The sequence below is a fragment of the Pseudomonas sp. LBUM1668 genome, from assembly GCF_059695715.1.
The window spans coordinates 5299387-5350000 of sequence record NZ_CP166787.1; the positions used below are offsets into that span (position 1 = coordinate 5299387).

Here is a 50614-nt window from a genome sequence, read left to right on the forward strand (position 1 = left end):
AAAGCATGGAAATCCTCGAAGAATCAACGATTTGCTAAAACCGTGATGGCACTGCGATCGTTTCAATCTGCACGACGGCCCGCAAATTCCCGGCAAATTGCACGACCCCAAAGCTTCGCAGATAACCCTGTGGGAGCTGGCTTGCCAGCGATAGCGGTGGCTCAGCCAGCGACTTGTCCAACTGTAAGACCGAATCGCGGGCAAGCCCGCTCCCACAGGGATTGAGACAGTCTCTGATTAACGGGCTAAACCAAACCGCCCCCGATACTCACTCGGCGCCAGCCCGGTAATCTTCTTGAAAATCGCGCGGAATGCCCCCGGGTCCTGATACCCCACCGTCCACGCAATATGGTCGATCGTGCCATTGGTGAACTCGAGCATTTCCCGCGCCTTGCCCACCCGCAAATGCTGGCAATATTCGGTTGGTTTCAACCCGGTCGCCGCTCGAAACCGACGCAGAAACGTGCGTTCCTCCAGCCCTGCCCGCTCGGCCATCGTGGTCAGCGAAACATCTGTCGCGCCGGTGCCTTGCAACCAGTGCTGTACCTTGAGAATCGCTGCATCGCCATGACTGAGAATCGGCGCGAAATTACTCCCGCACTCGCTGGCGCTGTCGCTGTGTTCCATCACCAGAAACCGCGCCGTGGCGGTGGCGATACTCGGCCCGAGCAGACGATCGACAAGACGCAACCCCAGCTCCGACCACGCCATCAAACCGGCCGTGGTGATCAAGTCGCCATCATCAACAATCGGTGTGTCAGCCTTGAGCTTGATCTTCGGATAACGCTCGGCGAATGCCTTGGCCGAGGTCCAGTGGGTCGTGGCGCTGCGGCCGTCGAGCAGACCGCTTTCGGCGAGCATCAACGAGCCCACACAAACCCCGCCAAGCGTTGCGCCACGGGCGTGTTGCTCGCGCAGCCATGGTGCCAGACCGGCCGGCATGTGCGCCGCAGAGAATCCAGCGATCGAGGGCGGTATCAACACCGCCAGCAAATGGCTTTCTGTGCCGGGAAGACTGTCGTAAACCCGTGCCGGCGGCCGATCGCTTTCGGCCTGCCAATGACTGACGCGCAACAGCGGCAATTGCGCAGCCTGATGCTCGCCAGCGATCCGGTTGGCCACCGCGAACAGATCAGTCAAACCATGCACCGCCGCCATCTGCGCGCCGGGATAAATCAGCACGCCCAATTCAGCCACGGCGGCCCTTTCTGCGCCCATTGTCAGTTTTCCCCTGTCTATTGTCGGTGCGGCCAATCCTCGAATCATCGGCCAGCGCCAATACTGAAGCCACTTCCAGCCAATACCTCAAGGACACATCCATGGCCAAGCAAGCGCTCATCGTAGTCGATATCCAGAATGACTACTTCCCCCAAGGCAAGTGGCCGCTGGTCGGTGCCGACGCCGCTGCCGACAACGCCGTCCAACTGATCGCAGCGTTCCGCGATGCCGGGGATTCAGTGATCCATATCCGCCACGAATTCACCTCACCCGAGGCACCGTTTTTCACGCCAGGTTCCGACGGCGCGAAGCTGCATCCGAAAGTACTCAACCGCGCCGACGAGCCCGTGGTGCTCAAGCATTTCGTCAACTCGTTCCGCGAAACCGAACTGCAATCGATTCTGGATGAACAAGGCATCAAGGAGTTGGTGGTGGTCGGTAGCATGAGCCACATGTGCGTCGACGGCATCACCCGTGCGGCGGCGGATATGGGTTACAGCGTCACGGTGATCCACGACGCCTGCGCCAGCCGTGATCTGGAGTTCAACGGTCTCACCGTGCCGGCAGCGCACGTCCACGCCGCGTTTATGTCGGCGCTGGGTTTTGCGTACGCCAACGTGGTGTCCACTGACGAATTCCTCACCGCCAACCGCTAAAACCCTGCAGAACGACACTTTTTAAACACTAAGGCCCGCCTCGCAGCGGGCCTTTTTTCGTCTGTCATGAAAATCTCACGCGTGAGTCATTGATGGCACTTTGAATTGGTTGTAGTGTGGCTCACGCGTGAGACATTCATAACCGAGTCAATGCCATGAAAAGCCGCTCCCCCGCCGTTGCATCAGAAAGCCCCAAGGGTGAGCGCTCGAAACCGTCCGCGAAAAAACCGTCGAGTTTCTATATGAAACAGATGCGCGCGGGCCTGGCTGCCGCCGGTTATGTGAAACACGAAACTTGGGTGCTTCCCGAAAACCGAAGCTTGCTCAAGCAGATGGAGCAACAGCTACGCCAACCGATTCTGGCTGGCTCAATCATGTCGGAGAATTACATGAGCGCAGGCAACAACTGGAACATCGATAGCCTCTTCAACGCCCTCAAGGCACTGGACGAGGTGGCTTCGCAAGAGATCACGCTGTCTCTGATCCAGAGCTCCGAGCCCAGCATCAAGCTGGAAATGAACGATTTCGGCGGCCTGCCGATTCACATCGCCCTGGCCGGTCAGCAGATCATCGTCGACACCGTGCTGGTGGACATCGATTCGATCACTGACGTCCAAGCCTTCAACGACGCCGTGCTGCGCAGCCGGGAAATGTTCCCGCTATCGTCGATCGGTATCGAGTCGATGCCGAACGGCCAGACCGTTTACAACATGTTTGGCGCCCTGAGCGCCGACTCGAGCCTGACCAACGTGGTTACCGAGGTGAAAACCCTGGTCGACAACGTGCAGCGCGCGAGCGAAGCCTTCGAACACTTCTTCAAGTAATCAACAGGGAATATCCAATGACTCAGTCCATCTGGAGCAAGTTGTTCACCGCACTGCGCGGCGGCGCCAGTGAAGTCGGCGAAAGCATCGTCGACCAACAGGCCCTGCGTATCCTCGATCAGGAAATCCGCGACGCCGATACCGCGCTGTCGAACGCCCGTCGTGAACTGGTCACCATCATGGCCAAGCACAAACTGGCCGCCGACCGCGTGAGCGAGTACGACGCCAAGATCAAGGATCTGGAAGCCAAAGCTGTTTCGGCCCTGAACGCCGGCCGTGAAGACCTGGCACTGGAAGTGGCCGAAGCGATTTCGACCCTGACCAACGACCTTGATGTCGAGAAGAAACAAAGCGACGAGTTCGGCACCTACGCCGCCAACATGCGCAAAGACATCAACAAGGCCGAATCGCGGATCAAGAGCCTGCGCCAGCAAGTGGACATGGCCAAGGCTCGTGACAGCGTGCAGAAAGCCCAGGTCAGCGCGTCCATCGCCAGTGGCGGCGCCAACGGCAAACTGGAAACCGCAGTCGGCACCTTGAACCGCCTGCAAGCCAAACAGCAGCAACGTGCTGCCGAACTGAGCGCTGCGGACGAACTGGCTGATGCCGCGACCGGCAACGATCTGGACCGCAAACTGCGCGACGCCGGCATCACGCCGAACGAAGGCAGCGCCAATGCGATCCTCGAACGCCTGAAGCAGAAATCCGCTCAGTAACACGCACCGTGTAGGAGCTGCCGAAGGCTGCGATCTTTTGATCTGTTGTCAAAATCAAAAGATCGCAGCCTGCGGCAGCTCCTACACGTTTTTATGCATCCGCAACATTTGCATTTTGCCTGCTCGTTCACCACGCAGCCCGGTACACTAGCGACGTTTTTTTGCCAACGAACACCTCCACCCGCTTCAAGGAACGTACCCATGGGATGGTTTAAAGATTTGCTGGGCACCAGCAACTGGCAGACCGCTGCGCCAACGCCAACCGTTGCCGGCGGCCCACTCGGCATGGCGCAAGGCAAGGGTGTCAGGTTCGATTCGACCCTTTCGTTGCTGCTCGACGGTTCGACTTCGGTGCGTGTGCCCTTCGATCAGGCGGTCTGGAGCGCAGGCTGGGTCGATCTCGGCCAGTCCAACAAACTGCACCGCTATTACATGAACGACGAGGATTTCTGGGTGCAGATCCACGTCACCGGCGATGACCAGATCGAATCGGTCACGCTCTTCAACTATCTCAGTTACGTGACCGTCAACAGCGATGCCGAACTGCAGCGCCTGGCCGGCCCCAACAGCCTGATCGGCCTGCCGGCCTACACCCACGACGGTGTCGAATACACCCGTGAGTGGGGCACCGAACAAGGCCAGACCGAACTGGTGCCGATGACTGAGCACGTGGTCAATGCGGACGAAAGCTACACCATCAACCACCACTCAATGCTCTACGCACGCGAGACCGGCCTGACCGATCGCCGCGAACTGTTGCTGTTCTCCGTCGAACAGGATGAAGAAGGCACCGTCAGCCTGAGCACCTCGCTGGGCATCTCGTTGTACACGACTGACCTGAGCACCATTTAAATAAGGAAGTTTTCCATGCTGGAAGTGCTGGCCGTTTCGCTTAACAAGACCGCGTTGACCGGTTTCATCGTCTACCTGATTGGCGCCGTGCTGCTGTTCATGCTGTTTCAGTTCGTCTACACCCGCGTCACCCCGCACAAAGAGTTCGAGCTGATTCGTTCCGGCAACACGGCCGCTGCCGTCGCGCTGGCCGGTGCAATCATCGGTTTCGCCATTCCTGCCAGTAACGTGATTGCCTTTTCGGTCAACGTTGTCGACTTCGTGGTTTGGGCGGTGATCGCCGCAGTGGTGCAACTGCTGGCGTTCCTTGGCACGACCCTGGTGCTCAAAGGTACTTCCCAGCGCATCGCCAACGGTGAAGTGGCCGCTGGCATCTATGTCGCCGCCGTCGCGATCAGCGTCGGCATGCTCAACGCTGCGTGCATGACACCGTCCAACTGATCGGCAGGAAGCCCTAGATGAAACGAAGTAAATACGTTCAGCTGTCCCTCGCGGCGTCGGTGGCCATCGCCATCTCCGGCGAAGCGGCGGCGGTCGATCAGCCACGCAACTTCCAGAGCGTGGAACAGTGCGTCGATGCAGAAGTCGCTGCTGATGTTTGCTCCAATGCCTACGTTGCGGCTCTGACCGAGCACCGACGCATCGCTCCGGCGTACGACGACAAAGCGAAGTGCGACGCGGATTTTGCCGCCGACTGGTGTCAGAAAAATTCCGACGGCCGCTTCGTGCCGAAACTCGGCGGCTTCAAAGTGCCGCAGCCCGGTGAAGCCGCGCAAAATCTCGATGCCATCGCCGACGCGCAGATGCCGGCGGGTGACACAACATCCAGCAACGCGACCCAGAGCACTTCGCACTACTCCGGTGGTGGGGGCGGCAATGGCATGTTGACCGGATGGCTGATCGGCAATGCGATGAGCAACAACTCCAACCGCACGGTTTACCGCGACCGCGATACACGCCAGACCTACAACACTTCGACGCAGTACCGCAAAATCGAATCGGCACCGCGCAGCCAACCGGACTACGAGAGCACCAGAAGCAAACCGGTGAACGTCGCCTCCTCGACTTCCCGTGGCGGCTTCGGCAGCCAGTCCAGCGCGCGCAGCGGTTGGGGTGGCTGGGGTAGCAGCTCCGGTCGTTCGAGCAGCTGACCATGAAAAAGATCCACTGCGCCGAGCGCCCCGACTGGAAACAGACAGCCGAGAGCCTCGGCTTCATGTTCCACACCATCGACGACGAACCCTACTGGGATGAAAGCGCGTACTACCAGTTCACGCTCGCGCAGATCGAAAATGATCTGGAAGACCCGACCACCGAACTGCACGAGATGTGCATGGATCTGGTCGACCGCGTGGTGCGCAGCGAAGCGTTGCTTGATCGGTTGAGCATCCCGCCTGCGTACTACGACATGACCCGCACGTCCTGGCTGGAAGGTCATCCGCATCTGTACGGACGCATGGACTTTTCCTACAGCGGCAACGGCCCGGCAAAACTGCTGGAGCTCAACTACGACACGCCGACCAGCCTCTACGAAGCGGCGGCGTTCCAGTGGGGCTGGCTGGAGCAATGCATCGAGCGCGGCACGCTGCCGAGCCATGCCGACCAGTTCAACAGCATCGACACCAAACTGCATCAAGCCTTCGCCGAGTTGCAGCTCAAGCGGCCGTTCTACTTCGCCTCGATGAAAGACTCGGTTGAAGACAAGGGCACCACGGACTACCTGCGCCTGATCGCGGAAAAAGTCGGCATCGAATCACGGCACATCGACATCGAGGACATTGGCCTCAGTGCCGATGGCCGATTCGTCGACCTGCAGGATCGCTGGATCCCGCACCTATTCAAGTTGCACGCCTGGGAGTTCATCTTCCACGAGCCGTTCGGCGCGGCGATTGCCGCGTGCGATACGCAATTTTTCGAGCCGGCGTGGAAAGCGATCCTCTCGAACAAAGGCGCGTTGCCGTTGCTGTGGGAGTTGCACGAGGGCCATCCGAATCTGCTCGCGGCACATCTTGATCCGAATCCGGCCAGCGCCGTGCCCAAGGGCTGGGTGCGCAAGCCGTACTTTTCCCGGGAAGGCGCCAACATCGAGCTGCAAACCGCGGACGGTCTGATCGTCAAAGAAGACGGGCCTTACACCGATGCGCCGTTCATCCTGCAGGAGTTCGCGCCATTGCCGAAGTTCGACGACAGCTACACGCTGATCGGTTCCTGGGTAATTGGTGATCAAGCGGCCGGGATTGGTGTGCGTGAGGACAACAGTCTGATTACCAAGGATTCGAGCCGGTTCTTGCCGCACCTGATTCTGGACTGAGCCGTTAAAGCGCAAATTGTCAGCAACAAAAAACCCGTAGCGTGGAAGCGCTACGGGTTTTTTGTTAATGGCCTGGCTTATGAAAATTCGGTCGAGCGTACCGGATTCGGTACTGCAGGCGTTTCCTTGGTCACTTCGGTGGTGCTGGCGCGGGCCATTCTGCGCTGCGCAATTTCCGCACCGCGGCGGCGTAGGGGCGTTTCGACAAAGCGGTAGTTCAGCTCGCTGCAGACCACCATGATCGCAAACGAGGTGAGCAACATTTCTACGGTGAACTCAGGCCCCAGTTCAACGCCCCTTTCGCTGGCCACTCGACTCCAGATTTCGGTGCTCAAGTGATAGGCAAACATATGCACGACATACAAGGCGTACGAGCGCGACCCCAGCCATTGTCCTAGCCCGCTCAAGAACGCCGGGCAATAGATATAGCCCTTCTGGTAACTGGAGAGCCAGACCAGAATCAACGCATTTAATGCGATCAGGCCGACCGCAATTGGCATGGCGATCAGTTGACCGGCAATAGCACCGAGCATGTAAAGCAGGAACAGCGTCAGCGCCAGCCGTTTGGCCAGGCTGCCGCCCAGCGCCACAGGCTCGATGTCCTTGTATAACGAGGTGCGCGTAAACAGGCACAACAGAATGCCCCACATCATCGCGTCCACGCGGAACGAGAAAAGCATGCCGGCCAACGGCCCGCCAAACGCATAGCGATTGAACGGGAACTGCACGGCAATCAGCGCGAGCAGTGCGATCACCCGCCAACGGGTTGAGGTGATAAGCAGCAGGAACAGCGGGAAGATGAAATAAAACTGCTCCTCCAGCGCCAAGCTCCAGTACACCGAGTTCGGCCCCAATAGCACGCCGTACTGATTCGCCAGATTCCCCGTGAACGTGGCGATTGCAGTGAAGCTGCGCAGATTTTCGAACCACGACTGAAACGCATTGGACTGGTTGAAGAAGATCGAGAACGCCAACGGAATCAGCACCCACAGCCACGCGGTGGGCAGCAGACGATAAGCGCGACGGATCCAGAACGACGTGGCGGCAACGCCGAACCGGTTCTGCTCACGGTTTTTATCGAAATAGTCCAGGTACGCCTTGCTGACCACGTAACCGGAAATACAGAAAAACAAATCCACCCCCGACCAAGGGGAATAAATGTTGAACAGTTTCTGCATGAACTCAGCATGAAACGGCAGCAACATGGAGCTATGGGCAAACACCGTCATCAGGATCGCCACGCCGCGCAGGTACTCGATTTCCTTGTTCTTGCTACTGCTCATGGGTTTCTCTTGTTGTTATGGAACAGCCCCTACACCGGGGGACCTGTTCTTGCAGAAAATCGACTGGATCGCCAGTCGCCGGGACGGATCATGGATCGGCTTGGCCCTGCCTTCAAGACTCAGTACAAAACTTTACCGCCGCGATCGCCGGGACCGCTCGGTCACCTCATGGAGCGTCCGCCACTTTCAGCCCTGCCAAAACGACAAAACCCCCGCAATGCGGGGGTTCTGATACTAAATCCGGAGCGATTCAGGAGACGAATCAGAACGGAATATCGTCATCAAAGCTGTCGAAATCCGGAGCCGGTTGCGGCGCGGCTTGCTGTGGAGCCGGGGCCGAACGCTGTTGCGGCGCCGACTGCTGCGGGCGCGGAGCCTGCTGACGTGGCGCTGGAGCGGACTGCTGATAGTTGTTGCCGCCGCCTTGTTGCTCGCCCTGTTGTGGACGGCCGCCAAGCAGTTGCATGGTGCCTTGCATGTCGACCACGATTTCGGTGGTGTAACGCTTGATACCGTCTTTTTCCCACTCACGGGTCTGCAGCTTGCCTTCGATGTAAACCTGCGAGCCTTTACGCAGGTATTCGCCAGCGATTTCTGCAACCTTGCCGAACATCGAAACACGGTGCCATTCGGTCTTCTCGACCTTCTGACCGGTTTGCTTGTCGGTCCACTGTTCGCTGGTTGCCAGACTCAGGTTGGTCACGGCGTTACCGTTAGGCAGGTAGCGAACTTCGGGATCCTGGCCGCAAGTGCCGACCAATATGACTTTGTTAACCCCACGGGCCATAACGTTCTCCTAGGCTTCGCAAGCAGCCCCGGCCGGGTTGTTCACCAGGCGTTCGAGGGTGTCGCGATCCACTAATTCTTTGTCCAGTTTGATGTAAACAGCCGCTTCATCAGCAACTATCACTGCATCGGTTACCCCTACGAGGGCCTTGAGGCGCTCGACCAGACCCGCTTCGCGGATCGCCTCGGGCGACAACGGCAAGCGCAGGCTCGTCACGTAGGGAGGTTCGCGCATGGTAACAGCAAAGGCCAGCCATATGGCAGCCAGCCCGGCACATCCAAGGAACACAACCGACAGACCGCCATGCTGAAACAACCAGCCGCCGAGTATCCCGCCGAGTGCCGAACCGAGGAACTGGCTGGTGGAATACACGCCCATGGCCGTGCCCTTCCCGCCCGCCGGTGAAACCTTGCTGATCAGCGACGGCAATGAAGCCTCCAGCAGATTGAACGCGGTGAAAAACACCACCGTGCCAATCACCAGAGCCCGCAAGCTGTCACCGAACTGCCAGAAGAATAGCTCAGTCAGCATCAGCGTCATGACGGCACCGAGCAAAACTCGTTTCATTTTGCGTTTCTTCTCGCCATAGATGATGAACGGGATCATGGCGAAGAACGAAATCAGCAGTGCTGTCAGGTAGACCCACCAGTGCTGCTCCTTGGGCAAACCGGCTTTTTCTACCAGCGCCAAGGGCAGCGCGACGAAGCTCGACATCAACATGGCATGTAACACAAAGATGCCCAGATCCAGGCGCAACAGATCCGGATGCTTGAGCGTCGGCAGCAACGCCTGCCGCGCCACACCCGATTCACGGTGCTGCAACGGCCCGGTGGATTTCGGCACCATGAACATGACGATCACGATTCCGACCAGCGCCATCGCGCCAGTGGCGAGAAACAATCCGGACAAGCCGAAAGCACTGGTCAGCAGCGGCCCGACCACCATGGCCACGGCGAACGACAGGCCGATGGTCATGCCGATCATCGCCATCGCTTTGGTGCGGTGTTGTTCACGGGTCAGGTCAGACAGTAACGCCATGACCGCAGCGGAAATCGCCCCGGCGCCTTGCAGGATCCGCCCGGCGATCACGCCCCAGATCGAGTCAGCCTGAGAGGCCAGCACACTGCCGAGGGCGAAGACGATCAGCCCCAGGTAAATCACTGGCCGACGGCCGATGCGGTCGGAAATGAATCCGAACGGAATCTGGAAAATCGCCTGTGTCAGGCCGTAAGCGCCGATAGCCAACCCAATCAGCGCCGGGGTCGCTCCTGCCAGATCCATGCCGTAGGTCGCCAGTACCGGCAACACCATGAACATGCCAAGCATACGGAAGGCGAACACCAGGGCCAGACCGCTCGCTGCGCGGGTCTCGCTGCCACTCATGCGTTCGCTGTGGGGATCGTGCATGGAAAAACCTCGTGTGAACCGGCGGCGATTCTACCAGTCCCATCGAAAGACGGGGTATATCGCGACGCTTTGCCACGCATAGATGAAACTCTCTTCATGCAAGGCAAAAAACGCTTGGCTTGATAGTGTGCATCCATCCAGTATTTGCCCGTATACTCCTACGTTTTCGACGCCCGCCGAGCGAGGCCACTTTGGACAAGATCCTGATACGTGGGGCCCGTACCCACAACCTGAAGAACATCGACCTGACCCTGCCACGGGACAAACTGATCGTCATCACCGGCCTGTCCGGATCCGGCAAGTCGTCCCTGGCCTTCGACACCCTGTACGCCGAAGGTCAGCGCCGCTATGTCGAATCCCTGTCGGCCTACGCCCGGCAGTTCCTGTCGATGATGGAAAAACCTGACGTCGACACCATTGAAGGCCTGTCGCCGGCAATCTCCATCGAACAAAAGTCGACCTCGCACAACCCGCGCTCCACGGTCGGCACCATCACCGAAATCTACGACTACCTGCGCCTGCTCTATGCGCGCGTCGGTACGCCGCGTTGCCCGGATCACGATATCCCGCTTGAAGCGCAGACCGTCAGCCAGATGGTCGATCTGGTGCTGGCGCAGCCGGAGGGCAGCAAACTGATGCTGCTGGCACCGGTGATTCGCGAGCGTAAAGGCGAGCATCTGTCGGTTTTTGAAGAACTGCGTGCGCAAGGTTTCGTCCGCGCCCGGGTCAATGGCCGAATCTGCGAACTCGACGAACTGCCGAAACTGGATAAACAGAAGAAGCACTCGATCGATGTGATCGTCGACCGCTTCAAGGTTCGCGCCGATCTGCAGCAGCGTCTGGCCGAGTCTTTCGAGACCGCGCTAAAGCTCGCGGACGGTATCGCCCTCGTGGCGCCGATGGACGACGAGCCAGGCGAAGAGATGATCTTCTCCGCACGCTTTGCCTGCCCGATCTGCGGCCATGCAATCAGCGAACTCGAACCCAAGCTGTTTTCCTTCAACAACCCGGCCGGCGCCTGCCCGACCTGCGACGGCCTGGGCGTTAAGCAATTCTTTGACATCAAGCGACTGGTCAACGGCGAACTGACGCTGGCCGAAGGCGCGATCCGCGGCTGGGACCGGCGTAACGTCTATTACTTCCAGATGCTCGGCTCGCTGGCCTCGCACTATGGTTTCAGTCTGGAGAAGCCATTCAACGAACTGCCGGCCGATCAGCAGAAGTTCATCCTGCACGGCAGCGGCTCGCAGAACGTCGACTTCAAATACCTCAATGACCGTGGCGATATCGTCAAACGTTCGCACCCGTTCGAAGGCATCGTGCCGAACCTGGAGCGACGTTACCGCGAAACCGAATCGGCGAGCGTGCGTGAAGAGCTGGCCAAGTTCCTCAGTACCCAGTCCTGCCCGGATTGCCGAGGCACCCGTCTGCGTCGCGAGGCGCGGCACGTCTGGGTCGGCGAGAAGACTCTGCCGGCGGTGACCAACCTGCCAATCGGCGATGCCTGCGAGTATTTCGGCACGCTGAAGCTGACCGGTCGTCGTGGCGAAATTGCCGACAAGATCCTCAAGGAAATCCGCGAGCGTCTGCAGTTTCTGGTTAACGTCGGGCTGGACTACCTGTCGCTGGACCGCAGCGCGGACACCCTTTCCGGCGGTGAAGCCCAGCGGATTCGTCTGGCCAGTCAGATCGGTGCTGGTCTGGTGGGCGTGTTGTACATCCTCGACGAACCGTCGATTGGCTTGCACCAGCGGGATAACGACCGACTGCTCGGCACACTCAAACATCTGCGCGATATCGGCAACACGGTAATAGTGGTCGAGCACGACGAGGACGCCATCCGTTTGGCCGACTACGTTGTGGATATCGGCCCGGGCGCCGGTGTGCATGGCGGCCATATCGTCGCCGAAGGTACGCCCGCCGAAGTCATGGCGCACCCGGACTCACTGACTGGCAAATACTTGTCTGGCAGGGTGAAGATCGCAGTGCCAGCCAAGCGCACGCCACGCAACAAGAAGCTGACCCTGTCACTCAAGGGCGCGCGCGGTAACAACTTGCGCAATGTCGATCTGGAAATCCCGATCGGCCTGCTGACCTGCGTGACCGGCGTGTCCGGTTCGGGCAAATCGACGCTGATCAACAACACGCTGTTCCCACTGAGCGCTACGGCACTCAACGGCGCGACCACGCTGGAAGCCGCAGCACACGACAGCATCAAAGGCCTGGAACATCTCGACAAAGTCGTCGATATCGACCAGAGCCCGATCGGTCGTACGCCGCGCTCCAACCCGGCGACCTACACCGGGTTGTTCACGCCGATCCGCGAACTGTTCGCCGGCGTGCCGGAATCACGCTCGCGTGGTTACGGGCCTGGGCGTTTCTCGTTCAACGTCAAGGGCGGTCGCTGCGAAGCGTGCCAAGGCGATGGTCTGATCAAGGTGGAAATGCACTTCCTGCCGGACATCTATGTGCCGTGCGACGTGTGCAAGAGCAAGCGCTACAACCGCGAAACCCTTGAGATCAAGTACAAGGGCAAGAATATCCACGAAACCCTCGAGATGACGATCGAGGAAGCCCGGGTGTTCTTCGATGCGGTGCCGGCGCTGGCGCGCAAGCTGCAAACGCTGATGGATGTGGGGCTGTCGTACATCAAGCTGGGGCAGTCGGCGACTACGCTGTCCGGCGGTGAAGCGCAGCGGGTCAAGCTCTCTCGCGAGCTATCCAAACGCGACACCGGCAAGACCCTGTACATCCTCGATGAGCCGACCACGGGCCTGCACTTCGCGGATATCCAGCAATTGCTAGACGTGCTGCATCGCCTGCGCGATCACGGCAACACCGTGGTGGTGATCGAACACAACCTGGACGTGATCAAGACGGCTGACTGGCTGGTTGATCTCGGGCCTGAAGGCGGTTCCAAGGGTGGACAGATCATCGCCACCGGCACGCCAGAGGAAGTGGCCGAGATGAAGCAATCTCACACCGGTTACTACCTCAAGCCGTTGCTGATCCGAGATCGTGCCTAAACACCGGGCATGAAAAAGCCCCTGTCACTTCATCAGTGACAGGGGCTTTTTTGTATCTTTGCAATCAGGAAGTATGAGACTGCAGATAGTTCTCGAGACCGATCAGCTTGATCAGGCCCAACTGCTTTTCCAGCCAGTAGGTGTGATCTTCTTCGGTGTCGTTCAGCTGGATCCGCAGGATCTCACGACTGACGTAGTCCTTGTGTTGCTCGCAGAGCTCAATGCCTTTGCACAGCGCAGCACGGACTTTGTACTCAAGACGCAGATCCGCTTCGAGCATCTCCGGTACCGTGGTGCCGACATCCAGATCATCCGGACGCATACGCGGTGTGCCTTCAAGCATCAGAATCCGGCGCATCAACGCATCGGCGTGACCTGCCTCTTCTTCCATCTCGTGGTTGATTCGCTCGTAGAGCTTGGTGAACCCCCAGTCCTCATACATCCGCGAATGCACAAAATATTGGTCACGCGCGGCCAGTTCGCCGGTCAGCAACGTGTTGAGGTAATCGATAACATCTGGGTGGCCTTGCATCGCCCTACATCTCCCTGCTTGAAAGGCTGTAGTTTGAACCAACCTGACTGGAAGGTCACCCTTTCTACGCAATAAAAGCGAAGATATTCTGAGAAAAGCGGCCTAAATAACGCAAAAACCGCCCAAATGAGGGCGGTTCTGCTTCTCGTTTAGACTTCGTTAAGCTGTACGTTGAGCAGCTTTGCGATTGCGTCTCCATACGCCGGATCGGCTTTATAGAAGTGCTGCAACTGACGGTCGACGACGTCAGGCGAAACCCCGCTCATTGCCCCGGCGATGTTGCTGACTAACAACGCTTTTTGCTCGTCACCCATCAAGCGGAACAGTGCACCGGCGTGGCTGTAGTAGTCGGTGTCTTCGCGGTGATCGTAACGATCAGCCGCACCGCTCAAGGCCAGCGCAGGCTCAGCATAATGCGGCGCTTGCTTTGGCGACTCGATGTAGCTGTTCGGCTCGTAATTAGGTGCCGCACCACCGTTGCTGCCAAAAGCCATCGAGCCATCGCGCTGATAAGTATTCACCGGACTGCGCGGAGCATTCACCGGCAATTGCTGGTGGTTGGTGCCGACACGGTAGCGATGGGCATCAGCGTAAGCGAACACACGACCTTGCAGCATACGGTCAGGCGAGAGACCGACGCCTGGAACCATGTTGCTGGGGCCGAATGCGGCTTGCTCGACTTCAGCAAAGTAATTCAGTGGGTTGCGGTTCAATTCCAGCTCACCCACTTCGATCAGCGGGAATTCTTTCTGCGACCAGGTTTTGGTGACATCGAACGGGTTCTCGAAATGCGCCGCAGCCTGAGCTTCGGTCATGATCTGGATGCACACGCGCCATTTCGGGAAGTCACCACGCTCGATCGCTTCGAACAGGTCACGCTGGGCGTAATCCGGATCGGTGCCCGCCAGACGTGCAGCGTCTGCCGGCGCCAGGTTCTTGATCCCTTGCTTGGTCTTGTAGTGCCACTTCACCCAGTGACGCTCGCCCTGCGCGCTGATCAGGCTATAAGTGTGGCTGCCGAAACCATGCATGTGACGGTAGCCGTCAGGAATGCCGCGATCAGAGAACAGGATCGTGACCTGGTGCAGGGCTTCGGGTGAGTGCGACCAGAAGTCCCACATCATTTGCGCACTTTTCAGGTTGCTTTGTGGCAGACGCTTTTGAGTGTGGATGAAGTCTGGAAACTTCAGGGGATCGCGAATGAAGAACACTGGCGTGTTGTTGCCAACGATGTCCCAGTTGCCTTCTTCGGTGTAAAACCTCAAAGCGAAACCACGAGGATCGCGCTCGGTATCAGCCGATCCACGCTCGCCACCGACGGTGGAGAATCGCAGAAAAGTCGGGGTTTGCTTGCCCACAGACTCGAACAGCTTGGCGCTGGTGTACTGGGTGATATCGCGGGTAACAGTGAACGTACCGTAAGCACCCGAGCCCTTGGCATGTACGCGGCGCTCAGGAATGTTTTCACGGTTGAAATGGGCGAGCTTCTCGAGCAAGTGAAAATCGTCGAGCAGCAGCGGGCCGCGAGGGCCGGCAGAGCGAGAATTCTGGTTATCAGCGACAGGAGCGCCACTGGCAGTCGTAAGCGTTTTAATCTGGCTCATACGGTCTTCTTCCTCTTTCAGTCTTCAAACTGCCGGCTAATCGGCTTGGTGGGAAGTATTGATCATCAACGTGACACCTACAAATTCATTACCTTGCGGGCATCGATAGAAAATTACTAATGATCATTTCCCGCACATGATGACAAGAGAACAGTGTCGGAAGCTTGTACGAATCACTCATTTTCTTTCAGGCACAAAAAACCGGGCACTAGGCCCGGTTCTTCGTTTCAGACTGACGTCTTACTCAGCGGATACAGCTTCACCGCCGGTAGCACGATCAACCAACTCGACGTACGCCATAGGCGCGTTGTCGCCAGTGCGGAAGCCGCACTTGAGGATGCGCAGGTAGCCACCCTCACGGGTAGCGTAACGCTTGCCCAGGTCGTTGAAGAGCTTACCAACGATAGCTTTCGAACGAGTACGGTCGAAAACCAAACGGCGGTTAGCCAGGCTGTCTGTCTTGGCCAAAGTGATCAGCGGCTCAGCAACGCGACGCAGTTCTTTAGCTTTCGGCAGTGTAGTTTTGATCAGCTCGTGCTCGAACAGCGACACCGCCATGTTTTGGAACATGGCCTTGCGGTGCGAGCTGGTGCGGCTCAGGTGACGACCACTTTTACGATGACGCATGGTTCATTCCTTACCAAACACTACGTTCGGTGATTACGACGATCAGGCAGTCGCCTTGTCGTCCTTCTTAAGACTTGCAGGCGGCCAGTTGTCGAGGCGCATGCCGAGGGACAGACCGCGGGAGGCCAGAACGTCCTTGATTTCAGTCAAGGATTTCTTGCCCAGGTTCGGAGTCTTCAACAGCTCTACTTCGGTACGCTGAATCAGGTCACCGATGTAGTAGATGTTTTCCGCCTTAAGGCAGTTAGCCGAACGTACAGTCAGTTCCAGATCGTCAACCGGGCGAAGCAGGATCGGATCGATCTCGTCTTCCTGCTCGACAACCACTGGCTCACTGTCACCTTTGAGGTCGACGAACGCAGCCAACTGCTGTTGCAGAATGGTTGCAGCGCGGCGAATAGCCTCTTCAGGATCCAGAGTACCGTTGGTTTCCAGATCAATAACCAGCTTGTCCAGGTTAGTACGCTGCTCGACACGGGCGTTTTCCACCACGTATGCGATACGGCGAACCGGGCTGAACGAAGAGTCAAGCTGCAAGCGACCGATGCTGCGGCTTTCGTCTTCATCGCTCTGACGCGAGTCGGCTGGTTCATAACCACGACCACGAGCTACAGTGAGCTTCATGTTCAGGGCGCCGTTAGACGCCAGGTTAGCGATTACGTGATCGGGATTAACGATCTCGACATCATGATCCAGCTGAATATCGGCAGCGGTAACCACCCCCGAACCCTTCTTCGACAAGGTCAGCGTAACTTCGTCACGACCGTGCAGCTTGATGGCCAGACCTTTAAGGTTCAACAGGATTTCAATTACGTCTTCCTGTACACCTTCGATGGCGCTGTACTCGTGGAGCACACCGTCAATCTCGGCCTCGACTACTGCGCAGCCGGGCATTGAGGACAACAGGATGCGTCGCAGCGCGTTGCCCAGGGTGTGGCCAAAACCACGCTCGAGAGGCTCGAGAGTGATCTTGGCGCGGGTTGGACTGACAACCTGCACATCAATATGGCGGGGTGTCAGGAACTCATTTACCGAAATCTGCATGGATGCACCTATTTTCTAGCCCTTACTTGGAGTAGAGCTCGACAATCAGGCTTTCGTTGATGTCGGCGGACAGATCACTGCGAGCAGGAACGTTCTTGAAAACGCCCGACTTCTTCTCAGTGTCTACTTCTACCCATTCTACGCGGCCACGTTGGGCACACAGATCGAGAGCTTGGACAATGCGAAGCTGGTTTTTTGCTTTCTCGCGAACTGCAACCACGTCACCAGCACGAACCTGATACGACGGAACGTTTACGGTCTGACCGTTAACGCTGATCGACTTGTGCGATACCAGCTGGCGGGATTCGGCACGAGTCGAACCAAAGCCCATACGGTATACAACGTTGTCCAGACGGCATTCGAGCAGTTGCAGCAGGTTTTCACCGGTTGCACCTTTCTTGCCAGCAGCTTCTTTGTAGTAGCCGCTGAACTGACGCTCGAGAACGCCGTAGATACGACGGACCTTCTGCTTTTCACGCAGTTGGGTGCCGTAGTCGGACTGGCGACCGCGGCGTTGGCCGTGGATACCAGGTGCTGCTTCAATGTTGCACTTCGATTCGATCGCGCGCACGCCGCTCTTCAGGAAGAGATCGGTGCCTTCGCGACGAGCGAGTTTGCATTTTGGACCAATGTAACGAGCCATTCTTTACAATCTCCTGGATTACACGCGGCGCTTCTTCGGCGGACGGCACCCGTTGTGCGGGATTGGCGTCACGTCGGTGATGCTGGCGATCTTATAGCCACAGCCGTTCAATGCACGGACAGCAGACTCACGACCTGGACCTGGACCTTTGACGTTAACGTCGAGGTTTTTCAGGCCATATTCCAGCGCAGCTTGACCAGCACGTTCAGCAGCTACTTGAGCAGCAAACGGGGTGGACTTGCGGGAACCGCGGAAACCCGAACCACCGGAGGTAGCCCAAGAAAGCGCGTTACCTTGACGGTCGGTGATGGTCACGATTGTGTTGTTAAAAGAAGCATGGATGTGGGCGATGCCATCAACCACTGTCTTTTTAACTTTTTTACGAGGACGAGCAGCAGGTTTTGCCATGATTAATTTCCTGTCGATTCGCGTGGGCGATTACTTGCGGATCGGCTTACGCGGACCTTTACGGGTACGCGCGTTAGTCTTGGTACGCTGACCGCGCACTGGAAGACCACGACGATGACGCAGACCGCGGTAGCAACCGAGATCCATCAAACGCTTGATTTTCATGTTGACTTCGCGACGCAGGTCACCTTCAGTGGTGAACTTCGCCACTTCGCCACGCAACTGTTCAATCTGCTCGTCGCTCAGATCTTTGATCTTTGCGGCTGGGTTTACCCCAGTCTCTGCGCAAATTTTCTGCGCAGTAGTGCGACCAACACCATAGATGTAGGTCAGCGAGATAACAGTGTGCTTGTTATCTGGAATGTTAACGCCTGCAATACGGGCCATTCAGTGGGACTCCAATTGACAGCTACCTACGCCCCGGAAGCCAAGAAATAGGGCGCGAGATAATATCGCTGTAATAACAAATAATCAACCCGGCAGCGCACTAGCTGCCGGGCTTCAAGCGGATCACACTCAGCCTTGGCGCTGTTTGTGACGCGGTTCCGCGCTGCAAATTACTCGAACAACACCTTCGCGGCGAATAATTTTGCAGTTACGGCACAGCTTTTTCACCGATGCACGAACTTTCATCACCAACTCCTCGAACCTTATGGGTACTCAGCGCAACATGCCGCTGCCGTAACCCTTCAGGTTGGCTTTCTTCATCAGGGATTCGTACTGGTGCGAAACGAGGTGCGATTGTACTTGGGACATGAAGTCCATCACAACCACGACCACGATCAGCAACGAGGTCCCGCCAAGGTAGAACGGAACGTTTGCCGCAACCACCAGGAACTGGGGCAACAGACATACGGCCGTCATATATAGAGCACCGAACAGGGTCAAACGGGTCAGAACGCCATCAATGTAGCGCGCCGACTGCTCGCCCGGACGGATACCCGGAATAAAGGCACCGGACTTCTTCAGGTTTTCCGCTACGTCTTTCGGATTGAACATCAACGCCGTATAGAAGAAGCAGAAGAAAATAATCCCTGCACTAAACAGCAGAATATTCAACGGCTGACCAGGAGCGATCGACTGCGAGATGTCCTGCAACCAGCCCATACCTTCAGACTGACCGAACCAGGTACCCAACGAAGCCGGGAACAGCAAAATGCTGCTCGCGAAAATAGCCGGAATAACACCGGCCATGTTCACCTTCAGCGGCAAGTGGCTAGTCTGCGCAGCGAAGACCTTACGGCCCTGCTGACGCTTGGCGTAGTGAACAGCAATACGACGCTGACCACGCTCAATGAACACCACAAAACCGATAATCGCTACTGCCAGCAAACCGATCGCAACCAGGGCAAAAATGTTGATATCACCCTGACGCGCAGACTCGAAAGACTGCCCGATCGCTCTCGGAAGACCGGCGACGATACCTGCGAAAATCAACATCGAGATACCGTTGCCAACACCACGCTCAGTAATCTGCTCACCCAGCCACATCATGAACATCGCACCAGCCACAAAAGTGGATACCGCGACGAAATGGAAGCCAAAGTCACCAGTGAACGATACGCCCTGCCCTGCCAGACCAATGGACATGCCAATAGCCTGAACGAGAGCGAGAACGACAGTGCCGTAGCGGGTGTACTGAGCAATCTTGCGACGCCCAGCTTCACCTTCCTTCTTCAACTGTTCCAGCTGCGGGCTGACGGCTGTCATCAGTTGCATGATGATCGATGCCGAAATGTACGGCATGATCCCCAGTGCAAAGATGCTCATCCGTTCCAGCGCGCCGCCGGAGAACATGTTGAACAAGCTAAGAATGGTCCCCTCATTCTGTCGAAACAGTTCTGCGAGTCGGTCCGGGTTAATACCTGGAACCGGGATGTGTGCGCCTATTCGGTAGACGATAATCGCCAGGAACAGAAAACGCAGACGAGCCCAGAGTTCAGACATACCGCCTTTGCCGAGCGCAGAGAGAGCACCTTGCTTAGCCATTTATTCCTCGAACTTGCCGCCAGCTGCTTCGATAGCCGAACGCGCACCTTTGGTGGCGCCGATTCCCTTGCCGATAGTGACAGCGCGAGTCACTTCACCGGACAGCATGATTTTCACACGCTGTACGTTGACGTTAATCACGTTGGCATCTTTCAGGGACTGCACGGTGACGATGTCGCCTTCCACTTTAGCCAGCTCGGACAGACGCACTTCTGCGCGATCCATAGCCTTGAGGGAAACGAAACCGAACTTCGGCAGGCGACGATGCAGCGGCTGTTGACCGCCTTCAAAGCCTGGAGCAATGGTGCCACCGGAGCGGGAGGTCTGACCTTTGTGGCCGCGGCCACCAGTCTTACCCAAACCGCTACCGATACCACGGCCCGGACGATGCTTTTCACGACGGGAACCCGGCGCTGGACTCAGATCATTGAGTTTCATCGATTAACCCTCGACACGCAGCATGTAGTAAGCCTTGTTGATCATCCCGCGATTCTCGGGAGTATCCTGGACTTCTACAGTGTGACCGATGCGACGCAGACCCAAACCCTTAACGCACAATTTGTGGTTAGGGATGCGGCCGGTCATGCTTTTGATCAGCGTTACTTTAACGGTAGCCATGATCAGAAGATCTCCTTGACGGTCAAGCCACGCTTGGCAGCAATAGACTCAGGAGATTGCATGGCTTTCAGACCCTTGAAAGTGGCGTGAACCACGTTTACCGGGTTAGTCGAGCCGTAGCACTTGGCCAGAACGTTCTGAACGCCAGCAACTTCGAGGACAGCACGCATAGCGCCGCCAGCGATGATACCGGTACCTTCAGAAGCAGGCTGCATGTACACCTTCGAAGCGCCGTGAGCGGACTTCATTGCGTACTGCAGAGTGGTGCCGTTCAGGTCAACTTGGATCATGTTGCGGCGAGCAGCTTCCATTGCCTTCTGGATCGCAGCAGGCACTTCACGTGACTTGCCACGGCCGAAGCCAACACGCCCTTTACCATCACCAACCACGGTCAACGCGGTGAAAGTGAAGATACGGCCGCCTTTAACGGTTTTGGCTACGCGGTTAACTTGAACCAGCTTCTCAATGTAGCCTTCGTCGCGCTTTTGGTCGTTATTTGACATAACTTAGAACTCCAGCCCAGCTTCACGAGCAGCATCAGCCAGCGCTTTAACGCGGCCGTGGTACTTGAAGCCAGAGCGGTCGAAAGCCACTTGCGAGACGCCAGCGGCCTTAGCACGCGTAGCGACCAGCTGGCCAACCTTTGTGGCCGCGTCGATGTTGCCAGTGGCACCATCACGCAGTTCTTTATCCAAAGTCGAGGCGCTTGCCAAGACTTTGTTGCCGTCGGCCGAGATGACCTGGGCGTAGATGTGCTGCGACGAGCGGAACACGCAGAGACGCACGACTTCGAGTTCGTGCATTTTCAGGCGTGCTTTGCGAGCGCGACGCAGTCGAGTAACTTTTTTGTCGGTCATTTGCTATGCCCTACTTCTTCTTGGCTTCTTTACGACGGACGACTTCGTCCGCGTAGCGCACACCTTTGCCTTTGTACGGCTCTGGTGGACGGAAGTCGCGGATCTCAGCGGCCACTTGACCTACCAGCTGCTTATCGATGCCCTTGATCAGGATATCGGTCTGGCTAGGAGTCTCAGCGGTGATGCCTTCCGGCAGTTCGTAATCCACTGGGTGCGAGAAGCCAAGGGCAAGGTTCAAAACCGTGCCTTTTGCTTGCGCTTTGTAACCAACACCGACCAGCTGGAGCTTACGCTCGAAGCCTTGGCTTACGCCTTGGACCATGTTGTTTACCAACGCACGCGTGGTACCGGCCATTGCGCGAGTTTGTTGATCGCCATTGCGAGCAGCGAAACGCAGCTCACCAGCTTCTTCAACAATCTCAACGGACGAATGGATGTTCAGTTCAAGAGTGCCCTTGGCACCCTTCACCGAAAGCTGTTGGCCTGCGAATTTTACTTCGACACCGGCTGGCAGCTTAACGGGGTTCTTAGCGACGCGAGACATGCTTATCCCCCCTTAGAACACAGTGCAAAGAACTTCGCCGCCGACACCGGCAGCGCGCGCAGCACGATCCGTCATCACACCTTTGTTGGTGGAGACGATAGACACGCCAAGACCGCCACGAACTTTCGGCAGATCTTCAACGGACTTGTACTGACGCAGGCCTGGACGACTAACGCGCTTCACTTCTTCGATAACCGGACGGCCTTCGAAGTACTTCAGCGAGATGGACAACGACGGCTTAGCGTCGGTGGTGATCTGAAAATCCGCGATGTAACCTTCGTCCTTCAGGACTTTTGCTACAGCCACCTTCAGCGTGGAAGACGGCATGCTTACGACAGACTTTTCAGCCATCTGGGCATTACGGATTCGAGTTAGCATGTCCGCTAACGGGTCCTGCATACTCATGGGCTAGACGCTCCTAATACAGAAAAATTAGCCTTGCGGCTACTACTTGTCGCCGAGAACTTCCGGGCATGAAAAACACGGGCTCAGGCGAGCCGGTCATTCTAGACACACCCCAGAAATGAATCAAGCCCCAAAAGGGGCTTGATTCAAATTCAAGGCCACCGATGGTCAGGTTCTTACAAACCCGACCATCAAGGCTTTGACAGCGATTACCAGCTGGCTTTAACCAGACCTGGAACGTCACCACGCATTGCAGCTTCACGCAACTTGTTACGGCCAAGGCCGAACTTGCGGTAAACGCCGTGCGGACGACCAGTCAGGCGGCAACGGTTACGCATGCGCGAAGCGCTTGCGTCACGTGGTTGCTTCTGCAGAGCTACGGTAGCTTCCCAACGCGCTTCTGGACTTGCGTTCAGATCAACGATGATAGCTTTCAGCGCTGCACGCTTGGTGGCGTACTTGGCAACAGTGAGCTGACGCTTCAGCTCACGGTTTTTCATGCTCTTCTTGGCCATTTTCCTACTCCAATCAGTTGCGGAACGGGAATTTGAAAGCGCGCAGCAGAGCGCGGCCTTCATCATCGTTCTTGGCAGTGGTGGTCAGGGTAATGTCCAGACCGCGGAGAGCATCGATCTTGTCGTAGTCGATTTCCGGGAAAATGATCTGCTCTTTTACGCCCATGCTGTAGTTACCACGACCATCGAAGGACTTGGCATTCAGGCCGCGGAAGTCGCGAACCCGAGGCAGGGAGATCGACAGCAGACGATCCAGGAACTCATACATACGCTCACGGCGCAGAGTCACCTTGACACCGATCGGCCATCCTTCGCGGACTTTAAAGCCAGCGATGGATTTACGAGCGTAGGTCACAACGACTTTTTGGCCGGTGATCTTTTCCAGGTCAGCAACAGCGTGCTCGATGACTTTTTTGTCGCCGATCGCTTCGCCCAGACCCATGTTCAGGGTGATTTTGGTAACGCGCGGAACTTCCATCACGTTCGAAAGCTTAAGTTCTTCCTTAAGTTTCGGAGCGATTTCCTTCCGGTAAATCTCTTTTAGTCGTGCCATGGTCTTCTACCTAGCAGTGTTCAAGCATCAACCGCTTTTTGGGTCGACTTGAAGACACGAATTTTCTTACCTTCTTCTACTTTGAAACCAACGCGGTCAGCCTTGTTGGTTTCGCCATTGAAGATGGCTACGTTAGAAGCGTGCAGTGGCGCTTCTTTCTCGACGATACCGCCTTGTACGCCCGACATCGGGTTAGGCTTGGTATGACGCTTGACCAGGTTCAGACCACCAACAACCAGACGGTTGTCAGCAAGAACCTTCAGCACCTTACCGCGCTTACCTTTGTCTTTGCCGGCGATCACGATGATCTCGTCGTCACGACGAATCTTTTGCATGTCGGATCTCCTTACAGCACTTCTGGGGCGAGCGAGACGATCTTCATGAACTTCTCAGTACGAAGTTCACGGGTCACTGGCCCAAAGATACGGGTGCCGATCGGCTCTTGCTTGTTGTTCAGAAGAACAGCAGCGTTGCCATCAAAGCGGATAATGGAGCCATCAGCACGACGTACGCCGTGACGAGTGCGGACTACAACAGCAGTCATCACTTGGCCTTTTTTCACTTTACCGCGAGGAATTGCTTCCTTCACGGTAACTTTGATGATGTCACCGATACCAGCGTAACGACGATGGGAGCCACCCAGCACCTTGATGCACATAACACGGCGAGCGCCGCTGTTATCGGCCACATCGAGCATGGATTGAGTCTGAATCATATAATTTCTCCGACCCCTAGTCCTTAGACTTCCACAGCGCGTTCGAGAACATCAACCAGTGCCCAAGACTTGGTCTTGGCCATCGGACGAGTTTCACGAATAGTGACTTTGTCGCCGATGTGGCACTGATTGGTTTCGTCGTGCGCGTGCAGCTTAGTCGAACGCTTAACATATTTACCGTAGATCGGGTGCTTTACGCGACGCTCGATCAGAACGGTGATGGTTTTGTCCATCTTGTCGCTGACAACACGGCCAGTCAGCGTACGGACAGTTTTTTCGGCTTCAGCCATGATCACTTACCTGCCTGCTGGTTAAGCACAGTCTTCACGCGAGCGATGTCACGCTTAACTTGCGAGAGCAGATGAGACTGCCCCAACTGGCCAGTTGCTTTCTGCATACGCAGATTGAACTGGTCGCGCAGCAAGCCGAGCAGTTGCTCGTTCAGCTGCTGTGCGGATTTTTCACGAAGTTCATTCGCTTTCATCACATCACCGTCCGTTTAACAAAGGCGGTGGCGAGCGGCAGCTTTGCAGCAGCCAGGGCAAAAGCCTCACGCGCCAGCTCTTCAGTTACACCCTCGATTTCATACAGGACTTTGCCTGGCTGAATCTGGGCAACCCAGTATTCCACGTTACCCTTACCTTTACCCATACGAACCTCGAGAGGCTTTTTGGAGATCGGCTTGTCCGGGAATACACGGATCCAGATCTTGCCGCCACGTTTAACGTGACGGGTCAGAGCACGACGCGCTGACTCGATCTGACGAGCGGTGAGACGACCACGAGCTACAGACTTCAGCGCGAACTCGCCGAAGCTGACTTTGCTACCGCGCTGAGCCAGGCCACGGTTGTGACCTGTCATCTGCTTGCGGAACTTCGTACGCTTAGGTTGCAACATTTGGCGTACCCCTTACTTAGCAGCTTTTTTACGAGGCGCTGGTGCTTGTGGTTTCAGTTCTTCTTGGCGACCACCAATTACTTCGCCTTTGAAGATCCAAACCTTTACACCGATCACACCATAAGTGGTGTGAGCTTCGTAGTTGGCATAGTCGATGTCGGCACGCAGGGTGTGCAGTGGCACACGACCTTCGCGATACCATTCAGTACGTGCGATTTCAGCACCGCCGAGACGACCGCTCACTTGGATTTTGATGCCTTTGGCACCAATGCGCATGGCGTTTTGTACAGCGCGCTTCATAGCGCGACGGAACATAACGCGACGCTCCAGCTGCTGAGCTACGCTCTGCGCAACCAGCATACCGTCGAGCTCCGGCTTACGGATCTCTTCGATATTGATGTGCACAGGCACACCCATTTGCTTGGTCAGGTCCTGACGCAGTTTCTCAACATCTTCACCTTTCTTCCCGATAACGATACCTGGACGAGCGGTGTGGATGGTGATACGTGCAGTTTGCGCCGGACGATGGATATCGATACGGCTTACGGACGCGCTTTTTAGTTTGTCTTGGAGATACTCACGCACCTTCAGATCAGCGAACAAATAGTCCGCATAAGTCCGACCGTCTGCGTACCAGACGGAGGTGTGCTCCTTGACGATTCCCAGGCGAATGCCAATGGGATGTACTTTCTGACCCATCTCTTCGACTCCGTTACTTGTCAGCAACCTTGACAGTGATATGGCAAGACCGCTTGACGATGCGATCAGCACGGCCTTTGGCACGTGGCATGATGCGCTTCAGCGAACGCCCTTCGTTGACGAAAACGGTGCTGACCTTCAGGTCATCAACGTCTGCGCCTTCGTTATGCTCGGCGTTGGCTACGGCCGACTCCAGCACTTTCTTCATGATCTCGGCGGCTTTCTTACTGCTGAAAGCCAACAAGTTGAGCGCTTCGCCCACCTTCTTCCCGCGAATCTGGTCGGCGACCAAGCGGGCTTTCTGGGCGGAGATTCGAGCGCCCGACAACTTAGCGGCTACTTCCATTTCCTAACCCCTTAACGCTTGGCTTTCTTGTCTGCCACGTGCCCACGATAAGTGCGGGTACCGGCAAACTCGCCCAGTTTGTGGCCGACCATGTCTTCGTTAACGAGAACTGGGACGTGTTGACGACCGTTGTGTACTGCGATGGTCAGACCGACCATTTGTGGCAGGATCATAGAACGACGCGACCAAGTCTTAATTGGTTTGCGATCGTTCTTTTCCGCCGCCACTTCGATCTTCTTCAGTAGGTGAAGATCAATAAAAGGACCTTTTTTCAGAGAACGTGGCACTGTCGTATCCCTCTATTTACTTGCGACGACGGACGATCATTTTGTCGGTACGCTTATTACCACGAGTCTTCGCGCCCTTAGTCGGGAAGCCCCATGGCGATACCGGATGACGACCACCAGAGGTACGACCTTCACCACCACCATGTGGGTGGTCAACCGGGTTCATGGCAACACCACGAACGGTTGGGCGAACGCCACGCCAGCGTTTGGCACCAGCTTTACCCAGCGAACGCAGGCTGTGCTCGGAGTTCGAGACTTCGCCCAGGGTCGCACGGCATTCAGCCAGGACTTTACGCATCTCACCGGAGCGAAGACGCAGGGTAACGTACACGCCTTCACGAGCGATCAGCTGTGCCGAAGCACCAGCGGAACGAGCGATCTGCGCGCCTTTACCTGGCTTCAATTCGATGCCGTGTACGGTGCTACCAACTGGAATGCTGCGCAGTTGCAACTGGTTGCCCGGCTTGATCGGAGCCAAAGCACCCGAAATCAGCTGGTCGCCAGCGCTCACGCCTTTAGGGGCGATGATGTAACGGCGTTCGCCGTCTGCGTACAACATAAGAGCAATGTGAGCAGTACGGTTTGGATCGTATTCGATACGCTCAACAGTGGCTGGAATGCCATCTTTGTCGTTGCGACGGAAGTCGACCATACGGTAATGCTGCTTATGACCACCACCGATATGACGGGTAGTAATACGGCCATTGTTGTTACGACCACCAGTCTTCGATTTTTTCTCGAGCAGCGGTGCGTGAGGAGCGCCTTTATGCAGCTCCTGGTTGACCACCTTGACCACAAAACGGCGGCCAGGGGAAGTCGGTTTGCATTTAACGATTGCCATGATGCACCCCTTCCTTACTCAGCACTGCTGCTGAAATCGAGATCTTGGCCTGGCTGAAGGGAGATAACTGCCTTCTTCCAGTCATTGCGCTTGCCCAGACCGCGAGCCGTGCGCTTGCTCTTACCCAGAACGTTCAGGGTAGTAACACGCTCAACTTTCACGCTGAACAGGCTTTCGACGGCCTTCTTGATTTCCAGCTTGGTTGCGTCAGTTGCAACCTTGAAAACGAACTGGCCTTTCTTGTCAGCCAGAACCGTAGCCTTTTCGGAAACGTGCGGGCCAAGCAGAACTTTAAATACGCGTTCCTGGTTCATCCCAGCAGCTCCTCGAATTTCTTCACGGCCGACACGGTGATCAACACCTTGTCGTATGCGATCAGACTAACTGGATCGGAACCTTGAACGTCACGTACATCTACGTGCGGCAGGTTACGAGCAGCCAGGTACAGGTTCTGATCAACAGCGTCCGACACGATGAGAACATCGGTCAGGCTCATGTTGTTCAGCTTGCCCAGCAGATCTTTGGTTTTTGGAGTTTCAACAGCGAAATCCTGAACCACGATCAGACGATCAGTACGCACCAGCTCAGCAAGGATGGAACGCATTGCTGCGCGATACATCTTCTTGTTCAGCTTCTGGGAGTGATCCTGTGGACGAGCTGCGAAAGTGGTACCGCCGCCACGCCAGATTGGGCTACGGATAGTACCGGCACGAGCACGGCCAGTACCTTTCTGACGCCATGGGCGCTTACCGCCACCACGAACGTCGGAACGGGTCTTTTGCTGCTTGCTACCTTGACGGCCGCCGGCCATGTAGGCCACGACTGCTTGGTGAACCAGCGTCTCGTTGAATTCGCCGCCAAATGTCAGTTCGGAAACTTCGATCGCTTGAGCGTCATTTACATTTAATTGCATGTCAGCTTCCCCTTAACCGCGAGCCTTGGCTGCTGGACGTACAACCAGATTGCCGCCAGTAGCGCCAGGAACAGCGCCCTTGACCAACAACAGATTGCGTTCAGCGTCCACGCGCACTACTTCCAGGGACTGCACGGTCACGCGCTCAGCGCCCATATGACCGGACATTTTTTTGCCCTTGAATACACGACCAGGAGTCTGGCACTGGCCGATAGAGCCTGGGACGCGGTGGGATACGGAGTTACCGTGGGTGTTATCTTGCCCGCGGAAATTCCAACGCTTGATCGTACCCTGGAAGCCTTTACCCTTGGACTGACCGGTTACATCAACCAGTTGACCAGCGGCGAAGATTTCAGCGTTGATCAGATCGCCAGCCTGGTAGTCGCCTTCTTCAAGACGGAACTCCATGACAGTGCGACCAGCGGCAACGTTCGCCTTAGCGAAGTGGCCAGCCTGAGCTGCTGTAACGCGCGAAGCACGACGCTCGCCTACAGTGACTTGCACTGCACGATAGCCATCGGTCTCTTCAGTTTTGAACTGGGTGACGCGATTCGGTTCGATCTCAATGACCGTGACCGGAATGGAGACACCTTCTTCGGTGAAAATACGGGTCATACCGCATTTACGACCGACTACACCAATAGTCATGTTGTAAACCTCATGAGTGTACGGGGCTTTCACCCGCTATGGCCGCCCATTTCAGAGCGTTACACGACTAAGACCGAGTCTTAGCCGAGGCTGATCTGTACTTCCACACCGGCCGCAAGATCAAGCTTCATAAGCGCATCAACGGTTTTATCCGTTGGCTGGACGATGTCCAGAACGCGCTTATGAGTACGGATCTCGTACTGGTCACGCGCGTCTTTGTTGACGTGCGGAGAGACCAGAACGGTGAACCGCTCTTTACGGGTAGGCAGTGGAATTGGACCACGCACTTGAGCACCAGTACGTTTCGCGGTTTCCACGATTTCCTGGGTGGATTGGTCGATCAGGCGATGGTCAAAAGCCTTCAACCTGATACGGATTTGCTGATTTTGCATTGGATTTCAGACTCCGGCTGCTATTCCCACCGAGCGCAATACGCCCGTTAAAAGGAGGCGCAATTCTATAGACGCCCCAGATAGGTGTCAACCCAATAAAAAAAGCCCCCGCTAAGCGGAGGCTTTTTTCAATTCATCATTTAACTCAAAAGAGTTAGGCGATGATTTTGGCTACGACGCCAGCGCCGACGGTACGACCGCCTTCACGGATAGCGAAACGCAGACCATCTTCCATTGCGATGGTTTTGATCAGGGTGACAACCATTTTGATGTTGTCGCCTGGCATTACCATTTCAACGCCTTCCGGCAGTTCGCAGTTACCGGTCACGTCAGTGGTCCGGAAGTAGAACTGTGGACGGTAGCCTTTGAAGAACGGAGTGTGACGACCGCCTTCTTCTTTGCTCAACACGTACACTTCAGCTTCGAAGGTAGTGTGCGGCTTAACCGAACCGGGCTTAACCAGAACCTGGCCACGCTCTACGTCGTCACGCTTGGTGCCGCGCAGCAGCACGCCGCAGTTCTCGCCAGCACGACCTTCGTCGAGCAGCTTACGGAACATTTCAACACCGGTGCAGGTGGTGACGGTAGTGTCACGCAGACCAACGATTTCCAGTGGATCCTGAACGCGAACGATACCGCGCTCGATACGACCAGTCACAACAGTACCGCGACCCGAGATCGAGAATACGTCTTCGATTGGCATCAGGAACGGCTTGTCGATTACGCGAACTGGATCCGGAATGTAGGTATCCAGAGTCTCAACCAGCTTACGAACGGCAGTGGTGCCCATTTCGTTGTCGTCTTTGCCTTCCAGAGCCATACGAGCCGAACCGATGATGATCGGAGTGTCGTCGCCTGGGAAGTCATAGGTGGACAGCAGGTCGCGAACTTCCATCTCAACCAGTTCCAGCAGCTCAGCGTCGTCTACCAGGTCAGCCTTGTTCAGGAAAACCACGATGTACGGAACGCCAACCTGACGGGACAGCAGGATGTGCTCACGGGTTTGTGGCATCGGACCATCAGCGGCCGAGCAAACCAGGATTGCGCCGTCCATCTGAGCAGCACCGGTGATCATGTTCTTCACATAGTCAGCGTGACCTGGGCAGTCAACGTGAGCGTAGTGACGGATCAGCGAGTTGTATTCAACGTGCGCAGTGTTGATGGTGATACCACGAGCTTTTTCTTCTGGTGCGCTGTCGATCTTGTCGAAGTCAACGATTGCGGAACCGAAAACTTCGGAGCAAACGCGAGTCAGAGCAGCAGTCAGAGTGGTTTTACCGTGGTCAACGTGACCGATTGTGCCAACGTTGACGTGCGGTAGGGAACGATCAAATTTTTCTTTAGCCACGACAATTAACTCCTAGCCTAAAGGGGCTGAATCAGCCTTGTTTTTTGGTAACAGACTCGACGATGTGCGACGGGGCTGTATCGTATTTTTTGAATTCCATAGAGTAGCTTGCGCGACCCTGGGACATGGAACGAACGTCGGTCGCATAACCGAACATTTCACCCAGCGGAACTTCAGCACGAATTACTTTGCCGGAGACCGTGTCTTCCATACCCTGAATCATGCCGCGACGACGGTTAAGGTCGCCCATGACATCACCCATATAGTCTTCAGGCGTAACAACCTCTACAGCCATGATCGGCTCGAGCAACTCACCACCACCCTTCTGGGCCAGTTGCTTGGTCGCCATGGAAGCAGCCACTTTAAACGCCATCTCGTTGGAGTCGACGTCGTGGTAAGAACCATCGAACACGGTAGCCTTCAGGCCGATCAGCGGATAACCGGCAACAACGCCGTTCTTCATCTGCTCTTCGATACCCTTCTGGATAGCCGGGATGTATTCCTTAGGAACCACACCACCTACTACTTCGTTCACGAATTGCAGACCTTCCTGACCTTCGTCAGCAGGAGCAAAACGAATCCAGCAGTGACCGAACTGGCCACGACCGCCGGACTGGCGAACGAACTTGCCTTCGATTTCGCAGTTCTTCGTGATGCGCTCACGATAGGAAACCTGAGGCTTGCCGATGTTGGCTTCGACGTTGAACTCACGGCGCATCCGATCAACCAGGATGTCCAGGTGCAGCTCGCCCATGCCGGAGATGATCGTTTGACCAGTCTCTTCATCAGTCTTAACGCGGAAAGATGGATCTTCCTGAGCAAGCTTGCCCAGAGCGATACCCATTTTTTCCTGGTCATCCTTGGTCTTAGGCTCTACGGCAACCGAAATAACCGGCTCCGGGAAGTCCATACGAACCAGAATGATTGGCTTGTCAGCGTTGCAGAGGGTTTCACCAGTGGTGACGTCCTTCATGCCGATCAGGGCCGCGATGTCACCAGCGCGTACTTCCTTGATCTCTTCACGGGCGTTTGCGTGCATTTGCACCATACGACCCACGCGCTCTTTCTTGCCTTTAACCGAGTTGATCACGCCGTCGCCGGAGTTCAACACACCCGAGTAAACACGGACGAAGGTCAAAGTACCCACGAATGGGTCAGTAGCGATCTTGAACGCCAGAGCCGAGAACGGCTCCGAATCGTCTGCGTGACGCTCCAGCTCGATTTCCTCGTTATCAGGGTCAGTGCCCTTGATAGCAGGAATATCGGTTGGCGCAGGCAGGAAGTCGATAACGGCGTCGAGAACCAGGGGAACACCCTTGTTCTTGAAGGAAGAACCGCAAACAGCCAGAACGATTTCGCCGGCGATAGTACGCTGACGCAAAGCAGCTTTGATCTCTTCGATCGTCAGCTCTTCGCCTTCCAGGTACTTGTTCATCAGCTCTTCGTTGGCTTCGGCAGCAGCCTGAACCATGTTGTCGCGCCATTCGGCAGCCAATTCCTGCATATCTTCAGGAATAGGCTTACGAACAGGAACCATACCTTTATCAGCATCATTCCAGTACACAGCTTCCATGTTGATCAGGTCGATCTGACCCTGGAAGTTGTCTTCTGAACCGATAGCCAACTGGATTGGCACCGGAGTGTGGCCCAGACGCTTTTTGATCTGTTCGATCACGCGCAGGAAGTTCGCACCAGCACGGTCCATCTTGTTTACGTAAACAAGACGTGGAACACCGTATTTGTTGGCTTGACGCCATACGGTTTCCGACTGAGGCTCAACACCCGAAGTACCGCAGAACACAACGACAGCGCCGTCGAGTACGCGCAGGGAACGCTCAACTTCAATGGTGAAGTCTACGTGGCCCGGGGTATCGATTACGTTGAAGCGATGCTCGTCTTTGTACTGCTTAGCAGAACCTTTCCAGAAGGCGGTAATGGCAGCAGAAGTAATGGTAATACCACGCTCCTGCTCCTGAACCATCCAGTCTGTGGTCGCGGCGCCGTCATGCACCTCGCCCATTTTGTGACTTTTGCCAGTGTAAAAAAGGACGCGCTCGGTGGTGGTGGTTTTACCAGCATCCACGTGAGCGACGATACCGATGTTACGGTAGCGACTAATCGGAGTAGTACGAGCCATAAAGCCCTCGCAAAATTAGTGAAGCTAAAATTAGAAGCGGTAGTGCGAGAAAGCTTTGTTGGCTTCTGCCATACGGTGCACGTCTTCACGCTTCTTAACAGCAGCACCTTTACCTTCAGCAGCATCCAGCAGCTCGCCAGCCAAACGCAGAGCCATAGACTTCTCGCCACGCTTACGTGCGAAGTCTACCAACCAGCGCATTGCCAGAGCGTTACGACGGGAAGGACGAACCTCGACCGGAACCTGGTAAGTAGCACCACCAACGCGGCGCGACTTCACTTCGACCAGCGGAGCGATGGCGTCGAGTGCTTTTTCGAAGAGTTCCAGGGGATCGGTGCCAGCCTTACGGGTCGCAACGGTTTCCAGGGCACCATAAACGATACGCTCGGCAACGGCTTTCTTGCCGCTTTCCATAACGTGGTTCATGAATTTGGCGAGGATCTGGCTTCCGTATTTCGGATCGTCCAGAATCTCACGCTTTGCTGCTACGCGACGTCTTGGCATGATAAGCCCTCAAGCGGTCTTCAGGTTAGCTCGGGACAGATCCAAAGGATGCGTGCCCGACCTTACTCTTATCGACTCAATAAAATAAAAATCTGCAAAACGGCCGATTACTTCGGACGCTTGGTACCGTACTTCGAACGACCCTGGTTACGACCTTTAACGCCGGAAGTATCCAAAGAACCGCGAACGGTGTGGTAACGAACACCTGGCAAGTCTTTTACACGACCGCCACGGATCAGTACGACGCTGTGCTCTTGCAGGTTGTGGCCTTCACCGCCGATGTACGAGGAAACCTCGAAACCGTTGGTCAGACGCACACGGCATACTTTACGCAGTGCCGAGTTAGGTTTTTTCGGCGTGGTGGTATACACACGGGTGCATACGCCACGACGTTGCGGGCAGTTCTGCAGCGCAGGCACGTCGGATTTCTCGACGATACGCTTACGCGGCTGACGTACCAGCTGGTTGATAGTTGCCATCTACTAGCTCCACTGTTGTCTTGCGACGCTATTGTCTTGCAAGAAAAGCAAAATGGCAGGAACGAATTCCCGCCAAATTTAGGGGTACAAGAGTCTAAAGAGGATCTTGTCCCCAGTCAAGGCAAGGCCCCGACCTCCCCACTCATCGAACCTCGACAATTTGTCTCGATTCGATGAACGGCGCGATCAGGGCCTTACGCTCATATATCGCAGAACTCAGTTACCGCTCGAGTTCAGCGCTTCGGTCAGTGCAGCTTCCACTTCACTGGCGCTTACGCGCAACGGCTTGTCTGCTTCACGACGACGCTTGCGCTCGCTGTGATATGCCAGACCGGTACCGGCCGGGATCAGACGACCCACGACTACGTTTTCTTTCAGGCCGCGCAGGTAATCGCGCTTGCCGGTGACGGCTGCTTCGGTCAGTACGCGGGTGGTTTCCTGGAAGGAAGCCGCCGAGATGAACGATTCGGTCGACAACGACGCCTTGGTGATACCCAGCAGAACGCGAGTGAACTTGGAGACAAATTTGTCATCCGCGCCCAGACGCTCGTTCTCTACCAGTACGTGAGTCAATTCCATCTGGTCGCCCTTGATGAAAGTGGAATCGCCGGATTCAGCGATTTCAACCTTACGCAGCATCTGACGCAGAATGGTCTCGATGTGCTTGTCGTTGATCTTCACGCCTTGCAGACGGTAAACGTCCTGGATCTCGTTAACAATGTACTTGGCCAGCGCGCTCACACCCAGCAGACGCAGGATGTCGTGCGGATCGCTTGGACCGTCGGAGATAACTTCGCCGCGGTTTACCTGTTCGCCTTCAAACACGTTCAGGTGACGCCACTTCGGAATCAGCTCTTCGTACGGATCAGTACCATCGTTCGGGGTAATAACCAGACGGCGCTTGCCCTTGGTCTCTTTACCGAACGCGATGGTGCCGCTGACTTCAGCCAGAATCGACGCTTCTTTCGGACGACGGGCTTCGAACAAGTCGGCAACACGCGGCAGACCACCGGTGATGTCGCGGGTTTTCGAAGTTTCTTGCGGGATACGAGCGATAACATCACCGATCGCAATCTTCGCACCATCCGCAACACCGACCAGGGCGTTGGCTGGCAGGAAGTACTGAGCGATAACGTCAGTGCCTGGCAGCAACAAATCCTTGCCGTTGTCGTCGACCATCTTCACAGCCGGGCGAATTTCTTTGCCGGCAGCTGGACGATCTTTCGCGTCGAGTACTTCAATGTTGGTCATACCGGTCAATTCGTCAGTCTGACGCTTGATCGTGATGCCTTCTTCCATGCCCACGTAGGTCACGGTACCTTTCATTTCGGTAACGATCGGGTGAGTGTGCGGATCCCACTTGGCCACGATTGCGCCAGCGTCGACCTTGTCACCCTCTTTAACCGAAATCACAGCACCGTACGGCAGCTTGTAACGCTCGCGCTCACGACCGAAGTCATCAGCGATTGCCAGCTCACCGGAACGGGACACAGCAACCAGGTGACCATCCACTCGCTCAACGTGCTTCAGGTTGTGCAGACGGACGGTACCGCCATTCTTCACCTGAACGCTGTCGGCTGCGGAAGTACGGCTTGCCGCACCACCGATGTGGAACGTACGCATTGTCAGCTGGGTACCCGGCTCACCGATGGACTGGGCAGCGATAACGCCGACCGCTTCACCGATGTTCACCTGGTGACCACGAGCCAGATCACGGCCGTAGCACTTGGCACAAATGCCATAGCGGGTTTCGCAGCTGATCGGCGAACGCACGATCACTTCATCGATGCTGTTCAGCTCGATGAACTCGACCCACTTCTCGTCTACCAGAGTGCCAGCAGGAACGATAACGTCCTCGGTACCCGGCTTGAATACGTCACGGGCAATAACACGACCCAATACGCGCTCACCCAACGGCTCTACAACGTCACCGCCTTCAATGTGCGGAGTCATCAACAGACCGTGTTCGGTGCCGCAATCGATCTCGGTTACAACCAGATCCTGCGCCACGTCTACCAGACGACGAGTCAGGTAACCGGAGTTCGCAGTTTTCAACGCGGTATCCGCCAGACCTTTACGAGCACCGTGAGTGGAGATGAAGTACTGAAGTACGCTCAAACCTTCACGGAAGTTCGCAGTAATCGGCGTTTCAATGATGGAACCGTCCGGCTTGGCCATCAGACCACGCATACCGGCCAGCTGACGAATCTGTGCTGCGGAACCCCGCGCACCCGAGTCAGCCATCATGTACATCGAGTTGAAAGATTCCTGGTCGACTTCGACGCCATGACGGTCGATGACTTTCTCTTTCGAGAGGTTGGCCATCATCGCCTTGGAGACTTCGTCGTTCGCTTTCGACCAAAGGTCGATCACTTTGTTGTACTTCTCGCCCTGGGTTACCAGGCCGGAGGCGTACTGGCTCTCGATCTCTTTCACTTCGTCGGTGGCAGCACCGATGATGCGGGCTTTTTCATCCGGGATAACGAAGTCGTTAACACCGATGGAAACGCCGGAGATGGTCGAGTAAGCGAAACCGGTGTACATCAACTGGTCAGCGAAGATCACGGTCTCTTTCAAACCAACCACGCGGTAGCACTGGTTGATCAGCTTGGAGATCGCCTTTTTCTTCATCGGCAAGTTGACGACGTCGTAAGACAGACCTTTTGGCACAACCTGGAACAGCAGCGCACGGCCGACGGTAGTGTCGACGATACGAGTACCGCTCACGCTGTTGCCGTCACGGTCGTTGACGGTTTCGTTGATACGTACTTTAACCTTGGCGTGCAGTGCGGCTTCGCCGGCACGGAACACACGGTCAACTTCCTGCAGATCCGCAAACACACGACCTTCGCCCTTGGCGTTGATCGCTTCACGAGTCATGTAGTACAGACCCAATACAACGTCCTGCGAAGGAACGATGATTGGCTCACCGTTGGCTGGCGACAGAATGTTGTTGGTCGACATCATCAACGCACGCGCTTCCAACTGAGCTTCCAGTGTCAGCGGTACGTGCACGGCCATTTGGTCGCCGTCGAAGTCGGCGTTGTACGCGGCGCAGACCAGAGGGTGCAGCTGAATAGCCTTACCTTCGATCAATACCGGTTCAAACGCCTGGATACCCAGACGGTGAAGGGTCGGTGCACGGTTGAGGAGAACCGGGTGTTCACGGATCACTTCAGCGAGAACGTCCCAAACCTCTGGCAGTTCGCGCTCGACCATTTTCTTGGCCGCTTTGATGGTGGTCGCGAGACCACGCATTTCAAGCTTGCCAAAAATGAACGGTTTGAACAGCTCGAGAGCCATCTTCTTCGGCAGACCGCACTGGTGCAGACGCAGGGTCGGGCCTACGGTAATTACCGAACGACCGGAGTAGTCAACACGCTTACCGAGCAAGTTCTGACGGAAACGACCTTGCTTACCCTTGATCATGTCAGCCAGGGATTTCAGAGGACGCTTGTTCGAACCGGTGATAGCGCGGCCACGACGACCGTTGTCGAGCAGTGCATCGACAGCTTCCTGCAACATACGCTTTTCGTTGCGCACGATGATGTCCGGAGCGGACAGATCGAGCAGACGCTTCAAGCGGTTGTTACGGTTGATCACTCGACGATACAGATCGTTGAGGTCGGAAGTCGCGAAACGACCGCCATCCAGCGGGACCAGTGGACGCAGATCTGGCGGCAGAACCGGCAGAACGGTCAGCACCATCCACTCTGGAAGGTTGCCGGAACCCTGGAAGGCTTCCATCAACTTCAGACGCTTGGACAGCTTCTTGATCTTGGTTTCGGAGTTGGTTTGCGGAATTTCTTCACGCAGACGGCCAATCTCGTGTTCCAGGTCGATAGCGTGCAGCAGTTCGCGGACAGCCTCGGCACCCATGCGGGCGTCAAAATCGTCACCGAACTCTTCCAGCGCTTCGAAGTACTGCTCGTCGTTCAGCAACTGACCTTTTTCAAGGGTGGTCATGCCCGGGTCGATAACGACATAGCTCTCGAAGTAGAGAACGCGTTCGATATCACGCAGGGTCATGTCCATCAGCAAACCGATACGCGACGGCAGCGATTTCAGGAACCAGATGTGGGCAACCGGCGAAGCCAGTTCGATGTGCGCCATGCGCTCACGACGAACCTTGGCCAGTGCAACTTCAACGCCGCACTTCTCGCAAATCACACCACGATGCTTCAAGCGCTTGTACTTACCGCACAGGCACTCGTAATCCTTTACCGGGCCAAAGATCTTGGCGCAGAACAGACCGTCACGCTCAGGTTTGAACGTACGGTAGTTGATGGTTTCCGGCTTTTTAACTTCACCGAACGACCATGAGCGGATCATCTCAGGCGAGGCCAATCCAATACGGATGGCGTCGAACTCTTCGACTTGACCCTGGTTTTTCAGCAAATTCAGTAGGTCTTTCAAGGCCTTTCCTCCTGGCGGAGCAGAGAGCGGGCAATCCTGCCCCGCTCTCGATTCGCGTCACGTGTTATTCGGTTTCCAGATCGATATCGATGCCGAGGGAACGAATTTCCTTGATCAACACGTTGAAGGACTCGGGCATGCCCGGCTCCATACGGTGATCGCCATCCACGATGTTTTTGTACATCTTGGTACGGCCGTTCACATCGTCCGACTTCACTGTGAGCATTTCTTGCAGAGTGTAAGCAGCACCGTAAGCTTCCAGTGCCCAGACCTCCATCTCCCCGAAACGCTGACCACCGAACTGTGCCTTACCACCCAGCGGCTGCTGGGTAACCAGGCTGTACGAACCGGTAGAACGAGCGTGCATCTTGTCGTCTACCAAGTGGTTCAGCTTCAGCATGTACATGTAGCCAACGGTAACTGGACGCTCGAACTTGTTGCCGGTACGGCCGTCAGTCAGCTGCATCTGGCCGCTTTCCGGCAGGTCTGCCAGTTTCAGCATGGCCTTGATTTCGCTTTCCTTGGCGCCGTCGAACACTGGGGTGGCCATTGGAACACCGCCACGCAGGTTCTTCGCCAGATCCAGGATTTCCTGATCGGAGAAGCTATCCAGATCTTCGTTACGACCGCCGATCTGGTTGTAGATCTCGTCCAGGAAAGTACGCAGTTCTGCGACTTTACGCTGCTCTTCGATCATACGGTTGATCTTCTCGCCCAGACCTTTGGCCGCGAGGCCCAGGTGGGTTTCGAGGATCTGACCAACGTTCATACGCGAAGGTACGCCCAGTGGGTTGAGGACGACGTCGACCGGGGTGCCATTGGCATCGTGCGGCATGTCTTCAACCGGCATGATCACGGAGACCACACCTTTGTTACCGTGACGACCGGCCATCTTGTCGCCCGGCTGGATGCGACGACGGATTGCCAGGTAAACCTTGACGATTTTCAGCACGCCTGGAGCCAGGTCATCGCCCTGCTGCAGTTTGCGCTTCTTGTCTTCGAACTTGTCGTCCAGCAGACGGCGACGATCAACGATGTAGGCCTGAGCCTTCTCGAGCTGCTCGTTCAGAGCATCTTCAGCCATGCGCAGTTTGAACCACTGACCATGCTCAAGACCGTCGAGAACTTCGTCGGTGATGTCCTGACCTTTCTTCAGACCTGCGCCGCCTTCAGCCTTGTGGCCTACCAGAGCGGAACGCAGACGTTCGAAAGTCGCGCCTTCAACGATACGGAACTCTTCGTTCAGATCCTTGCGGATCTCGTCCAGCTGAGTCTTCTCGATCGACAGGGCACGAGCATCACGCTCAACGCCGTCACGAGTGAAGACCTGTACGTCGATGACAGTACCTTTGGTACCGGTAGGAACACGCAGGGAGGTGTCTTTAACGTCGCTGGCTTTTTCACCGAAGATTGCACGCAGCAGTTTTTCTTCCGGAGTCAGTTGGGTCTCGCCTTTCGGAGTGACCTTACCTACCAGGATGTCGCCTGCGCCAACTTCAGCACCTACGTAAACGATGCCTGCTTCGTCCAGCTTGTTCAGTGCAGCTTCACCCACGTTAGGGATGTCCGCAGTGATTTCCTCTGGCCCAAGCTTGGTGTCACGCGCCACACAGGTCAGTTCCTGAATGTGGATCGTGGTGAAGCGATCTTCTTGAACAACTCGTTCCGACAAGCAGATGGAGTCTTCGAAGTTGTAACCGTTCCAGGCCATGAACGCGATGCGCATGTTCTGACCCAGTGCCAGCTCACCCATATCGGTGGACGGACCATCAGCCATGATGTCGCTACGCTGAACCCGATCACCTTTACGCACCAGCGGACGCTGGTTGATGCAGGTGTTCTGGTTGGAGCGGGTGTACTTGGTCAGGTTGTAGATGTCGACACCAGCTTCGCCGGTTTCAACTTCGTCATCAGCAACACGAACCACAATACGGCTGGCATCAACGGAGTCGATCACGCCGCCACGACGAGCCACGACGCAAACGCCGGAGTCACGAGCTACGTTACGCTCCATGCCGGTACCTACCAGCGGCTTGTCAGCGCGCAGAGTTGGTACAGCTTGACGCTGCATGTTCGAACCCATCAACGCACGGTTGGCGTCATCGTGCTCGAGGAACGGGATCAGCGACGCTGCAACCGAAACTACCTGCTTCGGCGAAACGTCCATCAAGGTGACTTCTTCAGGCGCCTTGACGGTGAATTCGTTCAAGTGACGAACAGCTACCAGCTCGTCGATCAGCATTTTCTTGTCGTTCATCGCGGCCGAAGCCTGAGCGATCACGTGATCAGCTTCTTCGATGGCGGACAGGAACACGATCTCGTCGGTAACCAATGCGTCTTTCACCACGCGGTACGGGCTTTCCAGGAAGCCGTACTGGTTGGTGCGCGCATAGGCGGCCAAGGAGTTGATCAGACCAATGTTCGGACCTTCCGGCGTTTCGATCGGGCAAACACGACCGTAGTGCGTCGGGTGTACGTCACGAACCTCAAAGCCGGCGCGCTCACGAGTCAGACCGCCAGGGCCGAGTGCAGACACACGACGCTTGTGGGTGATCTCGGACAGCGGGTTGTTCTGGTCCATGAACTGAGACAGCTGGCTGGAACCGAAGAACTCTTTCACCGCCGCAGCCACTGGCTTGGCGTTGATCAGGTCTTGCGGCATCAGGCCTTCGCTTTCAGCCATCGACAGACGCTCTTTGACCGCACGCTCAACACGCACCAGGCCAACGCGGAACTGGTTCTCGGCCATTTCGCCTACGCAGCGAACACGACGGTTACCCAGGTGGTCGATGTCATCGACGATGCCTTTACCGTTACGGATGTCGACCAGAGTCTTCAGTACCGCGACGATGTCTTCCTTGCACAGCACGCCCGAACCTTCGATTTCGGTACGACCGATACGACGGTTGAACTTCATCCGGCCGACCGCAGACAGGTCATAACGCTCAGGGCTGAAGAACAGGTTGTTGAACAGGGTTTCGGCAGCGTCTTTGGTTGGCGGCTCGCCTGGACGCATCATGCGATAGATCTCGACCAGCGCTTCCAATTGGTTGCTGGTGGAGTCGATCTTCAGCGTGTCAGAAACGAACGGACCGCAGTCGATGTCGTTGGTGTACAGGGTCTCGATGCGAACAACCTGAGCCTTTGCGATTTTGCCGAGGATCTCAACGTTCAGCTCGGTATTGCACTCAGCCAGGATTTCGCCAGTGGCTGGATGCACGATGACCTTGGCGGTGGTGCGACCGAGGACGTAGTCCAGAGGCACTTCCAGCGTCTTGATGCCGGCTTTTTCGATCTGGTTGATGTGGCGCGCAGTAATACGACGACCCGCTTCAACGATGACCTTGCCTTTTTCATCCTGGATATCCAGAACGGCAATTTCACCACGCAGACGCGATGCAATCAGTTCCAGGCTGAGGGTTTCGCCGCTCAGGTGGAATACGTTGGTGGTGTAGAACGCGTCCAGTACTTCTTCGGTGGTATAACCGAGCGCGCGCAGCAGTACCGATGCCGGCAGCTTGCGACGACGGTCGATACGCACGAATACGCAGTCTTTCGGGTCGAACTCGAAGTCCAGCCACGAACCGCGGTAAGGAATGATACGCGCGGAGTACAACAGTTTGCCGGAGCTATGCGTCTTGCCGCGGTCGTGGTCGAAGAACACGCCCGGGGAACGGTGCAGCTGGGAAACGATTACACGCTCGGTACCGTTGATTACGAAGGTACCGTTCTCAGTCATCAGGGGGATTTCACCCATGTAGACTTCTTGCTCTTTGATGTCCTTGATCGCTTTGTTCGACGATTCTTTGTCGAAAATGATCAGGCGCACTTTTACCCGCAAAGGTACGGCGAAAGTTACACCGCGCAATACGCATTCTTTGACATCAAATGCCGGTTCGCCCAGGCGATAACCGACGTACTCCAGCGCAGCATTGCCGGAGTAGCTGATGATCGGGAAAACGGATTTGAAGGCCGCATGCAGGCCCACGTCGCGGAACTGATCTTTAGTCGCTCCCGCTTGCAAGAATTCACGATACGAATCCAGCTGGATGGCCAGGAGGTAAGGCACATCCATGACGTCCGGCAACTTGCTAAAGTCCTTGCGGATACGTTTTTTCTCAGTATATGAGTAAGCCATCAGCGTTCCCCAGCTTGGTCACCTGCTTGTTTGGCCCCTCCCGACGGGAGCAGCCAGAAAATCGTGCAAACCCCATGGTTTGCTCCACCGCATCGGGTGGTTACAGCTCGTTACCAGCACCGACCCAGTCGGCTGCCAATAACGGAAAAAGGCCGGTGGCAAGAGCCACCAGCCATCAGCCTGTCGCTTGACGCTCGGGCTGGAGGAGCAAAGTCGATGCTTACTTCAGCTCGACTTTAGCGCCTGCTTCTTCCAGCTTCTTCTTGGCGTCTTCAGCAGCTTCTTTCGAAACGCCTTCCAGAACAACCTGAGGAGCGCCGTCTACTTTCTCTTTGGCTTCTTTCAGGCCCAGACCGGTCAGTTCGCGAACTGCTTTAATGGCGTTTACTTTCTTCTCGCCAGCTTCCAGCAGAACAACGTTGAACTCGGTTTGCTCTTCAACAACAGCGGCAGCAGCAGCTGGACCAGCAGAAGCAGCGGCAGCGGATACGCCGAACTTCTCTTCCATTGCCTTGATCAGCTCAACGATTTCCAGAACCGATTTTTCGCCGATTGCTTCGATGATTTGTTCGTTAGTCAGAGACATGACTTATTTCCTGAATTGGGGGACAGCCTGTAGGCCATCGAAATAAACAAAAATACGCGAGAGTTGAAACGCTGAGCCTTAAGCTGCAGCTGCTTCTTTCTGGTCGCGAAGTGCCGCCAGAGTACGAGCCAATTTGCTGGTAGCGCCTTGAATCACGCTCATCAGCTGAGAAATTGCTTCGTCACGGGTCGGCAGGCTTGCCAGCACGTCGATCTGATTAGCTGCGAGGAACTTGCCCTCGAACGCAGCTGCCTTGATCTCGAACTTATCCTGACCTTTGGCAAATTCCTTGAACAAACGGGCAGCAGCGCCAGGATGTTCGTTGGAGAATGCAATCAAGGTCGGGCCGGTGAACACGTCGTTGAGAACACTGTATTCAGTGTCAGCAACAGCGCGCTTGAGCAGGGTGTTACGTACAACACGTACGTAAACGCCAGCTTCACGAGCCTCTTTACGGAGTCCGGTCATTGCGCCTACTGTTACGCCACGTGCATCAACCACGACAGCGGACAGAGCGACTTTGGCAGCCTCGTTGACTTCAGCGACGATGGCCTTCTTGTCTTCGAGATTAATTGCCACGGGTTTAACTCCTGCTTGTTACCGTTTCATTCGATCGAAACCGAATGTCGTTTTGGTGTCTGATTCGGTAAGGAACCGGGAGCACCATCTGCGTAGGCTTATGGTTTAAGACTTGCGTCGCCTACGGTCTTGGATAGCCCCCGCCAGGCAGGGACCCCAATCTTTCAACTGGCGCGAATAACCGCGCCAATTTTTGTCTTACGCGTCCAGCGAGCTCTGATCAATGATCAGACCTGGGCCCATAGTGGTGCTCAGGGTAACGCGCTTGACGTAGATACCTTTCGAAGAAGCTGGCTTGATACGCTTCAGATCAGCGATCAGGGCTTCAACGTTTTCCTTCAGCTTGACGGCATCGAAGCCCATCTTGCCAACGGAAGTGTGAATGATGCCGTTTTTGTCAGTGCGATAACGAACCTGACCAGCTTTTGCGTTCTTAACCGCAGTAGCTACGTCTGGAGTTACAGTACCAACCTTAGGGTTAGGCATCAGACCACGTGGACCAAGGATCTGACCCAACTGACCTACAACGCGCATGGCATCCGGGGATGCGATCACTACGTCATAGTTCAGGTCGCCGCCTTTCATTTCGGCAGCCAGGTCGTCCATACCTACACGGTCAGCGCCGGCAGCCAGAGCGGCCTCAGCAGCAGGACCTTGGGTGAACACAGCAACGCGAACGGTCTTGCCAGTGCCGTGTGGCAGCACAGTAGCGCTACGAACAACCTGGTCAGATTTACGCGGGTCTACACCCAGGTTTACAGCAACGTCGAACGACTCGCTGAACTTGACAGTCGACAGCTCAGCCAGCAGAGCAGCGGCGTCTACAATGTTGTAGGCCTTGCCTGCTTCGATTTTGCCGGCGATAGCCTTTTGACGCTTGGTCAGCTTAGCCATTACACACCCTCCACGTTAAGGCCCATGCTACGAGCAGAACCGGCGATAGTACGCACGGCTGCATCCATATCAGCTGCAGTCAGATCCGCGTTTTTGGTTTTCGCGATTTCTTCCAGCTGAGCACGGGTAACAGTGCCAACCTTAACGGTGTTCGGACGAGCGGAACCGCTGGTCAGACCGGCCGCCTTCTTCAGCAAAACCGAAGCAGGGGTGGATTTTGTTTCGAAAGTGAAGCTACGGTCGCTGTAGACAGTGATGATCACTGGAGTCGGCAGACCTGCTTCAATACCCTGAGTACGGGCGTTGAAAGCCTTGCAGAATTCCATGATGTTCACGCCGTGCTGACCCAGAGCAGGACCAACAGGTGGGCTTGGGTTAGCCTGAGCGGCCTTCACTTGCAGCTTGATGTAAGCGGTAATTTTCTTGGCCATGAGGCACTCCAATTACGGGTTCAAACGCCTCGAAAGGCTCCCCGGTTACTTGCGCGTATATCCCAGTGACGACAAAACCCCACAGCCTAAGGCTGCGGGGTTGGGATGCTTGCTCAGTTAGACCTTTTCGACCTGACTGAACTCCAACTCTACCGGAGTAGAGCGACCGAAAATGAGCACCGCCACTTGGATTCGGCTCTTTTCGTAGTTAACTTCTTCAACGACACCATTGAAATCAGCAAATGGACCATCATTGACTCGTACGGTTTCACCTGGCTCGAAGAGAGTCTTCGGCTTAGGCTTGTCGCTACCATCAGCAACACGACGCAGAATTGCTTCTGCCTCTTTATCAGTAATCGGTGCAGGCTTATCAGCAGTACCGCCGATAAAGCCCATCACCCGAGGAGTATCCTTGACCAAGTGCCAAGTACCCTCGTTCATGTCCATCTGTACCAGCACATAGCCTGGAAAGAACTTACGTTCGCTTTTGCGCTTCTGGCCATTACGCATTTCAACCACTTCTTCAGTGGGAACCAGAATTTCGCCGAAGCCATCTTCCATGCCAGCCAGCTTTACTCGCTCAACGAGCGAGCGCATGACATGCTTCTCGTAACCCGAGTAAGCATGCACAACGTACCAACGCTTAGCCACGGGACACCCTTAGCCGACAATCAAGGAAACAAGCCAGCCGAGCAGGGAATCAAGCCCCCACAACAGCAACGCCATAACCAGAACAACAGCCACCACAATCAGGGTGGTCTGCGTGGTTTCTTGGCGAGTTGGCCACACGACTTTACGAATCTCGGTACGAGCTTCCTTAACCAGTACAAAGAAAGACTTGCCCTTCGCAGTCTGCAGGCCTACAAAGGCAGCTACAGCAGCAATGACAAGCAAAGCCAGTACACGGTACAGGATCGGCGAAGCAGCGTAATACTGATTGCCAACAACGCCCACAACCACCAAAGCGACTACTACAAGCCACTTGAGCAGATCGAAGCGAGAGCCTTGTGCTTCAGCCTTAGGAGTCATCTATGAAGATCCTGTGAAAAGAAAGCCAGATACACCGAGTGAATCTGGCAGGTCAGGAGGGAATCGAACCCCCAACCTACGGTTTTGGAGACCGTCGCTCTGCCAATTGAGCTACTGACCTAAAACAAAATCAGGCCGACCATTATGCCGGCCCGAAAAATACATTACAACCGCTTATTCGATGATTTTAGCTACGACACCAGCGCCGACGGTACGACCGCCTTCACGGATAGCGAAACGCAGACCGTCTTCCATAGCGATGGTTTTGATCAGGGTGACAACCATTTTGATGTTGTCGCCTGGCATTACCATTTCAACCCCTTCCGGCAGCTCGCAGTTACCGGTCACGTCAGTGGTCCGGAAGTAGAACTGTGGACGGTAGCCTTTGAAGAACGGAGTGTGACGACCGCCTTCTTCTTTGCTCAGAACATAAACTTCTGCTTCAAACTTGGTGTGCGGCTTAACCGAACCTGGCTTAACCAGAACTTGGCCACGCTCTACGTCGTCACGCTTGGTGCCGCGCAGCAGCACGCCGCAGTTCTCGCCAGCACGACCTTCGTCGAGCAGCTTACGGAACATTTCAACACCAGTGCAGGTGGTTACGGTAGTGTCACGCAGACCAACGATTTCCAGTGGATCCTGAACGCGGACGATACCGCGCTCGATACGACCAGTCACAACAGTACCGCGACCCGAGATCGAGAATACGTCTTCGATTGGCATCAGGAACGGCTTGTCGATTACGCGAACTGGATCCGGAATGTAGGTATCCAGAGTCTCAACCAGCTTACGAACGGCAGTGGTGCCCATTTCGTTGTCGTCTTTGCCTTCCAGAGCCATACGAGCCGAACCGATGATGATCGGAGTGTCGTCGCCTGGGAAGTCATAGGTGGACAGCAGGTCGCGAACTTCCATCTCAACCAGTTCCAGCAGCTCAGCGTCGTCTACCAGGTCAGCCTTGTTCAGGAAAACCACGATGTACGGAACGCCAACCTGACGGGACAGCAGGATGTGCTCACGGGTTTGTGGCATCGGACCATCAGCGGCCGAGCAAACCAGGATTGCGCCGTCCATCTGGGCAGCACCGGTGATCATGTTCTTCACATAGTCAGCGTGACCTGGGCAGTCAACGTGAGCGTAGTGACGGATCAGCGAGTTGTATTCAACGTGCGCGGTATTAATGGTGATACCGCGAGCTTTTTCTTCTGGGGCGCTGTCGATCTTGTCAAAGTCAACGATTGCAGAACCGAAAACTTCGGAGCAAACGCGAGTCAGAGCAGCAGTCAGAGTGGTTTTACCGTGGTCAACGTGACCAATGGTCCCAACGTTGACGTGCGGTAGGGAACGATCAAACTTTTCCTTAGCCATCGATATCACCCCTATCAGAAGAATTAAGCAAACAACAAAAGCCATTAAAACAAAGGCAGATATTTTCATATCTGCCTTGTTATATGGAGCTCTTGAGCGGATTTGAACCGCTGACCTCACCCTTACCAAGGGTGTGCTCTACCAACTGAGCTACAAGAGCGAAACACTTTGCACAACCTGCAAACTTGGAGCGGGTAGCGGGAATCGAACCCGCATCATCAGCTTGGAAGGCTGAGGTTCTACCACTAAACTATACCCGCAGAGCTTGCAGCTCACGCTAAAATCTGGTGGAGGGAGAAGGATTCGAACCTTCGAAGTCGTAGACGTCAGATTTACAGTCTGATCCCTTTGGCCGCTCGGGAACCCCTCCTAATCAGGCCGGCATTCTATACTATGCCAAACCCTTGTCAAGCAATTTCTCATTTAAAAACCTGAGGTTAGCTGCTTTGACATCGCCCTACTTCGTCGACCTTTGAAAGGTCTTCACTGCGGAGCGGGCGCCATTCTATTCAAACTATTCAGCAGGCGCAACCCCCTCACAGCGCATTATCTTATGTTTTAACTCATTGAATTCGTTGGAAAGGTTTTGCAACTGCGCATCCCCCAGCAAACGCTGGCTTTCAGGTGCAATACGCATCCAGAAACCCGCTGCAGGAGAACCCTCAAGCGATGGCTGAGCCTTGATATCCATTTGAGCCAAACGCTCGCCCAGCACCACAACCATCTCCTGACGGGCAAAACCACCGAGATAAAGGCACTGACTTTCAATTCGTTGCGGACCAGACTTCTCCTTGGCGGCCCTTCCACCTTCACTCAGCAGACGAATATCCTGCTGTGAACCTTTGTACAAACTCAGCGGCGTTACGTCCTTTGCCCGCAATGGCGCTTCCTGTTGATGCCAGACGTAATAGAAAATATTGAGAACAAGAAGTAGCAGGAACATCCAACGCATACATACCTCAAGACAAAGGACACGCCACAGCTAAACCGACGAAGACCAGATCTGGAACAAACCTGGCCCCAGGCGCTACGCCTGCAACCAGATCGGCATCACCACCTGTAATAAATACAGTAAAACCCTCCCTCCAGTAGGATCGCGCCATTTCCAACTGGGTAAGCACGAATCCCTTCAGCATCAACGAGCATCCACGCTCTACTGCCTCAACAGTACTTCGCCCCGGCGCCTGGCTTGTCAGTGCGCGCTCAGCGGCAACATCGTCATAGCGAATTTTTCGAGTATGGGTGCGCAACTGGTTACGCATCAACGGCATACCAGGACAAATGAAACCACCAAGATGATCCCCATCTATGGCGATAAAGTCCGCTGTCACTGCCGTACCAAAATCCAGCACGAGACATGGACCTTTTGCCAGATGGAAAGCTCCAAGCATCGCCAACCAGCGATCCAGACCTAGACGCTCGTAATCTTCGTAACCGTTTCTAACACCAGACATTTCACGAGCAGGTTTCGCGCAGATAACCGAAACACCGAAGTCTCGCTCAAGCATCTCAATTAAGGCACCAGTCTCCGCAGCAGTGCGAACACTAACCATGCGACATCTTCTTAGCGACAGCCCACTCAGCGCGCGTAAGCCTTCGCAAAGCGCCAGGTCCGAATCAACCACTCCCTCCGCGACCAAAGCAACAGCCTCAGCACCATTCAGCACTCGCCATTTTATGAAGCTGTTTCCGCAGTCGAGCTCAAGAATCATCACGCAACCTCAGACTGAGCTCACCACCACTAAAGACTTTTTCCACGCCATTCACCTTTAACCGCAGCGCACCCTGGCTATCAATTCCGAGCACAACTCCGTCTATCTGACTGACACCAGCAATCAGGGATACCGAGCGCTCCTGCCACAAATGATTGCCTTCCCATTCCGCTTGGAGAACCGAGAAACCATCCACTTGTTGACGCTCGATGTATGCCTGCAACTGCTCGCTCAACTCGGCTACGAGAACATTGCGATCACAGCTTTTACCAGACTCAAGCCGCATGGACGTCCATTGCTGATCAACCTCTTCTGCGACCTGCATATTCACGTTAATGCCTATCCCCAGAACCACGTGGCAGACATCCGCCGGATCTCCAACCAGCTCTAGCAGGATGCCGGCGATTTTCTTATTACCAACCAGAACATCATTGGGCCACTTCAAACCAGCGCCAGTCACTCCCAGCTTTCGAAGGGTTTGCAAGACCGCCAGCCCAACCACAAGGCTCAGACCCTCAAGCTGGCGCATACCTCCATCGATCCGCAGAACAAGACTGAAATAGAGATTTTCGGCAAACGGGCTAACCCACTTGCGACCTCTGCGCCCACGCCCCGAAGTCTGTCGCTCGGCAAGCACCAAAAAGGGAGCCGCCCGCCCCAAGCCAATGGCGCGCAATGCTTCAGCGTTTGTCGAGTCGGTAGAGTCGAGAACCGTGGCTGGCCAGCGACCCTTTATTCCCGCAATTTTAAGAGGGTCGAGCAACACCAGTGGAGCAGCCAACTGATAGCCACGACCTCGGACTTTGTGAATGGACAGTCCAAGCTCAGCCTCAAGGTGCTGAAGCTGCTTCCATACCGCACTTCGACTAACTCCCAAGGCAGCGCCAAGGTCCTGACCAGAATGGAATCGCCCATCCTTCAGAAGATTCAACAACGTCAACATGCAGGTTTCGCCTCACAATGAGGCCCGAATGATAGCTATGCCCCGGGCTGTTGCATAGAAATCAAGCAGGTACATTTCCTGCGGGCAAAACAAAACCCCAACTGCTTTCGCAATTGGGGTTTCGGAATTTAATCTTGACGATGACCTACTCTCACATGGGGAAACCCCACACTACCATCGGCGATGCATCGTTTCACTGCTGAGTTCGGGATGGGATCAGGTGGTTCCAACGCTCTATGGTCGTCAAGAAATTCGGGTACTGAGTCGTGACCAGTTGGCCTCGCTTCAGCAAATTGGGTATGTGATAGCTTTCGGTGTTTTGTGAACATCGAACTTTCGGTTCGTTTCGTCTTCACACACCGCAATCTGATGCTCTTTCGAGTAGTCAAATTGCTTGGGTGTTATATGGTCAAGCCTCACGGGCAATTAGTATTGGTTAGCTCAACGCCTCACAGCGCTTACACACCCAACCTATCAACGTCGTAGTCTTCGACGGCCCTTCAGGGAACTCAAGGTTCCAGTGAGATCTCATCTTGAGGCAAGTTTCCCGCTTAGATGCTTTCAGCGGTTATCTTTCCCGAACATAGCTACCCGGCAATGCCACTGGCGTGACAACCGGAACACCAGAGGTTCGTCCACTCCGGTCCTCTCGTACTAGGAGCAGCCCCTCTCAAATCTCAAACGTCCACGGCAGATAGGGACCGAACTGTCTCACGACGTTCTAAACCCAGCTCGCGTACCACTTTAAATGGCGAACAGCCATACCCTTGGGACCGGCTTCAGCCCCAGGATGTGATGAGCCGACATCGAGGTGCCAAACACCGCCGTCGATATGAACTCTTGGGCGGTATCAGCCTGTTATCCCCGGAGTACCTTTTATCCGTTGAGCGATG

At 55.6% G+C, this 50614-nt stretch carries 58 protein-coding genes, 4 tRNA genes and 2 rRNA genes (1 of these 64 cut by a window edge); 8 read left to right on the plus strand and 56 right to left on the minus strand.

Annotation, left to right across the window (positions count from 1 at the left end):
* Positions 1-237: 237 nt before the first annotated feature.
* Entirely contained in the window at positions 238-1218 is a 981-nt protein-coding gene (locus tag ACA061_RS23845) for a GlxA family transcriptional regulator (RefSeq protein ID WP_210554816.1), read from the minus strand.
* A 101-nt stretch (positions 1219-1319) separates the two neighbouring features.
* On the opposite strand from ACA061_RS23845, the gene ACA061_RS23850 reads away from it, so the two are divergent.
* The 7 genes from ACA061_RS23850 to ACA061_RS23880 all read left to right on the plus strand — a co-directional run bounded on the left by ACA061_RS23850 (position 1320) and on the right by ACA061_RS23880 (position 6577).
* A complete protein-coding gene (locus tag ACA061_RS23850; RefSeq protein WP_497300154.1) occupies positions 1320-1874 on the plus strand; it encodes a cysteine hydrolase family protein in 555 nt (184 codons plus the stop codon).
* A 242-nt stretch (positions 1875-2116) separates the two neighbouring features.
* Positions 2117-2698, plus strand: a complete 582-nt coding sequence (locus ACA061_RS23855) for a YjfI family protein (protein ID WP_224450914.1) — start codon at positions 2117-2119, stop codon at positions 2696-2698.
* A gap of 17 nt (positions 2699-2715) precedes the next feature.
* The gene (locus ACA061_RS23860) at positions 2716-3414 is read left to right on the plus strand and encodes a PspA/IM30 family protein (RefSeq protein ID WP_042561322.1); all 699 of its coding nucleotides are present in this window, start codon (positions 2716-2718) and stop codon (positions 3412-3414) included.
* A 201-nt stretch (positions 3415-3615) separates the two neighbouring features.
* Positions 3616-4266, plus strand: a complete 651-nt coding sequence (locus ACA061_RS23865; protein ID WP_497300155.1) for a DUF2491 family protein — start codon at positions 3616-3618, stop codon at positions 4264-4266.
* 15 nt (positions 4267-4281) lie between these two features.
* Entirely contained in the window at positions 4282-4707 is a 426-nt protein-coding gene (locus ACA061_RS23870; protein WP_150595176.1) for a DUF350 domain-containing protein, read from the plus strand.
* Between the two features lie 17 nt (positions 4708-4724).
* A complete protein-coding gene (locus ACA061_RS23875) occupies positions 4725-5417 on the plus strand; it encodes a DUF1190 domain-containing protein (protein WP_497300156.1) in 693 nt (230 codons plus the stop codon).
* Between the two features lie 2 nt (positions 5418-5419).
* Positions 5420-6577 carry a glutathionylspermidine synthase family protein gene (locus tag ACA061_RS23880; RefSeq protein ID WP_497300157.1) on the plus strand — a complete coding sequence of 386 codons (1158 nt, stop codon included), beginning with the start codon at positions 5420-5422 and terminating at the stop codon, positions 6575-6577.
* 77 nt (positions 6578-6654) lie between these two features.
* Here ACA061_RS23880 and ACA061_RS23885 read toward each other — a convergent pair whose 3' ends face one another.
* The 3 genes from ACA061_RS23885 to ACA061_RS23895 all read right to left on the minus strand — a co-directional run bounded on the left by ACA061_RS23885 (position 6655) and on the right by ACA061_RS23895 (position 10054).
* Complete coding sequence (locus ACA061_RS23885) at positions 6655-7860, minus strand: acyltransferase family protein (protein ID WP_210554813.1); 1206 nt, start codon at positions 7858-7860, stop codon at positions 6655-6657.
* A 262-nt stretch (positions 7861-8122) separates the two neighbouring features.
* Positions 8123-8647 carry a single-stranded DNA-binding protein gene (locus ACA061_RS23890; protein WP_042561333.1) on the minus strand — a complete coding sequence of 175 codons (525 nt, stop codon included), beginning with the start codon at positions 8645-8647 and terminating at the stop codon, positions 8123-8125.
* Between the two features lie 9 nt (positions 8648-8656).
* Entirely contained in the window at positions 8657-10054 is a 1398-nt protein-coding gene (locus tag ACA061_RS23895) for an MFS transporter (RefSeq protein WP_042561334.1), read from the minus strand.
* Positions 10055-10245: 191 nt separating this feature from the next.
* Here ACA061_RS23895 and uvrA point away from each other — a divergent pair, with 191 nt between their 5' ends.
* Positions 10246-13080: an excinuclease ABC subunit UvrA gene (gene uvrA / locus ACA061_RS23900; protein WP_150598137.1), complete on the plus strand. Its 2835-nt coding sequence runs from the start codon at positions 10246-10248 to the stop codon at positions 13078-13080.
* Between the two features lie 64 nt (positions 13081-13144).
* Here the strand turns inward: uvrA and bfr are convergent, their stop codons facing one another.
* The 52 genes from bfr to ACA061_RS24160 form a co-directional block, all read right to left on the minus strand.
* On the minus strand, positions 13145-13612 hold the full coding sequence (bfr, locus tag ACA061_RS23905) for a bacterioferritin (RefSeq protein ID WP_047303712.1): 468 nt from the start codon (positions 13610-13612) through the stop codon (positions 13145-13147).
* 149 nt (positions 13613-13761) lie between these two features.
* A complete protein-coding gene (locus ACA061_RS23910; protein ID WP_210554811.1) occupies positions 13762-15216 on the minus strand; it encodes a catalase in 1455 nt (484 codons plus the stop codon).
* Positions 15217-15456: 240 nt separating this feature from the next.
* On the minus strand, positions 15457-15843 hold the full coding sequence (gene rplQ / locus ACA061_RS23915) for a 50S ribosomal protein L17 (RefSeq protein WP_042561338.1): 387 nt from the start codon (positions 15841-15843) through the stop codon (positions 15457-15459).
* 42 nt (positions 15844-15885) lie between these two features.
* Positions 15886-16887 carry a DNA-directed RNA polymerase subunit alpha gene (locus ACA061_RS23920; protein ID WP_003186012.1) on the minus strand — a complete coding sequence of 334 codons (1002 nt, stop codon included), beginning with the start codon at positions 16885-16887 and terminating at the stop codon, positions 15886-15888.
* A 22-nt stretch (positions 16888-16909) separates the two neighbouring features.
* Positions 16910-17530, minus strand: a complete 621-nt coding sequence (gene rpsD / locus ACA061_RS23925; protein WP_003176404.1) for a 30S ribosomal protein S4 — start codon at positions 17528-17530, stop codon at positions 16910-16912.
* A gap of 18 nt (positions 17531-17548) precedes the next feature.
* Positions 17549-17938: a 30S ribosomal protein S11 gene (rpsK, locus tag ACA061_RS23930; RefSeq protein ID WP_002555466.1), complete on the minus strand. Its 390-nt coding sequence runs from the start codon at positions 17936-17938 to the stop codon at positions 17549-17551.
* A gap of 30 nt (positions 17939-17968) precedes the next feature.
* Positions 17969-18325, minus strand: a complete 357-nt coding sequence (rpsM, locus tag ACA061_RS23935; protein ID WP_150595171.1) for a 30S ribosomal protein S13 — start codon at positions 18323-18325, stop codon at positions 17969-17971.
* A gap of 129 nt (positions 18326-18454) precedes the next feature.
* Positions 18455-18571 (minus strand): 50S ribosomal protein L36, encoded by a 117-nt coding sequence (gene rpmJ, locus ACA061_RS23940; RefSeq protein ID WP_002555468.1) that lies wholly within the window; start codon positions 18569-18571, stop codon positions 18455-18457.
* A 27-nt stretch (positions 18572-18598) separates the two neighbouring features.
* On the minus strand, positions 18599-19927 hold the full coding sequence (gene secY, locus ACA061_RS23945; protein ID WP_150595170.1) for a preprotein translocase subunit SecY: 1329 nt from the start codon (positions 19925-19927) through the stop codon (positions 18599-18601).
* A complete protein-coding gene (gene rplO / locus ACA061_RS23950; protein WP_042561340.1) occupies positions 19928-20365 on the minus strand; it encodes a 50S ribosomal protein L15 in 438 nt (145 codons plus the stop codon).
* 3 nt (positions 20366-20368) lie between these two features.
* Positions 20369-20545 carry a 50S ribosomal protein L30 gene (gene rpmD / locus ACA061_RS23955; RefSeq protein ID WP_003176408.1) on the minus strand — a complete coding sequence of 59 codons (177 nt, stop codon included), beginning with the start codon at positions 20543-20545 and terminating at the stop codon, positions 20369-20371.
* 2 nt (positions 20546-20547) lie between these two features.
* A complete protein-coding gene (gene rpsE / locus ACA061_RS23960) occupies positions 20548-21048 on the minus strand; it encodes a 30S ribosomal protein S5 (RefSeq protein WP_003176409.1) in 501 nt (166 codons plus the stop codon).
* A gap of 3 nt (positions 21049-21051) precedes the next feature.
* Positions 21052-21402: a 50S ribosomal protein L18 gene (gene rplR / locus ACA061_RS23965; RefSeq protein ID WP_003186037.1), complete on the minus strand. Its 351-nt coding sequence runs from the start codon at positions 21400-21402 to the stop codon at positions 21052-21054.
* A gap of 10 nt (positions 21403-21412) precedes the next feature.
* Positions 21413-21946 carry a 50S ribosomal protein L6 gene (rplF, locus tag ACA061_RS23970; RefSeq protein ID WP_003176412.1) on the minus strand — a complete coding sequence of 178 codons (534 nt, stop codon included), beginning with the start codon at positions 21944-21946 and terminating at the stop codon, positions 21413-21415.
* 12 nt (positions 21947-21958) lie between these two features.
* Entirely contained in the window at positions 21959-22351 is a 393-nt protein-coding gene (gene rpsH / locus ACA061_RS23975; RefSeq protein ID WP_007966178.1) for a 30S ribosomal protein S8, read from the minus strand.
* A gap of 209 nt (positions 22352-22560) precedes the next feature.
* On the minus strand, positions 22561-22866 hold the full coding sequence (rpsN, locus tag ACA061_RS23980; protein ID WP_003228726.1) for a 30S ribosomal protein S14: 306 nt from the start codon (positions 22864-22866) through the stop codon (positions 22561-22563).
* 13 nt (positions 22867-22879) lie between these two features.
* Positions 22880-23419 (minus strand): 50S ribosomal protein L5, encoded by a 540-nt coding sequence (gene rplE, locus ACA061_RS23985; protein ID WP_003210069.1) that lies wholly within the window; start codon positions 23417-23419, stop codon positions 22880-22882.
* A gap of 20 nt (positions 23420-23439) precedes the next feature.
* Positions 23440-23754, minus strand: coding sequence for a 50S ribosomal protein L24 (rplX, locus tag ACA061_RS23990; protein ID WP_042561341.1), 315 nt, complete (start codon positions 23752-23754; stop codon positions 23440-23442).
* 11 nt (positions 23755-23765) lie between these two features.
* Positions 23766-24134, minus strand: a complete 369-nt coding sequence (rplN, locus tag ACA061_RS23995) for a 50S ribosomal protein L14 (RefSeq protein WP_002555479.1) — start codon at positions 24132-24134, stop codon at positions 23766-23768.
* A 23-nt stretch (positions 24135-24157) separates the two neighbouring features.
* Positions 24158-24424: a 30S ribosomal protein S17 gene (rpsQ, locus tag ACA061_RS24000; protein ID WP_003194644.1), complete on the minus strand. Its 267-nt coding sequence runs from the start codon at positions 24422-24424 to the stop codon at positions 24158-24160.
* 2 nt (positions 24425-24426) lie between these two features.
* On the minus strand, positions 24427-24618 hold the full coding sequence (rpmC, locus tag ACA061_RS24005; protein WP_002555481.1) for a 50S ribosomal protein L29: 192 nt from the start codon (positions 24616-24618) through the stop codon (positions 24427-24429).
* Entirely contained in the window at positions 24618-25031 is a 414-nt protein-coding gene (gene rplP, locus ACA061_RS24010; RefSeq protein WP_003232424.1) for a 50S ribosomal protein L16, read from the minus strand. Before rplP ends, rpmC begins: the two co-directional genes overlap by 1 nt.
* Before the next feature lie 12 nt (positions 25032-25043).
* Positions 25044-25730 (minus strand): 30S ribosomal protein S3, encoded by a 687-nt coding sequence (gene rpsC, locus ACA061_RS24015; RefSeq protein ID WP_003176422.1) that lies wholly within the window; start codon positions 25728-25730, stop codon positions 25044-25046.
* Between the two features lie 13 nt (positions 25731-25743).
* Positions 25744-26076, minus strand: coding sequence for a 50S ribosomal protein L22 (gene rplV, locus ACA061_RS24020; RefSeq protein WP_003103908.1), 333 nt, complete (start codon positions 26074-26076; stop codon positions 25744-25746).
* An 11-nt stretch (positions 26077-26087) separates the two neighbouring features.
* Positions 26088-26363 (minus strand): 30S ribosomal protein S19, encoded by a 276-nt coding sequence (rpsS, locus tag ACA061_RS24025; protein ID WP_003228731.1) that lies wholly within the window; start codon positions 26361-26363, stop codon positions 26088-26090.
* Positions 26364-26379: 16 nt separating this feature from the next.
* Positions 26380-27204 (minus strand): 50S ribosomal protein L2, encoded by an 825-nt coding sequence (gene rplB, locus ACA061_RS24030; RefSeq protein ID WP_042561342.1) that lies wholly within the window; start codon positions 27202-27204, stop codon positions 26380-26382.
* Positions 27205-27218: 14 nt separating this feature from the next.
* A complete protein-coding gene (gene rplW, locus ACA061_RS24035) occupies positions 27219-27518 on the minus strand; it encodes a 50S ribosomal protein L23 (protein ID WP_002555488.1) in 300 nt (99 codons plus the stop codon).
* Positions 27515-28117: a 50S ribosomal protein L4 gene (gene rplD, locus ACA061_RS24040; RefSeq protein WP_150602056.1), complete on the minus strand. Its 603-nt coding sequence runs from the start codon at positions 28115-28117 to the stop codon at positions 27515-27517. Before rplD ends, rplW begins: the two co-directional genes overlap by 4 nt.
* 12 nt (positions 28118-28129) lie before the next feature.
* Positions 28130-28765 carry a 50S ribosomal protein L3 gene (rplC, locus tag ACA061_RS24045; protein WP_007253310.1) on the minus strand — a complete coding sequence of 212 codons (636 nt, stop codon included), beginning with the start codon at positions 28763-28765 and terminating at the stop codon, positions 28130-28132.
* 80 nt (positions 28766-28845) lie between these two features.
* A complete protein-coding gene (gene rpsJ / locus ACA061_RS24050) occupies positions 28846-29157 on the minus strand; it encodes a 30S ribosomal protein S10 (protein WP_003186070.1) in 312 nt (103 codons plus the stop codon).
* Positions 29158-29311: 154 nt separating this feature from the next.
* Positions 29312-30505, minus strand: a complete 1194-nt coding sequence (gene tuf / locus ACA061_RS24055) for an elongation factor Tu (RefSeq protein ID WP_042561343.1) — start codon at positions 30503-30505, stop codon at positions 29312-29314.
* Positions 30506-30536: 31 nt separating this feature from the next.
* A complete protein-coding gene (fusA, locus tag ACA061_RS24060; protein WP_150602055.1) occupies positions 30537-32642 on the minus strand; it encodes an elongation factor G in 2106 nt (701 codons plus the stop codon).
* A 30-nt stretch (positions 32643-32672) separates the two neighbouring features.
* Positions 32673-33146 (minus strand): 30S ribosomal protein S7, encoded by a 474-nt coding sequence (gene rpsG / locus ACA061_RS24065; protein WP_007916467.1) that lies wholly within the window; start codon positions 33144-33146, stop codon positions 32673-32675.
* Positions 33147-33253: 107 nt separating this feature from the next.
* On the minus strand, positions 33254-33625 hold the full coding sequence (gene rpsL, locus ACA061_RS24070) for a 30S ribosomal protein S12 (protein ID WP_003186084.1): 372 nt from the start codon (positions 33623-33625) through the stop codon (positions 33254-33256).
* Between the two features lie 216 nt (positions 33626-33841).
* A complete protein-coding gene (gene rpoC, locus ACA061_RS24075; protein ID WP_150602054.1) occupies positions 33842-38041 on the minus strand; it encodes a DNA-directed RNA polymerase subunit beta' in 4200 nt (1399 codons plus the stop codon).
* 64 nt (positions 38042-38105) lie between these two features.
* Positions 38106-42179, minus strand: a complete 4074-nt coding sequence (gene rpoB / locus ACA061_RS24080) for a DNA-directed RNA polymerase subunit beta (protein ID WP_042561346.1) — start codon at positions 42177-42179, stop codon at positions 38106-38108.
* 220 nt (positions 42180-42399) lie between these two features.
* Positions 42400-42765 (minus strand): 50S ribosomal protein L7/L12, encoded by a 366-nt coding sequence (gene rplL, locus ACA061_RS24085; RefSeq protein ID WP_150602053.1) that lies wholly within the window; start codon positions 42763-42765, stop codon positions 42400-42402.
* Between the two features lie 78 nt (positions 42766-42843).
* A complete protein-coding gene (gene rplJ, locus ACA061_RS24090; protein ID WP_007916479.1) occupies positions 42844-43344 on the minus strand; it encodes a 50S ribosomal protein L10 in 501 nt (166 codons plus the stop codon).
* A 198-nt stretch (positions 43345-43542) separates the two neighbouring features.
* Positions 43543-44238, minus strand: coding sequence for a 50S ribosomal protein L1 (gene rplA, locus ACA061_RS24095; protein WP_042561348.1), 696 nt, complete (start codon positions 44236-44238; stop codon positions 43543-43545).
* On the minus strand, positions 44238-44669 hold the full coding sequence (gene rplK / locus ACA061_RS24100; protein WP_042561349.1) for a 50S ribosomal protein L11: 432 nt from the start codon (positions 44667-44669) through the stop codon (positions 44238-44240). Before rplK ends, rplA begins: the two co-directional genes overlap by 1 nt.
* Before the next feature lie 117 nt (positions 44670-44786).
* The gene (gene nusG, locus ACA061_RS24105) at positions 44787-45320 is read right to left on the minus strand and encodes a transcription termination/antitermination protein NusG (protein WP_007916492.1); all 534 of its coding nucleotides are present in this window, start codon (positions 45318-45320) and stop codon (positions 44787-44789) included.
* Positions 45321-45329: 9 nt separating this feature from the next.
* Positions 45330-45698 (minus strand): preprotein translocase subunit SecE, encoded by a 369-nt coding sequence (gene secE, locus ACA061_RS24110; protein WP_064589465.1) that lies wholly within the window; start codon positions 45696-45698, stop codon positions 45330-45332.
* A 45-nt stretch (positions 45699-45743) separates the two neighbouring features.
* A tRNA-Trp gene (locus ACA061_RS24115) sits at positions 45744-45819 on the minus strand.
* Between the two features lie 53 nt (positions 45820-45872).
* On the minus strand, positions 45873-47066 hold the full coding sequence (gene tuf / locus ACA061_RS24120) for an elongation factor Tu (protein WP_150602052.1): 1194 nt from the start codon (positions 47064-47066) through the stop codon (positions 45873-45875).
* An 84-nt stretch (positions 47067-47150) separates the two neighbouring features.
* A tRNA-Thr gene (locus ACA061_RS24125) sits at positions 47151-47226 on the minus strand.
* 26 nt (positions 47227-47252) lie between these two features.
* Positions 47253-47326, minus strand: a tRNA-Gly gene (locus tag ACA061_RS24130).
* A 25-nt stretch (positions 47327-47351) separates the two neighbouring features.
* Positions 47352-47436 (minus strand) — tRNA-Tyr (locus tag ACA061_RS24135).
* A 144-nt stretch (positions 47437-47580) separates the two neighbouring features.
* Entirely contained in the window at positions 47581-48018 is a 438-nt protein-coding gene (locus tag ACA061_RS24140; RefSeq protein WP_210555703.1) for a hypothetical protein, read from the minus strand.
* A gap of 7 nt (positions 48019-48025) precedes the next feature.
* Entirely contained in the window at positions 48026-48778 is a 753-nt protein-coding gene (locus ACA061_RS24145) for a pantothenate kinase (protein WP_497300158.1), read from the minus strand.
* A complete protein-coding gene (birA, locus tag ACA061_RS24150) occupies positions 48768-49721 on the minus strand; it encodes a bifunctional biotin--[acetyl-CoA-carboxylase] ligase/biotin operon repressor BirA (RefSeq protein WP_210555705.1) in 954 nt (317 codons plus the stop codon). The genes ACA061_RS24145 and birA overlap by 11 nt, the downstream gene beginning before the upstream one ends.
* A 132-nt stretch (positions 49722-49853) precedes the next feature.
* Positions 49854-49969: ribosomal RNA gene (rrf, locus tag ACA061_RS24155) — 5S ribosomal RNA — on the minus strand.
* Between the two features lie 157 nt (positions 49970-50126).
* Positions 50127-50614: ribosomal RNA gene (locus ACA061_RS24160) — 23S ribosomal RNA — on the minus strand (it continues 2406 nt past the right edge of the window).

Excerpts from the sequence above, each read along its gene's own strand:
- ACA061_RS24145 (WP_497300158.1), bottom strand. The coding sequence starts at position 48,778 with ATGATTCTTGAGCTCGACTGCGGAAACAGCTTCATAAAATGGCGAGTG.
- bfr (WP_047303712.1), bottom strand. The coding sequence starts at position 13,612 with ATGCAAGGCCACCCAGATGTTATCGATTACCTCAACACGTTGCTGACC.
- rpsM (WP_150595171.1), bottom strand. The coding sequence starts at position 18,325 with ATGGCCCGTATTGCAGGCGTTAACATTCCAGATAACAAGCACACTGTT.
- rpsH (WP_007966178.1), bottom strand. The coding sequence starts at position 22,351 with ATGAGTATGCAGGACCCGTTAGCGGACATGCTAACTCGAATCCGTAAT.
- ACA061_RS23875 (WP_497300156.1), top strand. The coding sequence starts at position 4,725 with ATGAAACGAAGTAAATACGTTCAGCTGTCCCTCGCGGCGTCGGTGGCC.
- rplV (WP_003103908.1), bottom strand. The coding sequence starts at position 26,076 with ATGGAAGTAGCCGCTAAGTTGTCGGGCGCTCGAATCTCCGCCCAGAAA.
- rpsE (WP_003176409.1), bottom strand. The coding sequence starts at position 21,048 with ATGTCAAATAACGACCAAAAGCGCGACGAAGGCTACATTGAGAAGCTG.
- rplO (WP_042561340.1), bottom strand. The coding sequence starts at position 20,365 with ATGAAACTCAATGATCTGAGTCCAGCGCCGGGTTCCCGTCGTGAAAAG.
- rpsJ (WP_003186070.1), bottom strand. The coding sequence starts at position 29,157 with ATGCAAAATCAGCAAATCCGTATCAGGTTGAAGGCTTTTGACCATCGC.
- rplX (WP_042561341.1), bottom strand. The coding sequence starts at position 23,754 with ATGCAAAAGATTCGTCGTGACGACGAGATCATCGTGATCGCCGGCAAA.
- rpmD (WP_003176408.1), bottom strand. The coding sequence starts at position 20,545 with ATGGCTACCGTTAAAGTAACGCTGATCAAAAGCATGACCGGCCGCATC.
- rplQ (WP_042561338.1), bottom strand. The coding sequence starts at position 15,843 with ATGCGTCATCGTAAAAGTGGTCGTCACCTGAGCCGCACCAGCTCGCAC.
- rplA (WP_042561348.1), bottom strand. The coding sequence starts at position 44,238 with ATGGCTAAGCTGACCAAGCGTCAAAAGGCTATCGCCGGCAAAATCGAA.
- ACA061_RS23910 (WP_210554811.1), bottom strand. The coding sequence starts at position 15,216 with ATGAGCCAGATTAAAACGCTTACGACTGCCAGTGGCGCTCCTGTCGCT.
- rplF (WP_003176412.1), bottom strand. The coding sequence starts at position 21,946 with ATGTCTCGCGTCGCTAAGAACCCCGTTAAGCTGCCAGCCGGTGTCGAA.
- rpmJ (WP_002555468.1), bottom strand. The coding sequence starts at position 18,571 with ATGAAAGTTCGTGCATCGGTGAAAAAGCTGTGCCGTAACTGCAAAATT.
- ACA061_RS23870 (WP_150595176.1), top strand. The coding sequence starts at position 4,282 with ATGCTGGAAGTGCTGGCCGTTTCGCTTAACAAGACCGCGTTGACCGGT.
- rplL (WP_150602053.1), bottom strand. The coding sequence starts at position 42,765 with ATGTCTCTGACTAACGAACAAATCATCGAAGCAATCGGCGAAAAATCG.
- rplK (WP_042561349.1), bottom strand. The coding sequence starts at position 44,669 with ATGGCCAAGAAAATTACCGCTTACATCAAGCTGCAAGTGAAGGCCGCT.
- rpmC (WP_002555481.1), bottom strand. The coding sequence starts at position 24,618 with ATGAAAGCGAATGAACTTCGTGAAAAATCCGCACAGCAGCTGAACGAG.
- ACA061_RS23890 (WP_042561333.1), bottom strand. The coding sequence starts at position 8,647 with ATGGCCCGTGGGGTTAACAAAGTCATATTGGTCGGCACTTGCGGCCAG.
- rpsD (WP_003176404.1), bottom strand. The coding sequence starts at position 17,530 with ATGGCTCGTTACATTGGTCCAAAATGCAAACTCGCTCGTCGCGAAGGC.
- ACA061_RS23865 (WP_497300155.1), top strand. The coding sequence starts at position 3,616 with ATGGGATGGTTTAAAGATTTGCTGGGCACCAGCAACTGGCAGACCGCT.
- ACA061_RS23855 (WP_224450914.1), top strand. The coding sequence starts at position 2,117 with ATGAAACAGATGCGCGCGGGCCTGGCTGCCGCCGGTTATGTGAAACAC.
- rplP (WP_003232424.1), bottom strand. The coding sequence starts at position 25,031 with ATGTTGCAACCTAAGCGTACGAAGTTCCGCAAGCAGATGACAGGTCAC.
- ACA061_RS23860 (WP_042561322.1), top strand. The coding sequence starts at position 2,716 with ATGACTCAGTCCATCTGGAGCAAGTTGTTCACCGCACTGCGCGGCGGC.
- ACA061_RS23920 (WP_003186012.1), bottom strand. The coding sequence starts at position 16,887 with ATGCAGATTTCGGTAAATGAGTTCCTGACACCCCGCCATATTGATGTG.
- rpsG (WP_007916467.1), bottom strand. The coding sequence starts at position 33,146 with ATGCCAAGACGTCGCGTAGCAGCAAAGCGTGAGATTCTGGACGATCCG.
- ACA061_RS23895 (WP_042561334.1), bottom strand. The coding sequence starts at position 10,054 with ATGCACGATCCCCACAGCGAACGCATGAGTGGCAGCGAGACCCGCGCA.
- rplC (WP_007253310.1), bottom strand. The coding sequence starts at position 28,765 with ATGACTATTGGTGTAGTCGGTCGTAAATGCGGTATGACCCGTATTTTC.
- rpoB (WP_042561346.1), bottom strand. The coding sequence starts at position 42,179 with ATGGCTTACTCATATACTGAGAAAAAACGTATCCGCAAGGACTTTAGC.
- fusA (WP_150602055.1), bottom strand. The coding sequence starts at position 32,642 with ATGGCTCGTACTACTCCGATTAGTCGCTACCGTAACATCGGTATCGTC.
- rpsC (WP_003176422.1), bottom strand. The coding sequence starts at position 25,730 with ATGGGTCAGAAAGTACATCCCATTGGCATTCGCCTGGGAATCGTCAAG.
- tuf (WP_150602052.1), bottom strand. The coding sequence starts at position 47,066 with ATGGCTAAGGAAAAGTTTGATCGTTCCCTACCGCACGTCAACGTTGGG.
- rpsN (WP_003228726.1), bottom strand. The coding sequence starts at position 22,866 with ATGGCCAAGAAGAGCATGAAAAACCGTGAGCTGAAGCGTCAGCTCACT.
- secY (WP_150595170.1), bottom strand. The coding sequence starts at position 19,927 with ATGGCTAAGCAAGGTGCTCTCTCTGCGCTCGGCAAAGGCGGTATGTCT.
- ACA061_RS23885 (WP_210554813.1), bottom strand. The coding sequence starts at position 7,860 with ATGAGCAGTAGCAAGAACAAGGAAATCGAGTACCTGCGCGGCGTGGCG.
- rpsL (WP_003186084.1), bottom strand. The coding sequence starts at position 33,625 with ATGGCAACTATCAACCAGCTGGTACGTCAGCCGCGTAAGCGTATCGTC.
- ACA061_RS23880 (WP_497300157.1), top strand. The coding sequence starts at position 5,420 with ATGAAAAAGATCCACTGCGCCGAGCGCCCCGACTGGAAACAGACAGCC.
- rpsQ (WP_003194644.1), bottom strand. The coding sequence starts at position 24,424 with ATGGCTGAAGCCGAAAAAACTGTCCGTACGCTGACTGGCCGTGTTGTC.
- rplD (WP_150602056.1), bottom strand. The coding sequence starts at position 28,117 with ATGCAATTAAATGTAAATGACGCTCAAGCGATCGAAGTTTCCGAACTG.
- secE (WP_064589465.1), bottom strand. The coding sequence starts at position 45,698 with ATGACTCCTAAGGCTGAAGCACAAGGCTCTCGCTTCGATCTGCTCAAG.
- ACA061_RS23850 (WP_497300154.1), top strand. The coding sequence starts at position 1,320 with ATGGCCAAGCAAGCGCTCATCGTAGTCGATATCCAGAATGACTACTTC.
- rplN (WP_002555479.1), bottom strand. The coding sequence starts at position 24,134 with ATGATTCAGACTCAATCCATGCTCGATGTGGCCGATAACAGCGGCGCT.
- rplW (WP_002555488.1), bottom strand. The coding sequence starts at position 27,518 with ATGAACCAGGAACGCGTATTTAAAGTTCTGCTTGGCCCGCACGTTTCC.
- rplR (WP_003186037.1), bottom strand. The coding sequence starts at position 21,402 with ATGACCGACAAAAAAGTTACTCGACTGCGTCGCGCTCGCAAAGCACGC.
- ACA061_RS23845 (WP_210554816.1), bottom strand. The coding sequence starts at position 1,218 with ATGGGCGCAGAAAGGGCCGCCGTGGCTGAATTGGGCGTGCTGATTTAT.
- rplB (WP_042561342.1), bottom strand. The coding sequence starts at position 27,204 with ATGGCAATCGTTAAATGCAAACCGACTTCCCCTGGCCGCCGTTTTGTG.
- ACA061_RS24140 (WP_210555703.1), bottom strand. The coding sequence starts at position 48,018 with ATGCGTTGGATGTTCCTGCTACTTCTTGTTCTCAATATTTTCTATTAC.
- birA (WP_210555705.1), bottom strand. The coding sequence starts at position 49,721 with ATGTTGACGTTGTTGAATCTTCTGAAGGATGGGCGATTCCATTCTGGT.
- rplE (WP_003210069.1), bottom strand. The coding sequence starts at position 23,419 with ATGGCACGACTAAAAGAGATTTACCGGAAGGAAATCGCTCCGAAACTT.
- rpsK (WP_002555466.1), bottom strand. The coding sequence starts at position 17,938 with ATGGCAAAACCTGCTGCTCGTCCTCGTAAAAAAGTTAAAAAGACAGTG.